The sequence below is a fragment of the Alsobacter sp. R-9 genome, from assembly GCF_054612375.1.
On the sequence record NZ_JBTSWJ010000008.1, the window covers coordinates 122,240 to 177,775 of the forward strand.

Annotated in this window: 51 protein-coding genes and 4 tRNA genes (1 of these 55 running past the window's edge); 20 read left to right on the forward strand and 35 right to left on the reverse strand. The window is 69.5% G+C overall.

Annotation, left to right across the window (positions count from 1 at the left end; translation table 11 throughout):
* The 7 genes from rpsL to ACX9GQ_RS14395 form a co-directional block, all read right to left on the reverse strand.
* The coding region (rpsL, locus tag ACX9GQ_RS14365; protein WP_459630244.1) for a 30S ribosomal protein S12 at nt 1-213 on the reverse strand (213 nt) is incomplete at its 3' end.
* Between the two features lie 525 nt (nt 214-738).
* A complete protein-coding gene (gene rpoC, locus ACX9GQ_RS14370; RefSeq protein WP_459630245.1) occupies nt 739-4,926 on the reverse strand; it encodes a DNA-directed RNA polymerase subunit beta' in 4,188 nt (1,395 codons plus the stop codon).
* Nucleotides 4,927-5,062: 136 nt separating this feature from the next.
* Nucleotides 5,063-9,184 (reverse strand): DNA-directed RNA polymerase subunit beta, encoded by a 4,122-nt coding sequence (gene rpoB / locus ACX9GQ_RS14375; RefSeq protein ID WP_459630246.1) that lies wholly within the window; start codon nt 9,182-9,184, stop codon nt 5,063-5,065.
* A gap of 236 nt (nt 9,185-9,420) precedes the next feature.
* A complete protein-coding gene (gene rplL, locus ACX9GQ_RS14380) occupies nt 9,421-9,801 on the reverse strand; it encodes a 50S ribosomal protein L7/L12 (RefSeq protein WP_293868884.1) in 381 nt (126 codons plus the stop codon).
* A 57-nt stretch (nt 9,802-9,858) separates the two neighbouring features.
* Nucleotides 9,859-10,374 (reverse strand): 50S ribosomal protein L10, encoded by a 516-nt coding sequence (gene rplJ / locus ACX9GQ_RS14385; protein ID WP_459630247.1) that lies wholly within the window; start codon nt 10,372-10,374, stop codon nt 9,859-9,861.
* Between the two features lie 620 nt (nt 10,375-10,994).
* Complete coding sequence (locus tag ACX9GQ_RS14390) at nt 10,995-11,975, reverse strand: Bug family tripartite tricarboxylate transporter substrate binding protein (RefSeq protein ID WP_459630248.1); 981 nt, start codon at nt 11,973-11,975, stop codon at nt 10,995-10,997.
* Between the two features lie 104 nt (nt 11,976-12,079).
* The gene (locus ACX9GQ_RS14395) at nt 12,080-12,454 is read right to left on the reverse strand and encodes a hypothetical protein (protein WP_459630249.1); all 375 of its coding nucleotides are present in this window, start codon (nt 12,452-12,454) and stop codon (nt 12,080-12,082) included.
* Between the two features lie 171 nt (nt 12,455-12,625).
* Here ACX9GQ_RS14395 and ACX9GQ_RS14400 point away from each other — a divergent pair, with 171 nt between their 5' ends.
* Nucleotides 12,626-13,318: an aspartate/glutamate racemase family protein gene (locus tag ACX9GQ_RS14400; protein ID WP_459630250.1), complete on the forward strand. Its 693-nt coding sequence runs from the start codon at nt 12,626-12,628 to the stop codon at nt 13,316-13,318.
* Nucleotides 13,319-13,416: 98 nt separating this feature from the next.
* Here ACX9GQ_RS14400 and rplA read toward each other — a convergent pair whose 3' ends face one another.
* The 10 genes from rplA to ACX9GQ_RS14450 form a co-directional block, all read right to left on the reverse strand.
* Nucleotides 13,417-14,124 carry a 50S ribosomal protein L1 gene (rplA, locus tag ACX9GQ_RS14405; protein ID WP_459630251.1) on the reverse strand — a complete coding sequence of 236 codons (708 nt, stop codon included), beginning with the start codon at nt 14,122-14,124 and terminating at the stop codon, nt 13,417-13,419.
* Nucleotides 14,125-14,128: 4 nt separating this feature from the next.
* Nucleotides 14,129-14,575 carry a 50S ribosomal protein L11 gene (gene rplK, locus ACX9GQ_RS14410; RefSeq protein WP_459630252.1) on the reverse strand — a complete coding sequence of 149 codons (447 nt, stop codon included), beginning with the start codon at nt 14,573-14,575 and terminating at the stop codon, nt 14,129-14,131.
* 377 nt (nt 14,576-14,952) lie between these two features.
* Entirely contained in the window at nt 14,953-15,483 is a 531-nt protein-coding gene (gene nusG / locus ACX9GQ_RS14415; RefSeq protein ID WP_459630253.1) for a transcription termination/antitermination protein NusG, read from the reverse strand.
* A gap of 10 nt (nt 15,484-15,493) precedes the next feature.
* On the reverse strand, nt 15,494-15,691 hold the full coding sequence (gene secE, locus ACX9GQ_RS14420) for a preprotein translocase subunit SecE (protein WP_459630254.1): 198 nt from the start codon (nt 15,689-15,691) through the stop codon (nt 15,494-15,496).
* A 250-nt stretch (nt 15,692-15,941) separates the two neighbouring features.
* Nucleotides 15,942-16,018, reverse strand: a tRNA-Trp gene (locus ACX9GQ_RS14425).
* 74 nt (nt 16,019-16,092) lie between these two features.
* Nucleotides 16,093-16,818, reverse strand: coding sequence for a hypothetical protein (locus tag ACX9GQ_RS14430; RefSeq protein WP_459630255.1), 726 nt, complete (start codon nt 16,816-16,818; stop codon nt 16,093-16,095).
* A 107-nt stretch (nt 16,819-16,925) separates the two neighbouring features.
* On the reverse strand, nt 16,926-18,116 hold the full coding sequence (gene tuf / locus ACX9GQ_RS14435) for an elongation factor Tu (protein ID WP_459630241.1): 1,191 nt from the start codon (nt 18,114-18,116) through the stop codon (nt 16,926-16,928).
* Nucleotides 18,117-18,238: 122 nt separating this feature from the next.
* A complete protein-coding gene (locus ACX9GQ_RS14440; protein ID WP_459630256.1) occupies nt 18,239-18,844 on the reverse strand; it encodes a hypothetical protein in 606 nt (201 codons plus the stop codon).
* A gap of 58 nt (nt 18,845-18,902) precedes the next feature.
* A tRNA-Gly gene (locus tag ACX9GQ_RS14445) sits at nt 18,903-18,976 on the reverse strand.
* A 283-nt stretch (nt 18,977-19,259) separates the two neighbouring features.
* Nucleotides 19,260-19,787 (reverse strand): redoxin family protein, encoded by a 528-nt coding sequence (locus ACX9GQ_RS14450; RefSeq protein WP_459630257.1) that lies wholly within the window; start codon nt 19,785-19,787, stop codon nt 19,260-19,262.
* A gap of 78 nt (nt 19,788-19,865) precedes the next feature.
* On the opposite strand from ACX9GQ_RS14450, the gene ACX9GQ_RS14455 reads away from it, so the two are divergent.
* Complete coding sequence (locus ACX9GQ_RS14455) at nt 19,866-20,291, forward strand: OsmC family protein (protein WP_459630361.1); 426 nt, start codon at nt 19,866-19,868, stop codon at nt 20,289-20,291.
* Between the two features lie 148 nt (nt 20,292-20,439).
* Here ACX9GQ_RS14455 and ACX9GQ_RS14460 read toward each other — a convergent pair.
* A tRNA-Tyr gene (locus tag ACX9GQ_RS14460) sits at nt 20,440-20,524 on the reverse strand.
* A gap of 181 nt (nt 20,525-20,705) precedes the next feature.
* On the opposite strand from ACX9GQ_RS14460, the gene rlmB reads away from it, so the two are divergent.
* Entirely contained in the window at nt 20,706-21,602 is an 897-nt protein-coding gene (gene rlmB / locus ACX9GQ_RS14465) for a 23S rRNA (guanosine(2251)-2'-O)-methyltransferase RlmB (RefSeq protein WP_459630258.1), read from the forward strand.
* A 6-nt stretch (nt 21,603-21,608) separates the two neighbouring features.
* Here the strand turns inward: rlmB and ACX9GQ_RS14470 are convergent, their stop codons facing one another.
* A complete protein-coding gene (locus tag ACX9GQ_RS14470; protein WP_459630259.1) occupies nt 21,609-22,160 on the reverse strand; it encodes a hypothetical protein in 552 nt (183 codons plus the stop codon).
* A 311-nt stretch (nt 22,161-22,471) separates the two neighbouring features.
* Here ACX9GQ_RS14470 and ACX9GQ_RS14475 point away from each other — a divergent pair, with 311 nt between their 5' ends.
* The 5 genes from ACX9GQ_RS14475 to ACX9GQ_RS14495 all read left to right on the forward strand — a co-directional run bounded on the left by ACX9GQ_RS14475 (nt 22,472) and on the right by ACX9GQ_RS14495 (nt 29,020).
* Nucleotides 22,472-22,774 carry a DUF485 domain-containing protein gene (locus tag ACX9GQ_RS14475; protein WP_459630260.1) on the forward strand — a complete coding sequence of 101 codons (303 nt, stop codon included), beginning with the start codon at nt 22,472-22,474 and terminating at the stop codon, nt 22,772-22,774.
* Nucleotides 22,774-24,471 carry a cation acetate symporter gene (locus tag ACX9GQ_RS14480; RefSeq protein WP_459630261.1) on the forward strand — a complete coding sequence of 566 codons (1,698 nt, stop codon included), beginning with the start codon at nt 22,774-22,776 and terminating at the stop codon, nt 24,469-24,471. The genes ACX9GQ_RS14475 and ACX9GQ_RS14480 overlap by 1 nt, the downstream gene beginning before the upstream one ends.
* 118 nt (nt 24,472-24,589) lie before the next feature.
* On the forward strand, nt 24,590-26,392 hold the full coding sequence (locus ACX9GQ_RS14485) for a putative nucleotidyltransferase substrate binding domain-containing protein (protein WP_459630262.1): 1,803 nt from the start codon (nt 24,590-24,592) through the stop codon (nt 26,390-26,392).
* A 9-nt stretch (nt 26,393-26,401) separates the two neighbouring features.
* On the forward strand, nt 26,402-27,070 hold the full coding sequence (locus tag ACX9GQ_RS14490) for a 3'-5' exonuclease (protein ID WP_459630263.1): 669 nt from the start codon (nt 26,402-26,404) through the stop codon (nt 27,068-27,070).
* Between the two features lie 282 nt (nt 27,071-27,352).
* The gene (locus tag ACX9GQ_RS14495; protein ID WP_459630264.1) at nt 27,353-29,020 is read left to right on the forward strand and encodes an MFS transporter; all 1,668 of its coding nucleotides are present in this window, start codon (nt 27,353-27,355) and stop codon (nt 29,018-29,020) included.
* 106 nt (nt 29,021-29,126) lie between these two features.
* Here the strand turns inward: ACX9GQ_RS14495 and ACX9GQ_RS14500 are convergent, their stop codons facing one another.
* On the reverse strand, nt 29,127-29,477 hold the full coding sequence (locus tag ACX9GQ_RS14500; RefSeq protein WP_459630265.1) for a hypothetical protein: 351 nt from the start codon (nt 29,475-29,477) through the stop codon (nt 29,127-29,129).
* Nucleotides 29,478-29,703: 226 nt separating this feature from the next.
* Between ACX9GQ_RS14500 and ACX9GQ_RS14505 the strand changes: the two genes are divergently transcribed.
* From ACX9GQ_RS14505 to ACX9GQ_RS14520, 4 genes are all read left to right on the forward strand, one after another.
* Nucleotides 29,704-29,779: transfer RNA gene (locus ACX9GQ_RS14505), tRNA-Thr, on the forward strand.
* 86 nt (nt 29,780-29,865) lie between these two features.
* Nucleotides 29,866-30,045 (forward strand): hypothetical protein, encoded by a 180-nt coding sequence (locus tag ACX9GQ_RS14510; RefSeq protein WP_459630266.1) that lies wholly within the window; start codon nt 29,866-29,868, stop codon nt 30,043-30,045.
* Between the two features lie 78 nt (nt 30,046-30,123).
* Entirely contained in the window at nt 30,124-30,747 is a 624-nt protein-coding gene (gene mobA / locus ACX9GQ_RS14515) for a molybdenum cofactor guanylyltransferase MobA (protein WP_459630267.1), read from the forward strand.
* 65 nt (nt 30,748-30,812) lie between these two features.
* Nucleotides 30,813-31,004 (forward strand): hypothetical protein, encoded by a 192-nt coding sequence (locus tag ACX9GQ_RS14520; protein ID WP_459630268.1) that lies wholly within the window; start codon nt 30,813-30,815, stop codon nt 31,002-31,004.
* 3 nt (nt 31,005-31,007) lie between these two features.
* Here the strand turns inward: ACX9GQ_RS14520 and ACX9GQ_RS14525 are convergent, their stop codons facing one another.
* The 12 genes from ACX9GQ_RS14525 to ACX9GQ_RS14580 form a co-directional block, all read right to left on the reverse strand.
* Complete coding sequence (locus ACX9GQ_RS14525; RefSeq protein ID WP_459630269.1) at nt 31,008-32,261, reverse strand: molybdopterin molybdotransferase MoeA; 1,254 nt, start codon at nt 32,259-32,261, stop codon at nt 31,008-31,010.
* Nucleotides 32,261-32,803 carry a molybdopterin-guanine dinucleotide biosynthesis protein B gene (gene mobB, locus ACX9GQ_RS14530; RefSeq protein WP_459630270.1) on the reverse strand — a complete coding sequence of 181 codons (543 nt, stop codon included), beginning with the start codon at nt 32,801-32,803 and terminating at the stop codon, nt 32,261-32,263. Before mobB ends, ACX9GQ_RS14525 begins: the two co-directional genes overlap by 1 nt.
* A gap of 72 nt (nt 32,804-32,875) precedes the next feature.
* Nucleotides 32,876-33,877: a formate dehydrogenase subunit gamma gene (locus ACX9GQ_RS14535; RefSeq protein ID WP_459630271.1), complete on the reverse strand. Its 1,002-nt coding sequence runs from the start codon at nt 33,875-33,877 to the stop codon at nt 32,876-32,878.
* Between the two features lie 69 nt (nt 33,878-33,946).
* Nucleotides 33,947-34,543, reverse strand: a complete 597-nt coding sequence (gene fdh3B / locus ACX9GQ_RS14540) for a formate dehydrogenase FDH3 subunit beta (protein WP_459630272.1) — start codon at nt 34,541-34,543, stop codon at nt 33,947-33,949.
* 15 nt (nt 34,544-34,558) lie between these two features.
* On the reverse strand, nt 34,559-37,504 hold the full coding sequence (locus ACX9GQ_RS14545) for a formate dehydrogenase subunit alpha (RefSeq protein WP_459630273.1): 2,946 nt from the start codon (nt 37,502-37,504) through the stop codon (nt 34,559-34,561).
* 12 nt (nt 37,505-37,516) lie between these two features.
* Nucleotides 37,517-37,726, reverse strand: coding sequence for a formate dehydrogenase (locus ACX9GQ_RS14550; RefSeq protein WP_459630274.1), 210 nt, complete (start codon nt 37,724-37,726; stop codon nt 37,517-37,519).
* A 31-nt stretch (nt 37,727-37,757) separates the two neighbouring features.
* On the reverse strand, nt 37,758-38,549 hold the full coding sequence (locus tag ACX9GQ_RS14555) for a Cro/CI family transcriptional regulator (RefSeq protein WP_459630275.1): 792 nt from the start codon (nt 38,547-38,549) through the stop codon (nt 37,758-37,760).
* Between the two features lie 103 nt (nt 38,550-38,652).
* On the reverse strand, nt 38,653-39,360 hold the full coding sequence (locus ACX9GQ_RS14560) for a DUF3306 domain-containing protein (RefSeq protein ID WP_459630276.1): 708 nt from the start codon (nt 39,358-39,360) through the stop codon (nt 38,653-38,655).
* Entirely contained in the window at nt 39,357-39,872 is a 516-nt protein-coding gene (locus tag ACX9GQ_RS14565) for a DUF3305 domain-containing protein (protein WP_459630277.1), read from the reverse strand. Before ACX9GQ_RS14565 ends, ACX9GQ_RS14560 begins: the two co-directional genes overlap by 4 nt.
* Nucleotides 39,873-39,884: 12 nt before the next feature.
* A complete protein-coding gene (locus ACX9GQ_RS14570) occupies nt 39,885-40,889 on the reverse strand; it encodes a DUF6352 family protein (protein ID WP_459630278.1) in 1,005 nt (334 codons plus the stop codon).
* An 8-nt stretch (nt 40,890-40,897) separates the two neighbouring features.
* Nucleotides 40,898-41,458, reverse strand: coding sequence for a DUF6505 family protein (locus ACX9GQ_RS14575; RefSeq protein WP_459630279.1), 561 nt, complete (start codon nt 41,456-41,458; stop codon nt 40,898-40,900).
* The gene (locus ACX9GQ_RS14580) at nt 41,455-42,207 is read right to left on the reverse strand and encodes a biotin/lipoate--protein ligase family protein (RefSeq protein WP_459630280.1); all 753 of its coding nucleotides are present in this window, start codon (nt 42,205-42,207) and stop codon (nt 41,455-41,457) included. The genes ACX9GQ_RS14575 and ACX9GQ_RS14580 overlap by 4 nt, the downstream gene beginning before the upstream one ends.
* Nucleotides 42,208-42,344: 137 nt before the next feature.
* Between ACX9GQ_RS14580 and ACX9GQ_RS14585 the strand changes: the two genes are divergently transcribed.
* Entirely contained in the window at nt 42,345-44,378 is a 2,034-nt protein-coding gene (locus ACX9GQ_RS14585) for a 4Fe-4S binding protein (protein ID WP_459630281.1), read from the forward strand.
* A gap of 18 nt (nt 44,379-44,396) precedes the next feature.
* On the opposite strand, the gene ACX9GQ_RS14590 is transcribed toward ACX9GQ_RS14585, so the two are convergent.
* The 3 genes from ACX9GQ_RS14590 to ACX9GQ_RS14600 are packed head-to-tail and all read right to left on the reverse strand — an operon-like array spanning nt 44,397 to nt 48,700.
* The gene (locus ACX9GQ_RS14590; protein WP_459630282.1) at nt 44,397-45,683 is read right to left on the reverse strand and encodes a c-type cytochrome; all 1,287 of its coding nucleotides are present in this window, start codon (nt 45,681-45,683) and stop codon (nt 44,397-44,399) included.
* A 3-nt stretch (nt 45,684-45,686) separates the two neighbouring features.
* A complete protein-coding gene (locus ACX9GQ_RS14595; RefSeq protein WP_459630283.1) occupies nt 45,687-47,639 on the reverse strand; it encodes a molybdopterin biosynthesis protein in 1,953 nt (650 codons plus the stop codon).
* 14 nt (nt 47,640-47,653) lie between these two features.
* Nucleotides 47,654-48,700, reverse strand: a complete 1,047-nt coding sequence (locus ACX9GQ_RS14600) for a MoeA family protein (RefSeq protein ID WP_459630284.1) — start codon at nt 48,698-48,700, stop codon at nt 47,654-47,656.
* Nucleotides 48,701-48,754: 54 nt separating this feature from the next.
* Between ACX9GQ_RS14600 and ACX9GQ_RS14605 the strand changes: the two genes are divergently transcribed.
* From ACX9GQ_RS14605 to ACX9GQ_RS14635, 7 genes are all read left to right on the forward strand, one after another.
* Complete coding sequence (locus ACX9GQ_RS14605) at nt 48,755-48,997, forward strand: sulfurtransferase TusA family protein (RefSeq protein WP_459630285.1); 243 nt, start codon at nt 48,755-48,757, stop codon at nt 48,995-48,997.
* A gap of 103 nt (nt 48,998-49,100) precedes the next feature.
* The gene (gene htpX / locus ACX9GQ_RS14610) at nt 49,101-50,045 is read left to right on the forward strand and encodes a zinc metalloprotease HtpX (protein WP_459630286.1); all 945 of its coding nucleotides are present in this window, start codon (nt 49,101-49,103) and stop codon (nt 50,043-50,045) included.
* A gap of 171 nt (nt 50,046-50,216) precedes the next feature.
* Entirely contained in the window at nt 50,217-51,188 is a 972-nt protein-coding gene (locus tag ACX9GQ_RS14615) for a hypothetical protein (protein ID WP_459630287.1), read from the forward strand.
* A gap of 110 nt (nt 51,189-51,298) precedes the next feature.
* Nucleotides 51,299-52,873, forward strand: coding sequence for an ABC transporter substrate-binding protein (locus ACX9GQ_RS14620; RefSeq protein WP_459630288.1), 1,575 nt, complete (start codon nt 51,299-51,301; stop codon nt 52,871-52,873).
* Nucleotides 52,874-53,177: 304 nt separating this feature from the next.
* On the forward strand, nt 53,178-54,620 hold the full coding sequence (locus tag ACX9GQ_RS14625; protein WP_459630289.1) for a M20 family metallopeptidase: 1,443 nt from the start codon (nt 53,178-53,180) through the stop codon (nt 54,618-54,620).
* Nucleotides 54,621-54,632: 12 nt separating this feature from the next.
* Nucleotides 54,633-55,229 (forward strand): NUDIX domain-containing protein, encoded by a 597-nt coding sequence (locus tag ACX9GQ_RS14630; protein ID WP_459630290.1) that lies wholly within the window; start codon nt 54,633-54,635, stop codon nt 55,227-55,229.
* 88 nt (nt 55,230-55,317) lie between these two features.
* Nucleotides 55,318-55,536, forward strand: the beginning of a protein-coding gene (locus ACX9GQ_RS14635) for an NAD kinase (protein ID WP_459630291.1). 552 nt of this gene lie beyond the right edge of the window; the window shows 219 of its 771 coding nt (coding positions 1-219); it begins with the start codon at nt 55,318-55,320; the stop codon falls past the right edge of the window.

Consider the following 55,536-nt stretch of genomic DNA (forward strand, 5'->3'; position numbering starts at 1 on the left):
GCCCTCGCCCGGAATATAGCCGATGACCTCGAACCCGTTGGTGAGGCGAACCTTGGCGACCTTGCGGAGCGCGGAGTTCGGCTTCTTCGGCGTCGTCGTGTAGACGCGCGTGCACACCCCGCGCTTCTGCGGAGACGCCTCGAGCGCCGGAACCTTGTTCCGGGTTCGCTGGGCGGTCCGCGGCTTGCGGATGAGCTGGCTAATGGTCGGCATCGTTCGCTCGTTCCAGTCCAGGCTAGCCTTGAGCTTTCGCTCGGTTGATCTGCTCCGCCATGCTCGGAGGCCCTCGCAGGCACCCGCGCAAAACGAATCCGCGCCTTCGGCGGAACCGCCGGGGGCGCGTGTTGAATCAGAGGACCGCAGCCGAAGCCGAGGTCATGAACCAATCGTGCGACTTTGCAGTCGGTGACGGTCGGGCAGCGTCTCGGTTCCGAGTGTCCTGCACGAGGCGCGCGGGACGGGACGAACCGACTGTCTGCCGGAAAGTCCGCGGGTTCTACTCGTCGAGTCGCCCCCCGTCAACCCCAAAGCTGCAGCAGTTGACTCGTTTTGGGACGAGAGGGGCGCCCGAGAGGCTCGGGAGACTGCCGTGAGGCCCGCTGGGACCCCGTACAGGGCCCATGAAGGCCGTCCGGCCCCTCCCCCTCGCCGGCGGTGGGGCCGCCTTACGACGCCCCCTCCATGCGAAACGGGGGCCGGTTTCCCGGCCCCCGTCCGTCGATTCGGTGCGGCTGCGGTTTACTCCGCGGCCTGCGGCCCCTCGATGGCCGGCGCGTTCGCCGGCATCTGGGTCTCCGCCGTCTTCTGCGCGACGATGAGCTCGTCGCGCCGCGTGGCGATCTCGCGCAGGCGGTCCACCATGGCGCCCGTGCCGGCCGGGATCAGGCGGCCGACGATGACGTTCTCCTTGAGACCGCCGAGGTCGTCCGACTTGCCGTTGACCGCCGCCTCGGTGAGGACGCGGGTTGTCTCCTGGAACGACGCGGCCGAGATGAAGGAGCGCGTCTGCAGGCTGGCCTTGGTGATGCCGAGCAGCACGGGATGCCCGGCGGCCGGCTTCTTGCCCTCCGCCACGAGCTTCTCGTTCGCCTCGTCCATCTCCACGCGGTCCACCTGCTCGCCCTGGAGGAAGTCGGACTCGCCGGCGTCGTCGATCTCGACCTTCTGCAGCATCTGGCGAACGATCACCTCGATGTGCTTGTCGTTGATGTTCACGCCCTGGAGCCGGTAGACCTCCTGGATCTCGTTGACGAGGTAGGCCGCGAGTTCCTCCACGCCCTTGATCGCCAGGATGTCGTGAGGCGCCGGGTTGCCGTCGACGATGTAGTCGCCCTTCTCGACGATGTCCCCGTCCTGCAGGTAGATGTGCTTGCCCTTCGGGACGAGGTACTCCACCGCCTCCGTGCCGTCGGCCGGGGTGAGCGTGATCCGCCGCTTGTTCTTGTAGTCGCGGCCGAACTGGATGGTGCCCGCCTTCTCGGCGATGATGGCAGCCTCCTTTGGGCGACGCGCCTCGAACAGCTCCGCCACGCGCGGCAGACCGCCCGTGATGTCGCGGGTCTTGGCGCTCTCCATCGAGATACGCGCGACCACGTCGCCGGCCTTCACCTTGGCGCCGGGGTCGACCGCGATGATCGCATCGACCGGCAGCAGGTAGCGGGCGTCGCCGCCGCGGCCGAGCTTGGCCACCTTGCCCTTGCCGTCCATCACCGTGATCGCCGGACGCAGGTCCGCCGAGCGGGTGTTGGTGCGCCAGTCGGTGACGACGCGCTTGGTGATGCCCGTCGACTCGTCGGCCGTCTCGGTGACCGAGGCACCCTCGACGAGGTCCTCGTAGCCGATGGTGCCATCGACCTCGGTGACGATCGGGCGCGAGTAGGGATCCCACTCCGCGATGCGCTGGCCGCGCTTCACGTGGTCGCCCTCGTCCACCTTCAGCCGCGCGCCGTACTGGATGCGGTGCACGGCCCGCTCGGTGCCGTCCGCGCCCACCACGACCACGGCCATGTTGCGGGTCGTGGCGATCAGGTCGCCGTCCGAGTTCCGCGCCACGGACCGGTTGCGCATCTTCACCGTGCCCTCGAAGTTGGACTCGATGAAGGACTGGTCGGCGATCTGCGCCGCGCCGCCGATGTGGAAGGTGCGCATCGTGAGCTGGGTGCCCGGCTCGCCGATCGACTGGGCCGCGATGACGCCGACCGCCTCGCCCATGTTGACGGGCGTGCCGCGGGCGAGGTCGCGCCCGTAGCAGGTGCCGCAGACGCCGTTCTTCGTCTCGCAGGTCAGCACCGAGCGGATCTTCACCTCCTGGATGCCGGCGGCGGTGATGCCCTCGATGTGCCACTCCTCGATCATCGTGCCCTTCGGGACGATGATCTCGCCCTTCTGGTCGACGAGATCCTCGGCCGACGTGCGGCCCAGGATGCGGGTGGCCAGCGACGCGACCACCTGGCCGGCGTCGATGATGGCCCGCATGCGGATGCCGTTGTCGGTGCCGCAGTCACGCTCGGTGATGATGGAGTCCTGCGCCACGTCGACGAGACGGCGGGTCAGGTAGCCGGAGTTGGCCGTCTTGAGCGCCGTGTCGGCGAGGCCCTTGCGGGCGCCGTGCGTCGAGTTGAAGTACTCGAGAACGTCGAGGCCTTCCTTGAAGTTCGAGATGATCGGCGTCTCGATGATCTCGCCCGACGGCTTGGCCATCAGGCCGCGCATCGCCGCGAGCTGCTTCATCTGCGCGGGCGACCCGCGGGCGCCCGAGTGCGACATCATGTAGATCGAGTTGATGGGCTTCGTGCGGCCCTTGTCGTCCTTCTGGACGGCCGAGATGCGCGCCATCATCTCCTGCGCGAGCTTGTCGGAGCACTTCGCCCAGGCGTCGACGACCTTGTTGTACTTCTCGCCCTGCGTGATCAGGCCGTCGTTGAACTGCTGCTCGTAGTCCTTGGTGAGCGCCCGCGTCTCCTCGACGATCGGCCACTTGTTCTCCGGCACCAGCATGTCGTCCTTGCCGAACGAGATGCCCGCCTTGAACGCGTTGGTGAAGCCGAGCGACATGATCCGGTCGCAGAAGATGACCGTCTCCTTCTGACCGCAGTTGCGGTAGACGGTGTCGATCATGTTCGAGATCTCCTTCTTCGTCATGAGCTTGTTCACGACGTCGAAGGTGACCTTGCCGTTCTTGGGCAGCAGCTGGCCGAGCATGGCGCGGCCCGGGGTCGTCTCGTAGATCTTCGAGTACGCCTCGCCGGCCTCGTTCACCGACTGGAAGCGGTACTTGATCTTGGTGTGCACCGTGATCGCCTTGGCGGCGAGCGCGTGCTCGATCTCGCCCATGTCGGCGAAGGCCATGCCCTCGCCCGGCTCGCCGTCGGCGATGAGGGAGAGGTAGTAGAGCCCGAGCACGATGTCCTGCGACGGCACGATGATCGGCGCGCCGTTGGCGGGGTGCAGGATGTTGTTCGTCGACATCATCAGCACGCGCGCTTCCAGCTGCGCCTCGAGCGACAGCGGGACGTGCACGGCCATCTGGTCGCCGTCGAAGTCGGCGTTGAACGCGGCGCACACCAGCGGGTGCAGCTGGATGGCCTTGCCCTCGATGAGGATCGGCTCGAACGCCTGGATGCCGAGGCGGTGCAGCGTCGGCGCGCGGTTCAGCATCACCGGGTGCTCGCGGATGACCTCGTCCAGGATGTCCCAGACCTCAGGCTTCTCCTTCTCGACGAGCTTCTTGGCCTGCTTCACCGTGGCCGACAGGCCCTTCGCGTCGAGGCGCGAGTAGATGAACGGCTTGAACAGCTCGAGCGCCATCTTCTTCGGCAGGCCGCACTGGTGCAGCTTGAGCTCGGGACCGACGACGATCACCGAGCGACCGGAGTAGTCGACGCGCTTGCCGAGCAGGTTCTGGCGGAAGCGGCCCTGCTTGCCCTTCAGCATGTCGGCGAGCGACTTCAGCGGACGCTTGTTGGCGCCGGTGATGACGCGGCCGCGCCGGCCGTTGTCGAACAGCGCGTCGACGGCCTCCTGCAGCATCCGCTTCTCGTTGCGGATGATGATATCGGGCGCGCGCAGCTCGATCAGCCGCTTCAGGCGGTTGTTGCGGTTGATGACGCGGCGATAGAGGTCGTTGAGGTCCGACGTCGCGAAGCGGCCGCCGTCGAGGGGCACCAGCGGGCGCAGGTCCGGCGGGATCACCGGAACCACGGTCAGGATCATCCACTCCGGCTTGTTGCCCGACTGGATGAACGCCTCGATGATCTTCAGGCGCTTGGCGAGCTTCTTGGGCTTCAGCTCGGTCTTGGACGCGGCGATCTCGACGCGCAGGTCGGCCGCGGTCTTCTCCAGGTCGAGCGCCCGCAGGATCTCGCGGATCGCCTCGGCGCCGATGAGGGCCGTGAACGAATCCTCGCCGTATTCGTCCTGCGCGCGCAGGTACTCGTCCTCCGACAGGAGCTGGCGCTCCTTCAGGGGCGTCAGGCCCGGCTCGATGACGACGTAGTTCTCGAAGTACAGGATCCGCTCGAGGTCCTTGAGCGGCATGTCGAGAAGCAGGCCGATGCGCGAGGGCAGCGACTTGAGGAACCAGATGTGGGCGACGGGCGCGGCGAGCTCGATGTGGCCCATGCGCTCGCGACGCACGCGCGACAGCGTGACCTCGACGCCGCACTTCTCGCAGATGACGCCCTTGTACTTCATGCGCTTGTACTTGCCGCACAAGCACTCGTAGTCCTTGATCGGCCCGAAGATGCGGGCGCAGAACAGGCCGTCACGCTCCGGCTTGAACGTGCGGTAGTTGATCGTCTCGGGCTTCTTGATCTCGCCGAACGACCACGAGAGGATCTTCTCGGGGCTCGCGATCGAGATCTTGATCTGGTCGAAGGTCTGGGGCTGAGCCACGGGGTTGAAGAGATTCATGACCTCTTGATTCATGGCTTTCTCCTGGCTCTCTCGGAGACCCGCCGCACCGCGGTCGTGGCCTCGCTGAATGTCGTCACGGGGATGCCGGGCGGACGTCCCGCCCGGCCGTCGTCACGGGGCGCGCGACGGGCGCGCCCCGGCGTGGCCGTTACTCGGCCGCCTCGGAGGGCGGCAGCTCGACGATCGGCTTCTTCGACGAGGTGAGCTCGACGTTGAGGCCGAGCGACCGCATCTCCTTCACGAGCACGTTGAAGCTCTCGGGGATGCCGGCCTCGAAGTTGTCGTCGCCGCGGACGATGGCCTCGTACACCTTGGTGCGGCCCGCCACGTCGTCCGACTTCACCGTCAGCATCTCCTGCAGCGTGTAGGCGGCGCCGTAGGCCTCCAGTGCCCACACCTCCATCTCGCCGAAGCGCTGGCCGCCGAACTGCGCCTTGCCGCCCAGCGGCTGCTGGGTGACGAGCGAGTATGGGCCGATGGAGCGCGCGTGGATCTTGTCGTCCACGAGGTGATGCAGCTTCAGCATGTAGATGTAGCCGACGGTCACCTTGCGGTCGAAGGCCTCGCCCGTGCGCCCGTCGAAGAGCGTGACCTGGCCCGACCGGTCAAGACCGGCCTTCTCCAGCATCTCCTCGATGTCGTGCTCCTTGGCGCCGTCGAACACCGGGGTGGCGATCGGCACGCCGCGGCGCAGGTTTTCGCCGAGCGTGACGAGCCCCTCGTCGTCGAGCGACGCCACGGTGGCGTCGTCGCCGTAGACGTCGGAGAGCGTCGCCTTCAGCTTGCCCATGTCATGGGCGCGCCGGTAGGCGTCCACCGCTTCGCCGATCTTCCGGCCGAGGCCCGCGCAGGCCCAACCGAGATGCGTCTCGAGGATCTGCCCGACGTTCATGCGCGAGGGCACGCCCAGCGGGTTCAGCACGATGTCGACATGCGTGCCGTCCTCGAGGAACGGCATGTCCTCGATCGGCACGATGCGCGACACCACGCCCTTGTTGCCGTGGCGGCCGGCCATCTTGTCGCCCGGCTGGATCTTGCGCTTCACCGCGACGAAGACCTTGACCATCTTCATCACGCCGGGCGGCAGTTCGTCGCCGCGCTGCAGCTTCTCGACCTTGTCGAGGAAGCGCTGCTCGAGACCCTTCTTCGCCTCGTCGTACTGCTTGCGCATCGCCTCGAGGTCGGCGTTCACGGCATCGTCGGACACCGCGAAGGTCCACCACTGCGACCGCGGCGAGGCGTCGAGCGCCTCGCGCGTGATCTCGGTTTCCTTCTTGAAGCCCTTCGGACCGGTGATGCCCACCTTGCCCATCAGCGTCTCGGCGAGACGCGCGTAGACGTTGCGGTCGAGGATCGCGAGCTCGTCGTCGCGGTCCTTGGCGAGCCGCTCGATCTCCTCGCGCTCGATCGCCTGCGCGCGCTCGTCCTTGTCGACGCCGTGCCGGTTGAACACGCGCACCTCGACGACCGTGCCCTGCACGCCCGGGGGCACGCGCAGCGACGTGTCGCGCACGTCCGAGGCCTTCTCGCCGAAGATGGCGCGGAGCAGCTTCTCTTCCGGCGTCATCGGGCTCTCGCCCTTCGGCGTGATCTTGCCAACGAGGATGTCGCCAGCATTCACTTCGGCGCCGATGTAGACGATGCCGGCCTCGTCGAGGTTCTTGAGCGCCTCTTCCGACACGTTCGGAATGTCGCGCGTGATTTCCTCGGGCCCGAGCTTGGTGTCACGGGCCATGACCTCGAACTCCTCGATGTGGATCGAGGTGAACACGTCTTCCTTGGCGATCCGCTCGGACAGCAGGATCGAGTCCTCGAAGTTGTAGCCGTTCCACGGCATGAACGCGACGAGGACGTTGCGGCCGAGCGCCAGCTCGCCGAGCTCCGTCGACGGGCCGTCGGCGATGATGTCGCCCTTGCGCACCACGTCGCCCACCGCCACCAGAGGCTTCTGGTTGATGCAGGTGTTCTGGTTGGAGCGCTGGAACTTCATCAGGCGGTAGATGTCGACGCCCGACTTGGAGGGGTCGAGCTCCTCCGTCGCGCGGATGACGATACGGGTCGCGTCGACCTGATCGATCACGCCGCCGCGGCGGGCCGCGATGGCTGCGCCGGAATCACGAGCGACGACCGCCTCCATGCCCGTGCCCACGAACGGGGCGTCGGCACGAACGAGCGGCACCGCCTGGCGCTGCATGTTCGAACCCATGAGGGCGCGGTTCGCGTCGTCGTTCTCGAGGAACGGGATGAGCGCGGCGGCGACCGACACGAGCTGCTTCGGCGACACGTCCATGTAGTCGACGCGCTCGACCGGCACCGTGATCACGTCGCCGGCATGGCGCACGACCACGAGGTCCTCGACGAGCTTGCCGGCCTTGTCGACCTTCACGTTTGCCTGGGCGACGTAGTGCTTACCCTCCTCCATGGCGGAGAGGTACACGACCTCGCTCGTGATCTTGCCGTCCTTCACCTTGCGGTACGGGCTCTCGATGAAGCCGTACTTGTTGACGCGCGCGAAGGTGGCGAGCGAGTTGATGAGGCCGATGTTCGGCCCTTCCGGCGTCTCGATCGGGCAGATGCGGCCGTAGTGCGTCGGGTGCACGTCGCGCACCTCGAAGCCGGCGCGCTCGCGCGTCAGGCCGCCCGGGCCAAGCGCCGACAGGCGGCGCTTGTGGGTGATCTCGGACAGCGGGTTCGTCTGGTCCATGAACTGCGAGAGCTGCGACGAGCCGAAGAACTCGCGCACCGCCGCCGCCGCCGGCTTCGCGTTGATCAGGTCCTGCGGCATGACCGTGTCGATGTCGACCGAGGACATGCGCTCCTTGATCGCGCGCTCCATGCGCAGCAGGCCGACGCGGTACTGGTTCTCCATGAGCTCGCCGACAGAGCGCACGCGCCGGTTGCCGAGGTGGTCGATGTCGTCCACCTCGCCCTTGCCGTCGCGCAGCTCGACGAGCGCGCGCACCACCGCCACGATGTCGTCCTTGCGCAGTACACGCACCGTGTCGGCCGCGTCGAGGTCGAGGCGCATGTTCATCTTCACCCGGCCGACGGCCGAAAGGTCGTAGCGCTCCGCGTCGAAGAACAGCGAGTGGAACATCGCCTCCGCGGTGTCGATGGTCGGGGGCTCGCCCGGACGCATCACGCGGTAGATGTCGAACAGCGCCTCCTCGCGGGACGAGTTCTTGTCCACGGCGAGCGTGTTTCGGATGTACGGGCCGATGTTGACGTGGTCGATGTCAAGCACCGGAATCTCGTCGAACCCGGCCTCGATCAGGCCCTTCAGGGACTTCTCGGTGATCTCGTCGCCCGCCTCGGCGAAGATCTCGCCCGTGTTCGGGTTGACGAGGTCCTCGCCGATGTACTGGCCGTAGAGGTCCTCGTTCGTCGCGCGCAGGGCCTTCACGCCCTTCTCGGCGATGAGGCGTGCGGAGCGGGCCGTCAGCTTCTTGCCGGCCTCGAGCACGAGCTCGCCGCTGTCGGCGTCCACGAGGTCGGTGACCGCCTTCATGCCCTTCATGCGCTCGGCATTGAAGGGCAGGCGCCAGCCGTCCTTGGCCTTCGTGTAGAGGACCTTGTTGTAGAACGTGCCGAGGATTTCCTCGCCGTCCATGCCCAGCGCGAACAGCAGCGACGTCACCGGGATCTTCCGGCGCCGGTCGATGCGGGCGTACACGATGTCCTTGGCGTCGAACTCGATGTCGAGCCAGGAGCCGCGGTACGGGATGATGCGCGCGGCGAAGAGCAGCTTGCCGGAGGAGTGCGTCTTGCCCTTGTCGTGGTCGAAGAACACGCCCGGCGAACGGTGCATCTGCGAGACGATCACGCGCTCGGTGCCGTTGACGATGAAGGTGCCGTTCATCGTCATGAGCGGCATGTCGCCCATGTAGACGTCCTGCTCCTTGATGTCCTTGACGGACTTGGCGCCGGTGTCGGCGTCGACATCGAACACGATCAGGCGCAGCGTCACCTTCAGCGGCGCGGCGAACGTCATGCCGCGCTGGCGGCACTCGTCGACGTCGTACTTCGGCGGCTCGAAGGTGAACTTGACGAACTCGAGCAGCGACGAGCCCGAGAAGTCGGAGATTGGGAACACGGACTTGAAGACGGACTGCAGGCCCTCGTCGGGGCGCCCGCCCTTGGGCTCGTCCACCTGCAGGAACTGATCGTAGGAGGCCTTCTGCACCTCGATCAGGTTCGGCATCTCCGCCACTTCGCGGATATGTCCGAAGAACTTGCGCACACGCTTCCGGCCGGTGAACGTCTGAGCCATCTCGTTCCTCACTCCTGCGGACCGGCCCGTTCCATCGCATCGACGCCCTCGCCCGTAGGGCCGTCGTGGGGAACCGGCGTGTCCGTCGCATCGCTGCCTGACGGCGCCATCGGAACCGTCATGCTCCCGTTTCCGGAGGGCCTGACGGCAAGACGGCCCCGGAGCGCATGGCCCCGGGACCGGTACGCGACACTAGGCCGCGTGGTTCAGTGCGCGCCGCATCGCGGCGCGACAAATCACTTGAGCTCGACCTTGGCGCCGGCCTTCTCGAGCTGCTCCTTGATCTTGGCGGCCTCTTCCTTCGAAGCGCCCTCCTTGACCGGCTTGGGAGCGCCCTCGACGAGGTCCTTCGCCTCCTTGAGGCCGAGGCCGGTGATCGCGCGGACCTCCTTGATGACCTCGATCTTCTTGTCGCCGGCCGAAGCGAGGACGACCGTGAACTCGGTCTGCTCCTCGGCAGCCGGGGCGGCAGCGCCACCGCCGGCGGCCGGGGCGGCCACGGCGACCGCCGCAGCGGCGGACACGCCCCACTTCTCCTCGAGGAGCTTCGCCAGCTCGGCGGCCTCGAGGACGGTCAGGGACGACAGCTCGTCGACGAGCTTGGACAGATCAGCCATAGTTTTCTCTCTTCCAGTCTGATGGTTTCGAACCGATGGGTCGGTGACGGTACGGCCTTACGCCGCGTCTCTCTTGGCATAGGCTCCGAACACGCGGGCGAGCTTGGCCGCCGGCGCCGTGGAGAGCTGAGCGATCTTGGTCGCCGGGGCCTGGATGAGGCCGACGAGCTTGGCGCGCAGTTCGTCCAGGGACGGCATCGTGGCCAGGGCCTTGACGCCGTCGACGTTCAGAGAGGTCTTGCCCATCGCCCCGCCGAGGATGACCAGCTTGTCGTTGGTCTTGGCGAAGTCGACGGCGACCTTGGCCGCCGCTACGGGATCGCTGCTGTAGGCCAGCAGCGTGGGGCCCTTCAGGAGGGACCCGATCGAAGCGACGTCCGTGCCTTCGAGAGCAATCTTGGCGAGGCGGTTCTTGGCGACCTTCACCGATGCACCGGCTTGCTTCATCTGCGCACGCAGCTTCTGCATGTCGGCGACCGTGAGGCCGGCATAGTGAGCGACGACGACGACGCTGGTCTCGGTGAAGACCGAGTTCAGGCTGCCGACGAGCTCACGCTTGGCCGCTTTATCCACGGGGCTCTCTCCGGTTGGCGGGGACACATGTCCCGCCGGTTGCTATTTGCCGCCTCCGTCCGGCGAACCGGCCGGCTGCGACGCTTCCGACGTCCTTGTCCCCGAATGGCGGGCATACGCGCCGCAACCCGGTGTGATGGTTCGAACCGAACTGTCGCGAGGGCGCGAACCCCCGCGGGAAACCCGGTCTTCCCCGTCTGTGCAGGCCCTTGCGGCATTAAGAGCGCCCGGACGGGCGATCACCTGCAGTCTCGGACAGGACATGGCCGGCTGCGACCAAAGGGTGACCCCTTCGGCCTGCCGGCCTTTCCCGACCAGTCACCCGGTCGGAAACATTGCCATGCGAAGGCCTCCCGAAGGGGCGCATCGCGGGCGATGTGAGGAACTCATGAAGGGCTCAATAAACCCTTCCCGCGTCCTTGCCAAGGGCAGGAGTCAAAAAAACAGGGGAAGGCGCGGGAGCCACCTTGACGGGGCGCCACACGCTGGAGGCCTTCACCGCGGTCGAGCGCGAGCCATGGAAAGAGCATGAAAGCGTCGCCGTCCGCCGTCAAGATGCACGTTGGTCCGGAAAAATCCGGGGAAACGCTTGCGTTCCCCCGGAATCCCCTCCCGAGCGCTCAGTCGAGCTGCACGCCCGTGGCCTTGGTGATGGGCGCCCACGTCGCCAGCTGATCAGCGACGAACTTGCCGAGCGCGTCCGGCGAGGACGGCGTGACCGTCATGGTGAGCTCGTCGAGTCGCGCCACAAGAGCCGGATCCTTCAGCGCCTTGAGGATCTCGGCATTGAGCTTCTCGACCACGGGCTTCGGCGTCTTCGCCGGGGCGAACACCGCCTGCCAGGAGTAGGTCTCGTAGCCCTTCAGCCCCTGCTCGTCGAGCGTGGGGATGTCGGGCATCTGCTTCACCCGCTCCTTCGTCGTCACGCCCAGCGCCCGGATCTTGCCGGCCTTGATCTGCTCGACCGACGTCGGAAGGTTGTCGAACATCACGGGCACCTGGCCCGCCACGAGGTCGTTCATGGCCGGGCCCGCACCGCGGTACGGCACGTGTGCCATCTGCGTGCCGGCCATCTTGTTGAACATCTCGCCCGAGAGGTGCAGCGGCGTCGCCACGCCCGAGGAGGCGTAGCTGTACTTGGCCGGGTCGGCCTTGGCCGCGGCGATGAGCTCGGAGACGGTCTTCGCCGGCACCGACGGGTGCACGACCATGACGTTCGGGATCGAGCCGACGAGCGCGACGGGCTCGAAGTCCTTCACCGGGTCGTAGGCCGACTTCTTGGCCATCAGCGGATTCAGCGTATGCGTCGAGATGGTGCCGTAGAGGACCGTGTAGCCGTCCGGCTCGGCCTTCGCGACGGCAGCGGCGCCGATGTTGCCGCCGGCGCCCGCGCGGTTCTCGACGACGACGCTCACGCCCATCTGCTCGGTGAGCTTCTGCGCCAGGATGCGCGCGACGAGGTCGGTCGACCCGCCGGCCGCGAACGGCACCACCATCGTGATGGTGCGCTTCGGATAGTCCTGAGCGAAGGCCCCGGTGGCGGACAGCGCCAGTCCGGCACCGGCCAGGCCCGCAATCACACCGCGTCTCGTGACGACCATGTCTACCCCTCCCACCGGGTTCTTGTTGTCGACCGCGCCTACATAGCGACGGCGTGTCGCGTTGCAAGTCGGAGAGCGGAGGCTCGGCCTTGGGTTTCGGCGGCTCAGTCCACGGTGACGTTGACGATGATGCGGGAGGTCCCCTCGCCGTCAGTGCCCCGCGCGGTCAGCTCGGCGACGAAGCGGTCCTGTCCCTTGAAGCCCGGCAGCGAACGGTAGAACGCGGTCTCGCCCTCGAGGCTGACCTTGCCGTTCGCCGGGTTCTCGACGATTCGCCGGCCGGTCACCGTGAACCGCCGCGTGGTCGCGATGCGGATCACGCAGTCCATCCCGCTGGAGGCCTGCATCTCCACCGTCGCGGTGTCGTTGCGGGAGGGTACGACGCGGTAGTCGCCGCGCGTGCACTTCGCCTCGGCCGCACCCGCCGCCGCCACGACGACCGCTGCCACCAGCGCCGCCACCCTGCCCGCTCTCGCCATCGCCTGCTTCCCGCCCGAGGAGGCCGCGAGCCTAGCGCGGGCGGCGGACGCGGCAAAGGTCCCGGCGCCCGGTCGGGTTCGGAGCGATGGCGCGAAAATGCGGGATTGTCGCGGGCGGCCGAGGGTCGTAAGCCGGACCGGGGGCTCGTCGAACGCACAGGGAGGACGGGCATGCATCTCGGGCTTATCGGCGGGATCGGCGTTGCCGCGACGGTCGTCTACTACCAGCGATTGACCGCGGCGTTTGCCAGCCGCCACGGGGGGCGGCTGGAGCTCACCATCGTCCACGGCGACATCCAGGAACTGATCCGCAACAACCTTGCCGACCGTCGCGAAGAGCAGGCCCGTGCCTTCCTGCCGCTCGTGGAGCGCCTGCGGGATGCCGGCGCCGACTGCGCCGCCCTCACCTCGCTCGGGGCACACTTCTGCTACCGCGAGTTGGCGGAACTCTCGCCGCTGCCGCTCGTCTCCGGGGTGGAGCCGCTCGACGCCCACTTCGTGGCCCACGGGATTCGCCGTGTCGGCCTCCTCGGCACCCGTGTCGTGATGAGGACCCGACTCTATGGGCAGCTGGCGCGCACGAAGGCCATCGCTCTCGACGACGAGATCGAGACGCTGGGGCAGACCTACCAGGAGGTGGCCGTCGCCGGCGTATGCACGCAGGAGCAGCGAGACCTGTTCGTGGACGCGGGGCGCCGGATGGTCGCGGCCGGAGCGGAGGCGATCGTCCTCGCCGGGACGGACCTGAACCTCGCCTTCGACGGCATCGATCCCGGATATCCCGTCATCGACGCGCTCGACATCCATGTCGACGTGCTGGCGGACCTCGCGGCGAGGACACCGGGCCCGTCGACGACGCCCTGAGTGGCTCGCCGGGAGAAACGAAACAGAAAGCCCCAGAAATGAAGAAGGCCCCGCCTCGGCGGGGCCTTCTGATCCATTCCGCCTTGCTGGCGTGCCGGTCAGGCCGACTGGGTGCCGGTGACCGACGAGGGGTCGATCTTCAGGCCGGGGCCCATCGTCGACGAGATCGCGATGCGCTGGATGTAGGTGCCCTTGGCGCCCGTCGGCTTGGCCTTGGCGACCGCGTCGGCGAAGGCGCGGACGTTCTCGACCAGCTTGTCGGCGTCGAACGACGCCTTGCCGACGCCAGCATGCACGATGCCGGCCTTCTCGACGCGGAACTCGATGGCGCCGCCCTTGGCCGCCTTCACGGCGCCGGCGACGTCAGGGGTCACGGTGCCGACGCGCGGGTTCGGCATCAGGCCGCGCGGGCCCAGCACCTTACCGAGGCGGCCGACCAGGCCCATCATGTCCGGGGTCGCGATGCAGCGATCGAAGTCGATCTGGCCGGCGTTGATGCGCTCGACCAGGTCCTCGGCGCCGACGATGTCGGCTCCGGCGGCCTTCGCCTCGTCGGCCTTGCCGGCGCGGGCGAACACCGCGACGCGGACCGTGCGGCCCGAGCCGTTCGGCAGGTTGCACACGCCGCGGACCATCTGGTCCGCGTGGCGGGGGTCGACGCCGAGGTTCATCGCGACCTCAATCGTCTCGTCGAACTTCGCCGTCGCGCGCTCCTTGACGAGCTTCACGGCGTCGGCGAGCGGATAGAGCTTCGTGCGGTCGATGCCGTCACGGGTGGCGCGGACGCGCTTTGCCATCTTCGCCATCGCCTTACTCCACCACCTGCAGGCCCATCGAACGGGCGGAACCCTCGATCATCGCCATGGCCGACTCGACCGTGTCGCAGTTCAGGTCGGGCATCTTCGCCTTGGCGATCTCGGCGATCTGCGCCTTCGTCACCTTGCCGATGAAGCCGCGGCCCGGGGTCTTGTGGCCCGAGGCCGGCTTCTTGCCGAGCTTCAGGTTGGCCGCCTTCTTGAGGAAGTAGGTGACCGGCGGCTGCTTCATCTCGAAGGTGAAGGAGCGGTCCTGATACGCGGTGATGATCACCGGGATCGGCATGCCCTTCTCCATCTGCGCGGTGCGCGCATTGAAGGCCTTGCAGAATTCCATGATGTTGAGACCGCGCTGGCCGAGCGCGGGACCGATCGGGGGCGACGGGTTCGCCGCGCCGGCCGGCACCTGAAGCTTCACGTAGCCCGTGATCTTCTTTGCCATGATGGCTGCTCCTCAGATCGCCGGCGCAAGGAAAGATCACGCTTTCCGGAACGACGGCTGGCACGGCCGGGCTCATGACCCTTCCGTGCCGGGTTTGCAGGTTGCGGTGCGGCACGGACCCCGGCTGGCGACCGGCATGCCTCCCGCAGTGAACGGGCCAAGAGCCCTTCCGCCCGATGGCGGACGCGGCGTCCTAGCCGAAACCGCCGGCCAAGGCAAGGCGGCCAATCCGGAAGCGCCGTGCATCCCCGGCACGCACCGCCGGCCGCGTGGTCGGCGGCAGCATCGACGATGACGGAAAAACGAAGAAAGGCCGGCAGCTTGCCGGCCTTTCCGGAATCATCTCGCGAACCGGACCGGGGCGCCCTGAGGCGGCCTCAGACCTTCTCGACCTGGCCGTACTCGAGCTCGACCGGCGTGGCGCGGCCGAAGATCGACACCGCCACCTTGAGGCGGGCACGACCCTCGTCGACCTCCTCCACGGTGCCGTTGAACGAGGCGAACGGTCCGTCCGACACGCGCACCTGCTCGCCGATCTCGAAGGAGACGGAGGGCTTCGGACGCTCGACGCCGTCGGCGACCTGCCCCTTGATCCGCTCGGCCTCGCGATCCGGGATCGGCATCGGCTTCTTGTCGGTGCCGAGGAAGCCCGTGACCTTCGGGGTGTTCTTGATGAGGTGATAGACGTCGTCGGTCAGGTCGCACTTCACCAGCACGTAGCCAGGAAAGAACTTCCGCTCGGTGTCGATCTTGCGGCCCCGGCGGACCTCCACGACCTTTTCGGTCGGGACCATGACCTCCTCGAACTTCTCGGAAAGGCCGCGCTGCGCGGCCTGGTCCTTGATGGACTGCGCCACCTTGTTCTCGAAGTTCGAATAGGCGTGGACGATGTACCAGCGCATGGACATGGCGGTTCTCCTAGCGTCCGATGCCGAGGACGAGCCCGATCACCCAGCGGATGATCATGTCCGTGAACAGGAAGAAAATGCTCGCCACGATGACCATGACGAAAACCATGGCGGTCGTCACCAGCGTCTCCTTGCGGGTCGGCCAGGTGACCTTCGCGGCCTCGGCCCGGACCTGCTGGAGGAATTCGAAAGGACTTGTCCTCGCCATCGGCGTCCATCGCTGTCATGAGCGGGCGGTCTCGCCGCCCCGGCCTTCCGACCAAGCGCCCGGGAGCGGGGTCACCGCCGGCACCGTTCGATTGCAGGGAAGAGCCGTTCGCTTACGGGAAACCGCGCCGGGGGTCAAGGGACGCCGCGGCAGGAGCGCGGCCGGCGCCGGGCAAAAATGAACCCCCGGACCCGGAGGGTGCGGGGGTCGCCGCCGTCTGGCACGACCGGCGGATCAGGGGCCCGGGCGATGGCAGGAGTGGAGGGACTCGAACCCCCAACCCCCGGTTTTGGAGACCGGTGCTCTAACCAGTTGAGCTACACTCCTCCGCCGCAGGCGCAGGCGACACTTCCGGCCGCCGCGGCAAGGCTATTGGCACGACCTGCCGGGATTGGCAAGCGTCACGACCCGCCTCGCCGCTCGCCACCCAGAAGCTCCCGCACGGCCGCGTCCCGCGCCCTGTCCAACCGGCCGGCAACCAGATTTTCGGGGAGAAACAGATCCGAACGTGAGGTGAGCCGCCCTTTCGAGCAGGGATAGCGGTCGGGACCGCGCACGCTCGCGGTTGCCCTCTCGCGGCCCGACGCCTCCATGACCAGTTGCCGTCGAAGGTCCACCGGAAAACCTTCGGCGTGGCGGAGCACCGGACGGAACTCCGCCAGCATGTCGCGCACCAGGTCGCCCGGGCCGGACGTGTCTCGGCAGTGCTCGCCGTCGATGCGGACACGCAGGAGCGCGTAGAACAGGACCTGGACCGCGGCGGTCTTCGGGTCGGCCCCCGCCCCGTCCCCGGGGCGCGCAGTCCACAGGTCGCGCACCAGCGGCGACGCCACCGCCGTGGTCCCCCCGCCGAAGAGCAGGTCGCGCGCCCAGGGGATCCGCAGAGCGGGCTCGACCTCCGGCCACTTGTCGACCATCGCGGCATAGCGGCCCGTGCCGAGCAGGGTCTTGAGGGGGAGCGTCGGATCCTCGAGCCGGGCCGCCCGCGGCGGCACCGCGGCCGCGGCGGCGACCGTCGCCGGGGCACGCTCCACCGCCAGCCACCAGCCGAGGCCGATACCGACGGCGAAACTGGCGGCAAGGGCGGCGAGGATGGTGAGGTCCCACCGGGTCAGTCGGAAAACCATGCTCGAAACGAAAAAGGGGAGCGCAATGCTCCCTTTCTCCGTCCGTGCACGCGATTCGACCACGAATCGGCGGCTGCAAGCCGCCGATTCTCAATCACCGATTGTCTTCAGGCGATGATGGAGGCGACGACGCCGGCGCCGACCGTGCGGCCACCCTCGCGGATGGCGAAGCGCAGCTTCTCCTCCATGGCGATGGGGGCGATCAGCTCGACCTCCATCGTCACGTTGTCGCCCGGCATCACCATCTCGGTGCCCTCGGGCAGCTTCACCATCCCCGTCACGTCCGTCGTGCGGAAATAGAACTGCGGGCGGTAGTTCGTGAAGAACGGCGTGTGACGGCCACCCTCCTCCTTCGTCAGGATGTACGCCTCCGCCTTGAACTTCGTGTGCGGCTTCACCGAGCCGGGCTTGGCCAGAACCTGGCCGCGCTCCACCTCTTCGCGCTTCGTGCCGCGCAGCAGGCAGCCCACGTTGTCGCCCGCCTCGCCCTGGTCGAGCAGCTTGCGGAACATCTCGACGCCCGTGACCGTCGTCTTGATCGTCGGCTTCAGGCCGATGATCTCGATTTCCTCGCCCACCTTCACCACGCCGCGCTCGATGCGGCCCGTCACCACCGTGCCGCGGCCCGAGATCGAGAACACGTCCTCGACCGGCATCAGGAACGGCTGGTCCTTCGGGCGGTCCGGCTGCGGGATGTACCGGTCGACCTCGGCCATCAGCTTCAGGATCGCGTCATGCCCGATCTCCGGAGAACGGTTCTCCAGAGCGCACAGCGCCGAGCCCTTCACGATCGGGATGTCGTCGCCGGGGAAGTCGTACTTCGACAGAAGCTCGCGAACCTCGAGCTCGACCAGGTCGAGAAGCTCGGGGTCGTCCACCATGTCGACCTTGTTCATGAACACCACCAGCGCCGGGACGCCCACCTGGCGCGCCAGCAGGATGTGCTCGCGCGTCTGCGGCATCGGGCCGTCGGCCGCCGACACCACCAGGATCGCGCCGTCCATCTGCGCCGCGCCCGTGATCATGTTCTTCACGTAGTCGGCGTGGCCGGGGCAGTCGACGTGCGCGTAGTGGCGGTTCGTCGTCTCGTACTCGACGTGCGCCGTCGAGATCGTGATCCCGCGCGCCTTCTCCTCGGGAGCCTTGTCGATCTGGTCGTACGCCGTGAACGTCGCACCACCCGTCTCGGCAAGAACCTTCGTGATCGCCGCCGTCAGCGACGTCTTGCCATGGTCGACGTGACCAATCGTCCCGATGTTGCAGTGCGGCTTAGTCCGCGAGAATTTTTCCTTGGCCATCGCCTTTTCTCAGTCCTCAACGGCCGGCCGCGCCGGCTGGCTCCAAACGCGCGCGGAGATAGGGGGTTTTACGGCAAAGGGCAAGGGTGCCGCTGATGGCGTGAGGCCGATTGGTCGCCCGCTCAAGGTGCCTTGAGCAGCCACTCCACGTATTCCTCGGCAAGCTTGTCGGCCAACCGTACGATCGGCGGACGAGCGCCCACCGCGGCCTCCCCCAGGGCGTGGAGGGGCGCCAGAAGAACTCCCTGCCCGGACGGCATGGACACGCTGAGGTTGGGCGAGGTGACCACGGGGCGCCCCGTCTTGCTGTCGACGAGCGTGACGACTGCGACGAGATTGGGATGCCCGCCGATGATGATCCGGCGGACGGCCGACGGCACATCCACCGAAATGACCTTGACCTCGAGCTTCGCCTTCGCGGGGCCCGTCAACTTGGGGCTCACGATGCGGGCAAACTCGCCGCGGATCTGTTCGGCCACGACGGCACTCACCGCCGCTTCCCCGGCCGGCGACCTGAGATAGTCGCCGCTTTCCGGAAGCGTCGGGTCCAGCCCGGCGGCCTTCAGGACGGCCACTTCGATATCGCCATCCCCCCTCGGCGGCGCATGCACGCTGACCGCCTCGATGAAATACGACCGGATCGCCGAGGGATCGACGGTGTGGGCCGTGACACATGCGCAGAGCAGAAGAACCGCGGAAAGCGCGGCGAGGCGACGGAAAAGGGACATCCTGGCAACCTGGAACCGGGGCCGAGCCCGGGCGAAAACGAATGACTTCAAGAGAAAATGGAGCGGGTGAAGGGAATCGAACCCTCGTATTCAGCTTGGAAGGCTGCTGCTCTACCATTGAGCTACACCCGCCCGCGGCCAGAGATATGCCGCGTCCGGGCGGAGTTGGCAATGGCCGGCTGCTGGTGCCCCGGAGCAAGGCGCAACCCCATCAAGCGAGGCGCCCTTCCCTCCCCCTTGCGGGGAGGGATCAAGGGTGGGGGTCGTGCCGAGGCGTGGATGTTCGACCCCGCCCAGCCGGTCGCCGCCCCTCCCTTCGGTCAAGTGGCCCCACCCCTGCGCCTCCCCGCAAGGGGGAAGGAAGCCGGGCATGAGCCTCGGAGCACTTGGACAGGGAGGCCTGCCGGCCCACCCCTCACCGCGTCCGCAGGTACTCCAGCATCGTCTCGGCGCCCGACACCTGCAGAGGCGAGGAGGTCGGCAGGTCCTGGAAACCCGGTTCGACGAACATCTTCACGATGGCCTTGTCCTCCACCAGCATCGAGTACCGCCAACTGCGCAGGCCCATCCCCTGGTGGGTGCGCAGCACCAGCATCCCCATCTGGCGGGTGAAGTCGCCATTGCCGTCCGGCAGCATGAATACCTTCGCGACGTTCCGGCTCAGCGCCCACTGGTACATCACGAACGCATCGTTCACCGACAGGCACACCACCCGGTCGACGCCGAGCGCGACGAAGTCGTCGTAGTGGCGCTCGTAGCCGGGCAGGTGCGCCTCGGAGCAGGCAGGGGTGAAGGCGCCTGGCAGCGCGAACAGGACGACACGCTTGCCGGCGAAGATCTCGTCGCTGGACACGTCCTTCCACTCGAACGGGTTGGGGCCGCCCAGCGCGTCGTTTCGGACCCGCGTGTGGAAGATCACGTTCGGAACAGTGGCGGGCGTCATCGTCGTCTCCGGGTCGACCGCGGGGGAAGGATGCACTACCTCTTGGCCCACCTCGACCCCCGCATCAAGGAGGACAGCATGAAGCGGACAGCACGGGCCATCTGGAAGGGAACGCTCAAGGACGGCGGCGGCACGCTCGACCTGCAGAGCGGCGTGTTCTCGGGCCAGCCCTACACGTTCAAGATGCGATTCGAGGACGAGCAGGGCCGCTCCGGCACCAACCCGGAGGAGTTGATCGCCGCCGCCCACGCAGGGTGCTTCGCGATGCAGCTCTCGCACTTCCTCGCCGAGAACGGCACGCCGGCGGAGAGCCTCGACGCCACCGCGGCGGTGGAGCTGATCCCCGGCACGGGCATCACCGGCAGCGCGCTCACGCTCGTCGCCAAGGTGCCCGGCATCGACCCGGCCAAGTTCACCGAGCTCGCCGACAAGGCCAAGGGCGCCTGTCCCGTCTCCCGCGCGCTCGGCGCGATCAACGTGACGCTCGACGCGAAGCTCGCCTGAGCGGCCCACGCAGCGCCAAGCGCCGTCCGGACCCGAGCGGTTCGGGCGGCGTTTTCGTTGTTGGATGTGCGCTGCGGCCTGTCTCGTCTCGCCCGCGGCTCGCCGAGCCGAGGCCCCAGTTCCTGCAGAAGGAAGAACTGGCGAAGGCTGGTGGGGGAAGTAGGACTCGAACCTACGAAGGCTTAGCCAGCGGATTTACAGTCCGCCCCCTTTGCCGCTCGGGACATTCCCCCGTCCCAGTCCGCGGGACCGGCCTGACCGGATCCCGTCGCGAAAGAGCCGCCCTGTGAGGCGGCCCGGCGCGTGCCGGGTCTTATGGTGACCCGCCCCTGCGAAGTCAACCGGAATTTGCCCGGCGGATCATGTCCGTTGCCCTCGCGGCGGGCCCGTGCGACACCGGCGCCGGAGACCGCGATGACCCGACGCCGCCGCAGCCATGACCGCCGCCCGGGCGACCGGCCCGACCCCGCCGGGGCCGGCTGGGATCCCCGCGACGCCGACCGCCGCCCGGAGCGGCATCGCGAGCCCGCCGGCCGGGCCGGACCGGAGCGCCGTCCCCGTGGCGACGGCGAGCGCGGCGCCGGCATCCCCCGCAGCGGGCGGCCCATCCTCTATGGGTTCCACACGGTGGCAGAGGCGATCGCCAACCCTCGGCGCGTCGTCCATGCAGTCTACGTCACCGCGAACGCCGCCCCCCGGCTCGCCGAACTCACTGGCGGGATGAAGCCCGCCCCGACGGTCGTGTCGGGCGACGACCTGACGCGGCTGCTGGGTCCCGACGCCGTGCACCAGGGCGTGGCGGCCGAGGTCGACAACCTCCCCGCGCTCGGCCTGCACGACCTTCCCGACGACGGCGTCGTGGTGATGCTCGACCAGGTCACGGACCCGCACAACGTGGGCGCGATCCTGCGCAGTGCCGCCGCCTTCGGCGCGACGGGCCTCGTGATGACGGAGCGTCACTCCCCCGAGGCGACCGGAGTCCTCGCCAAGACCGCGTCGGGCGCGCTGGAGCACGTTCCGCTGGTGGTCGTGGGCAACCTCGCGCAGGCGCTCGCGGTGCTCGGCGAGCGCGGCTTCTGGCGCATCGGTCTCGATTCGGATGGCGAGGAGACGCTGGCTCGCGCCGTGGCGCGCCCGCCGGTCGCCCTCGTGCTCGGTGCGGAAGGAAAGGGCCTGCGTCGGCTGACCCGGGAGCGCTGCGACGCCCTCGCCCGGCTCGACGTGCCGGGCAAGATCCGAAGCCTCAACGTGTCGAACGCTGCGGCCGTGTCGCTCTACGCGGTCACGACCGCCCTCGCCGGCAAGCCCTGACGCCCGTCAGGGCTGCGACACCACGATGATGCGCGGGTTGGTCGTCGCTTCGGCCGTGAAGCCGTCCCCGATCCGCACGATGCGCGCGGTGCCGACCATGTCGGTCCGCGGCTCGGCGCGCTCGACCACGCTGACCGAGGGCGCGGGCGCGGTCGCCGCTCCGCTGAGCACGACGAAGGCAGGCGCCTCGCCGCTCGTCGTGACGTAGCCGGGCTTCACCGGCAGGTCGGCCGCCGTCGGCAGCCGCGGCGGCCCGGATGGGGCCGTTCCGACGTTGACGATCACGTTGGTGACCGAGGGCGCCTGGCCCCAGCCCGGGCCCCACCACGGCCAGCCGGCGCCCGCATACACGCCGAGCGGACTCCAGCGGCGCCCGAGCAGCGCGCCGTGATGCGGAAGATTCGGCCGGTTCATCACCGGAAAGCCGGGCCCGCCGGGGCGGTTCAGGCCGCCGAAGGCACCGCCGCCCATGGGGCCGGAGGCCCGATCGAAGGCGTGGGCGGCACCGGCACAGCACAAAAGGGCCGTGGCGGCGGCCAGGCCTGACAGGATTCTCATGGGAAACGCACTCCGAACGCGATGCCGCCGCATCTGGTCGGGGAGTTTACGATTTCTTAACCAGCCTGCGAAGCCCGGCCTCGAAACAGGGTGAACGCGCCTCCGGGTTTGTGCGGACTCCGAAGGTCGGACGACCAAAGCACGACGACCAAAGCACGGCTGAACAACGTGGTTTGCCTCGGCTAGTGTCCCGCCCATCGCGAGTCAGTCGACGGCGCCGCAGGTCCCGGATTCCACCGATCCGGGGCACGGGAGGTCTTTGCCGTCTGAAGCCTGCCGCCGGCAGGTCCGGGCTCGGTCGGGAGGACTGCATGTCAGCGAGTTACGAGACCATCGAACGAATGCCGGCCTACAGGGAGCTCGTGCGCAAGCGCTCCTCCTTCGGCTGGACGCTCTCGGTCGCCATGCTGGTGATCTACTTCGGCTTCATCCTGCTGGTCGCCTACGCGCCGAAGTTCCTCGGCACGCCGATCGGCACGGGCGTCACCACCATCGGCATCCCGGTGGGCCTCGCAGTCATCGTGTCCGCCTTCGTGCTGACCGGCATCTACGTGCGCCGGGCCAACAGCGAGTACGACGCGCTCGTGCGCCAGATCGTCGAGGAGGCGCGCTGATGTCCGTCCTGTCTCGCACCCTAGCGGCGGCCTCCGCCGCCGTCGCCGCCCTCGCCCCCACGCTCGCCCTCGCCGCCGGCGCGGTGGAAGGCGGCGCCAAGCAGGCCACCAACTGGCCGGCCATCGGCATGTTCGTAGCCTTCGTCGGCCTCACGCTCGTCATCACCTACTGGGCAGCCCGGCAGACCAAGTCGGCGGCGCAGTTCTACTCCGCCGGCGGTGGCATCACCGGCTTCCAGAACGGCCTCGCCATCGCGGGCGACTACATGTCGGCGGCCTCGTTCCTCGGCATCTCCGGCCTTGTCTACACCTCAGGCTACGATGGCCTCATCTACTCGGTAGGCTGGCTCGTCGGCTGGCCGATCGTGACGTTCCTGATCGCCGAGCAGCTGCGCAACCTCGGCAAGTTCACCTTCGCCGACGTGGCCTCCTTCCGCCTCTCGCAGACGGAGATCCGCATCCTGGCGGCCTGCGGCTCGCTGGTGACGGTGGCCTTCTACCTGATCGCGCAGATGGTCGGCGCCGGAAAGCTCATCCAGATCCTGTTCGGCCTCGACTACTGGATGGCCGTCGTGATCGTCGGCGCGCTGATGATCGTCTACGTCACCTTCGGGGGCATGGTCGCCACCACCTGGGTGCAGATCATCAAGGCCTGCCTGCTGCTCGCCGGCGCGTCGTTCATGGCCTTCGCCGTGCTCTACCACTTCGGCTTCAGCACCGAGACGCTGTTCAAGACGGCCACCGAGGTGCACCCGAAGAAGCTCGCCATCATGGAGCCCGGCTCGCTGGTGACGAACCCGCTCTCGGCGATCTCGCTCGGCCTCGCGCTGATGTTCGGCACCGCCGGCCTGCCGCACATCCTGATGCGGTTCTTCACGGTCGCCGACGCCAAGGCGGCCCGGAAGTCCGTGTTCTACGCCACCGGCTTCATCGGCTACTTCTACATCCTCACCTTCATCATCGGCTTCGGCGCGATCACGCTCGTCTCCACCAACCCCGAGTTCCTCGACCCGGCGCTTCTCGCGAAGGGCCCGATCGCGGCGCTCAAGGGCGGCTCGAACATGGCGGCGATCCATCTCGCCAACGCGGTCGGCGGAAGCCTCTTCCTCGGCTTCATCTCGGCCGTCGCCTTCGCCACCATCCTCGCGGTGGTGTCGGGACTGGCGCTCGCCGGCGCCTCTGCCATCAGCCACGACCTCTATGCCTCGGTGATCAAGCGCGGCAAGGCGGTCGAGCAGGACGAGATCCGCGTCTCCAAGATGGCGTCGGTGGCCCTCGGCCTCCTCGCCGTGGTGCTCGGCATCGTCTTCGAGAACCAGAACGTCGCCTTCATGGTCGGCCTCGCCTTCGCCATCGCGGCGTCGTGCAACTTCCCCGTGCTGGTCATGTCGATCTTCTGGAAGGGCCTGACGACGCGCGGCGCGCTGATCGGCGGCTTCCTCGGCCTGATCAGCGCGGTGAGCATGGTCGTGCTCTCGCCGTCGGTCTGGGAAACGACGCTCGGCTTCGCCAAGGGCTCGGCGCCGTTCCCCTACGACAACCCGGCGCTGTTCTCGATGCCGATCGCCTTCATCGGGATCTGGCTGTTCTCCAAGCTCGACTCGAGCGCGCGGGCCAAGGCCGAGCAGGCCGCCTTCGAGGCCCAGTACGTGCGGTCGCAGACCGGCATCGGGGCGTCGGGCGCCGCCGCCCACTGACAGGGACAGGAAGGGGCGCCTCCCTCCCCGCGCCCCTCCACGCTGCGGCCGGCTCCGTGCTTGCGGACCGGCCGCCCTTTTTTCCAGAGTACCCTCGCTCGCGCTTGCCGGAGCAGCCATGCCCAAGGCATTCGATGCCGCGAACCCGCCCTTCGACCGGCTCGACCCGGCCGAGGCCGACATGCTTCGCGAGGGGATGGACATCGGCTACTGGCGCCCCGGCGAGACCATCCAGGCCCAGGGTGCGGCCGCGGAAGGCCTCTACGTCGTCATCAAGGGCACCGTCGAGGAGCGCGAGGACGACGAGCTCGTCGCGCTCCTTGGCCCCAAGGACTCCTTCGACGGCCGCGCCGTCGTGCAGGGCCGCAGCGCACACGCCTTCATGGCGCGCGAGGAGACGCTCGCCTACATCATCCCCCGCGGGCTCGTGCTCGCGGCGATCGAGCGCAACCCGCGCTTCGCCTCGTTCTTCTTCCTCGAGATCTCGCGCAAGCTCGAGGCCGTCGCCCGCGACGAGGAGGACCAGCGCGTCGGCACGCTGATGCGCGCCCGCGTCCGCGACGTGTTCCTGCAGCCCGCCGTCTTCATCGACGCCTCCGACAGCATCGAGAAGGCCGGCCACACGATGCGCGACGTGAATACGAACGCGCTGTTCGTCACCGACGGCCCGCGCACCGGCATCGTCACCGGCATGAACCTGTCGAAGGGTGCCGTCCTGCAGCGCCTGCCGCTGGAGACGCCGGTCGGCCGGCTCGCGCACTACGACGTCGCCACCGTCGCTCCGGACGACTTCGTCTCGTCGGCACTGCTGATGATGACCAAGCACAACAAGCGGCGCCTCGCCGTGCACGACGGCGAGAGCTACGTCGGCATCATCGAGGACATCGACCTGCTCGGCTTCATCGCGGGCAACACGCAGCTCGTCGCCGGCCGTATCGACCGGGCGGGGAGCCTCGACGACCTCGCCGCCGCAGCGCGCGAGATCGAGGGACAGGTCCGCCTGCTGAGGCGGCAAGGCGTCAAGGTCGAGGTGATCGCCGAGATCGTGTCCGACCTGAACCGCCGCCTGTTCGCCAAGCTGTTCGCGCTCCTCGCCCCGCCCTCCGTCCGCCGCGACGCCTGCCTGATCGTCATGGGCAGCGAGGGGCGCGGCGAGCAGACGGTACGCACCGACCAGGACAACGGCCTCGTCCTGCGCCAGCCCATCCCGGCGGAGGATCTCGACCAGTTCCGGGCGGCTTTCTCGGAGGCCCTGGCTTCGTTCGGCTTCCCGCCCTGCCCGGGCGGAGTGATGGTGTCGAACCCGGCGTGGTGCCGCACGCTCGCGGACTGGCAGGCCGAGCTGCGCCGCTGGATAGCGCTGCCGGACGAGGCCGCGCACATGAACATGGCGATCCTGTTCGACTCGCAGGCCGTGGCGGGCGACGCGTCGCTTCTGGACACCCTGCGGGCCGACCTGATGGCCGCCGCCTCGGGCGAGCAGGCCTATCTGGCCCACTTCGCCCGGGCGGTCGACGCATTCCCCTCCCCCATCGGCCTTTTCAACACGCTCATCACGGCGGAGGGAAAAGGCGACAGCCTCGATCTCAAGAAGGGGGGCATCTTCCCGGTCGTCCACGGCGCCCGCGCCCTGGCGCTGGAGAAGCGCATCGAGGAAACCTCGACGGCCGGCCGGATCGGCCGGCTGGCCGACCTCGGCGTGCTGCGCCGGGAGGATGCGCGCGAACTCGTGCAGGCCTTCCACTTCCTGTCCGGCCTGCGCCTCGACGCCCAGCTCTCGCACGACGGCGGCAAGTCCGGCACGCTGGTGCGCCCGTCGGCGCTTTCCTCCATGGAGCGCGACCTGCTGCGCGACGCCTTCGTCGTCGTGAAGCAGTTCCGCGCGGTGGTGAGCCGGCACTTCGGCCACGGGCTGTTCTGAGGAGGCGCCATGCTGCGGGCGCTGCGCCGGCTGTTCCACCAGGCCACCATCCACCGGCAGGAGTACCGCTTCCTGTTCCGGCCGGGGCCGCCCGACGAATTCGTCGTGGTCGACTGCGAGACGACGGGCCTCGACACGAAGCGCGACGAGATCGTCACCATCGCGGCGATCCCGGTCCGCGGCGATCGGATCCTGACCAGCGAGCGATTCGAGGCGACCCTGAAGCCCGACACGCCCATGCAGGCCGACGCGATCAAGGTGCACCGCCTTCGCGAGGCGGACGTCGAGGGCGGGCGCCTCATCGACAAGGTGCTGCCGGAGTTCCTGCACTTCATCGGCGGGCGGCCGCTGGTCGGCTACTACATCGACTTCGACGTCGCGATGCTCGACAAGGCCGTGCTGCTGTTCATGGGAGCGGGGCTGCCCAACCCGCGCATCGAGGTCTCGGCGCTCTACCACGAGCGCAAGTACGGCGACGCCCCGCCCGGCACGCGCATCGACCTTAGCTTCGCCGCGATCCTGAAGGACCTCGGCCTGCCGGTCCTAGCCCAGCACGACGCAGTCAACGACGCGCTCATGACGGCGATGATGTTCGTGATGCTGCGCGACCTGAAGAAGCGCGGAATCCGCATCCCGCGAGAGCGCATGCGACCGGCCGACGGGGTGCTCGCGACTTGAACTAATTTCCGTCAGACGAAGGTTGAATCACATAAGCGCCTGACTTCCGGTACGTTTCCCGCACTCTCGGGATCTGTTCCCGAACCGACTGCGGCGGACCCCCGGCGCCAACAAACGATCGAACACCGCGAACGGTGTCGGAGGAAACCGGCGAGGCCAGTGCCCCGCCACAACTCTCTCAGTCGCTGCCTGTGGCGGGCGCCGTCGATGGACGGTTGCCCGGATGATGGGGTTTTGCGCCCCCGCGGGCGGCGACGGGTCAGGCTCTAAGGAGACACGTCCATGACCATGGCAGCAGCGGCGGGTGACCAGCGGTCCCGCCCGATGACGCGAGAGGAGAAGAGGGTCATCCTCGCCTCGTCGCTCGGTACCGTCTTCGAGTGGTACGACTTCTACCTGTACGGCTCGCTCGCCGTGATGATCGGCGCCCAGTTCTTCTCGGCCTTCGACGTCACGACCCGCAACGTGTTCGCGCTGCTGGCCTTCGCCGCCGGCTTCCTCGTCCGCCCGTTCGGCGCGCTTGTCTTCGGACGGCTCGGCGACCTCGTCGGCCGCAAGTACACCTTTCTCATCACGATCCTGATCATGGGCCTGTCGACCTTCGGCGTCGGCCTGCTGCCCAGCTACGCCACCATCGGCTGGATCGCCCCGGTCATCCTCATCATCCTGCGCATGCTCCAGGGCCTGGCGCTGGGCGGCGAGTACGGCGGCGCGGCGGTCTATGTGGCCGAGCACGCCCCGCGCGGGCGCCGCGGCTTCTACACCTCGTGGATCCAGACCACGGCGACGATGGGCCTCCTGCTCTCGCTCGTCGTCATCCTGGCGCTGCGCCTGACGCTCGGCGAAGCGGACTTCGCCGCCTACGGCTGGCGCATTCCGTTCCTGCTCTCGGTCTTCCTGCTCGCCGTCTCGGTCTGGATCCGGCTGCAGATGGAGGAGAGCCCGGCCTTCCGGAAGATGAAGGAGGAGGGCAAGACCTCCAAGGCGCCGCTCGCCGAGGCCTTCGGCCAGTGGAAGAACCTGCGCGTGGTCATCCTCGCCCTGCTCGGCATGGTCGCCGGCCAGGCGGTGGTCTGGTACACGGGCCAGTTCTACGCCCTGTTCTTCCTGCAGAGCATCCTGAACGTCGACCTGTTCTCGGCCAACGTGCTGATCGCCTGGTCGCTGCTCATCGGCACCGGCGGCTTCATCGTCTTCGGTTCGCTGTCCGACCGCATCGGCCGCAAGCCGGTGATCCTGGCCGGCTGCCTGATCGCCGCCCTCACCTACTTCCCGCTCTTCCAGTACCTCACCAAGGTCGCCAACCCCGACCTCGACAAGGCCCTGACGAGCGTGAAGGTGCAGGTCGTCGCCGACCCGGCGAGCTGCGGCTCGGTGTTCGATCCCGTCGGCATCCGCACCTTCACCGCGCCCTGCGACGTGGCCCGCGTGGCCCTCGCCCGCTCGGCCGTGAAGTACGAGTTCGTCCCGGCGCCCGCCGGCGCGGCTCCGAAGGTGATGGTCAACGACAAGGAAGTTGCCATTGCCCCGGCGCTGCCGGCCAACATGACGGCGTTCCGCAACGCCGCCGTCGAGGCGGGCTACCCGAAGGCGGGCAACCCGAACATCGTGAAGACCACGTCGATCATCCCGACGACGGGGCAGGCCTGGACGACCATCGGCATCCTGACCATCTTCGTCATCTACGTGACGATGGTGTACGGCCCGATCGCCGCCGCGCTGGTCGAGTTCTTCCCGACCCGCATCCGCTACACCGCGATGTCGCTGCCCTACCACATCGGCAACGGCTGGTTCGGCGGCTTCCTGCCCCCGACCGCCTTCGCCATGGTGGCGGCCACCGGCGACATCTTCTTCGGCCTCTGGTACCCGGTGGTGATCGCGCTCGCGACCTTCGTCATCGGCATGCTCTTCGTGCCCGAGACCAAGGACCGCGACATCTACGCCGACTGACGGAAGCGAGGGGCGCCCCGGCGCCCCTCCCCTTCGCGACCAAGAGAAAGGCCCCGTCGCATCGCGACGGGGCCTTTTCCTTGATCCGTTCCCGGGAGAAGCCGCGTCAGTACGCGTCGCACACGCGGACGCGGCGGACCTCCCAGCCCCAGCCCTCGACCCACACGCGCTGGCGGCGCACGTAGCACTCGGGCTCCGGCTCCATGTAGACGGGCCGGGGCGGCGGGGCGGCATAAACGGGAGCGGGTGCCGGATAGGCGTAGGCCGGGCGCGAACCGGCGATGGCGGCGCCGAGCGCCAGCCCGCCGATGGCCCCGACGGCCGCGGCCGCGCCGGGCGACCAGCCGCCACCCCGGCGGTAATAGTAGTCGGCCGACGCCGGGGCGACGCTCCCGGCGGTGACGGCCGCCAGCGTCAGGGCCGCGAGGGCGCCGCGAAAGAGGGTCGTCTTGGTCATGTCAGGCTCCGGGGTCTGCAAACGCGAGCGTGGAGATTCGTAGGATCATCGCGCTGAATGAGGAATGAATGTCTGGTGGCAGGATTGTGGCAGGGGTCGGGTGCTTCGGCGGCGGCCACGGTCACACTCGCAAGACGCCTCGTCCGGGTGGAGAAACCGCGGGAATCCTTGACTCCGGTACGCAAAACGCTGAGACGAAGGGCTGTCGCCGCAAGCGATCCCCGGGGCCGGTTTAGCTCAGTTGGTAGAGCAGCCGCCTTGTAAGCGGCAGGTCGCGTGTTCGAGTCACGCAACCGGCACCAGGATCGCCCGGCGCCGCGATTTTTTGTCTCACGCGTTGGCTCCGGACGGATCCGCGGGCAAACGGCATTTCTGGAAGCAGGATACCATGGACGGTCTTCACGCCCTCTCCGAGCGCCTTCGCCAGGCCCAGCGCGACCTCATCCTGAAGGCGGCGGAGTCCACCTCGCTTCCGCCGGACGGCGTGATCCGCAAGATCAGCGAGCTCGAGAACGCCATCGTCGCGGTCGATGCGCTGATCGAGGAGATGAACCACCGCCGACGCTGACCGGCCGGCGCGCCATGCACCCCGGCCGTTTCGGCAGCGGGTGTCCTGGCGGGTGGGCGTGAACCGATGGTGGCATCGATGTCGCGTGACCCGATCCTCGGAGTCCTGCTGGCTGGCGGCCTCGCGCGCCGGATGGGGGGCGGCGACAAGCCGCTCCGGGACGTGGCCGGCCGCTCCATGCTGGCTCGGGCCATCGACCGCCTGGCGCCGCAATGCGCCGCGCTCGCCCTGAACGCCAACGGCGACCCGTCGCGCTTCGAGGCCTTCGGGCTGCCGGTCGTGCCCGACAGCGTGCCCGGCTTCGCGGGACCGCTTGCGGGGATCCTCGCCGGCCTCGACCACGCATCCGCGCAACCGGGCACGACGCATGTCGTCAGCGTCGCCGCCGACTGTCCCTTCCTGCCCCGCGATCTCGTCGCCCGCTTCGCGGCGGCGTGCGGCGAGGACGGCGCGGACATCGCCTGCGCAGCATCGGCCGGGCAGACGCACCCCGTCATAGGCCTCTGGCCGGTCCGCCTGAGGGACGACCTGCGACGCGCGCTCGTCGACGAGGACCTGCGCAAGATCGACCGGTTCACGGCACGCTACCGCGTCGCGACCGTGGAATGGCCCGCCGAACCGGTGGATCCGTTCTTCAATGCCAACACGCCGGAGGACGTGGCCGAAGCGGAGCGCCTTGCAACGCTTCACCCCGACCTGTAAATCTCGTGCAACGGGTGCAGGCTCCCGCAGTTCGCGAGCGGTGCCAGTAGCTTGGGAGAATTTCGATGAAGATGATCGTGATCGCAGGCCTGATCGCCGTCGTCGGCGCCGTCGGCGCGATGATGGTGCTCAATGAGCGGTTCCAGCGCCCGGTCTACGAGGCCTACTCGACCACGGGTGCGCGCGTCGGCGATCCCGGCGACAACCTGGTCGGACGGGATTGGCCGAGCGTCTACAAGGCCGACCACAGGAGCTGATCGTCAGCGCAGCACTGCGTAGGCGAGGAACCCGACGACGTCGCCCGGCGCGACCGACGTGACCGCCTCAGGCAGTTCCACGAGACCGTCCGTTTCCGTCAGGGACGTGATCACACCCGCGCCGTCGCGCGGGTGTTTTCGTGCCAGGACCCTGCCATCGTCGCCCCGCGCGAGCGCAACGCGGACATATTCCCTCCGCCCCTCCTTCTTGCGGTAGGCGAAATCCGCCACGACGGGCAGCGGCAGGGGCCGGGCGAAGGCCTCGCCCGCCAGCGCCGCGACCAGCGGCCGCACCACGTGGGCGAAGGTCACGAAGACGGCGACGGGATTGCCCGGCAGCCCGATCACGGGGGTCCCTGCCACGACCGCCATAGCGACCGGTCGGCCCGGCTTGATGGCCAGCCGCCAGAACACGAGCGATCCCTCCCCTTCCAGCGCGGCGCGCACATGGTCCTCCTCGCCGGTCGAGACGCCGCCCGACGTGACGATGAGGTCGTGGTCATGCGCGGCGCCCCGGACCGCCTCGGCGACCGCCTCGCGACGGTCCGGGAGGATGCCGAGGTCGCTCACCTGCGCGCCGAGGCGCCGCAGCAGCGCCTGAAGGACGAACCGGTTCGAATCGTAAAGAGCGCCCGGCCTGAGCGCAGCGCCCGGATCGAGCACCTCGTTGCCGGTCGAGAACACGGCGACGCGCAGTCGGCGCCGGACCGTGACGGACCGCAGGCCGAGCGCAGCCAGCAGCGCGATGTCCTGCGGCGTGAGCCGGCGCCCTGCCGCGACCACCGTCGAGCCGGCCGGCGTGTCCTCGCCGGCGAGCCGCCGGTTGGCACCCGCCTTCAGGCCGGGCGGCAGGATGACCCGGGCTCCGTCGATCCGGACGTCCTCCTGCATGTAGACGGTGTCGGCGTCCGGCGGCATCGGCGCGCCGGTGAAGATGCGAATGGCCGAGCCGGGCCGCAGCGCCCCGCCCGCCGCCATGCCTGCCGCAAGGCGCCCCTCCACGGGCAGAACCGTGTCGGCCCCGGGCACGAGGTCCGCCGCACGCACCGCGTAGCCATCCACGGCCGAATTGTCGAAAGGCGGCAGGTTCACGGGTGCGACGATCGGTGAAACCGTCACCCGCCCATCCGCCTCCGTGAGCTGAACCTCTTCGTGGCCCTCGATGGCGGCGATGCGGGACGCCAGCAGCGCCACGCCCTCGTCCACCGACATCAGCTCACCGCCGAAGGCGAAGCTGTCCGCGCTGAGCTGCGCCATCAGGCCTTCTCCCGGGGCCCCTGCGCCAGGGCCTTCATCGTGTCCTCGACTGGCATCGCCGCCTCCAGCACCAGTTTGGCGATGCCCTCCACGTCATCCAGATGGATCTGGCGGGGCGCTCCGTCGAGGGGCGGCCCGTCCGATGCGACGGCGACGATGGCTGGGTCGTCGGGAAACAGCGGCGGTTTGCCATTGGCGAGTCGGTGCACCTCGAGCTTGCGGTGCCGTTCCCGCTTGAATCCCTCGACGATCACGAGGTCGACCGGCGAGAGCCGTCGGAGGAGGTCCGGAAGCCGGGGCTCGCCCTCGTCGCGCAGTTCATGCATCAGCGCCCAGCGACGGGACGACGCGATCAGGACTTCGGACGCCCCGGCCTGCCGGTGCTCATGGGAGTCCTTGCCGGGCCTGTCGATGTCGAAGGCGTGGTGGGCGTGCTTGACGGTCGAGACACCGACCCCCCGCTGACGCAGGACAGGGATCAGGCGGACCAGGAGAGTGGTCTTGCCGGCGCCGCTCCAGCCGGCCAGTCCGATGACGCGCATGCTGTGATCCGCAAAGGAAACGCCCGGGAGACGACCTCCCGGGCGCATGGTCGGTGCAATAGGCCGGAAGGTCTACTCGGCAGGAACGGCGTGGGGCATGTTGCCCTTCGCCTTGGTCTCCTCGACCCAGAGCGCGTGGTGCTCCTTGGCCCAGTTGATGTCGACCTCGCCCGACCCCATGGCGTCGAAGGCGCCCTGCATGCCGATCGAGCCGATGTAGATGTGGGCGAGCATAACCGCCGTCAGCAGCGCGGCGACGACCGCGTGGACGATCTGGGCGAGCTGGATGTCGCCGATGGTCGTCCCCCAGAATGGGAAGAGGAGGATGACGCCGGTGAACGACAGCGCCGCGCCGCCCAGGATCACCGACCAGAAGATCATCTTCTGGCCGCCGTTGAACTTGCCCGCCGGGGGGTGCTCCTTGCCGAGCAGGCCGCCGCCCGCCTTGAACCACGCGACGTCGCGCCCGTTCGGGATGTTGTCCGCGATCCAGATGAGCAGCATCAGGACGAGACCGACGGTGAACGGGAACGCCAGGTAGTTGTGGGCGTACTTGGCGAACTGCGAGAAGGCGGTGAAGGCCTCCGGACCGACGATCGGCAGGAGGATGTGGCGGCCGAAGGTGACGTTCAGCCCGCTGATCGCCAGCACGATGAAGCACGAGGCCGTCAGCCAGTGCACGAACCGCTCGAAGCCGTTGAAGCGCAGGATGCGAAGGCCGGAGAGACCGGCCTCGATCATGATGCGGCCGCGGGTCGTGTAGAAGCCCAGCAGCACCACCAGCATGCCGAGGATGGCGATGCCTGCGACCCACGGGATCGTGGAGTTGTGGACCTTGCGCCAGTCGCCGCCCGGCTGCATGAGCACGCCGGCCTTGGCGTCGGGGATGCTGACGCGCCCCTCGACCTGGCGCAGCTGCATCAGGAGCTGGTCCTCCTTGACGGCGGCAGCGGTCGGGTTGTTCGGCTGCTGCGCCATCGCCGGTGCGCAGACGGAGAGAGCAACGGCCAGCGCCAGCATCGCCAGGATGCCGTGGGCCGAAAAGAAGGTCCGGAAAGACTGGCGGAGAGCCATGTCGGAAGTCCTCGATGGGTTGCGGAAGCGGCGCCCCCCCCGGGGGGCGCCGCGTCGACGCGGGCGGCGTCAGATCGCCACCGTCTCCTTGTAGGCCGTCTTCCAGCCCCAGGCGCCGGAGCCGTAGCCGCGCTTCACGACACGCTCCTTGTAGATCTGCGCGATGATGTCGCCATCTCCGGCGAGCAGGGCCTTCGTCGAGCACATCTCGGCGCACAGCGGCAGCTTGCCCTCGGCGAGGCGATTGGCGCCGTACTTGACGTACTCCGCCATCGTGTCCCCGCCGTCCGGCCCGCCGGCGCAGTAGGTGCACTTGTCCATCTTCCCGCGGGAGCCGAAGTTGCCGACCTTCGGGTACTGCGGCGCGCCGAAGGGGCACGCGTAGAAGCAGTAGCCGCAGCCGATGCACAGGTCCTTGTTGTGCAGGACGATGCCGTCGGCCGTGGTCAGGAAGCAGTCCACCGGGCAGACGGCCTGGCACGGCGCATCCGTGCAGTGCATGCACGCCATGGAGATGGAGCGCTCGCCAGGCTTGCCGTCGTTGATGGTGACGACGCGGCGCCGGTTGATGCCCCACGGCACCTCGTGCTCGTTCTTGCAGGCCGTGACGCAGGCGTTGCACTCGATGCAGCGGTCGGCGTCGCAGAGAAACTTCATGCGAGGCATTGGTTCGTCTCCCCCTTACGCCGCGCTGATCTGGCAGAGCGTGACCTTGGTCTCCTGCATGCCCGTCACCGGGTCATAGCCGTAGGTGGTCACGGTGTTCACGGATTCGCCGAGCACGATCGGATCGGCGCCCTTCGGATACTTGCTGCGCTGGTCCACGCCCTGGAACCAGCCGGCGAAGTGGAACGGCATGAACGCCACGCCCTTCGCCACACGCTCGGTCACCAGCGCCTTGACCCGCGCCTTGGAGCCGTACTGCGGGCCGGTGACCCACACCCAGCCGCCGTCGCTGATGCCGCGGGCCTGCGCGTCGGACGGATTGATCTCGACGAACATGTCCTGCTGAAGCTCGGCCAGCCACCGGTTGGAGCGGGTCTCCTCGCCGCCGCCCTCGTATTCGACGAGGCGACCGGAGGTGAGGATGATCGGGAACTCCTTGGCGACGTTCTTCTCGACCGCCGTCTTCTGCACGGTGGCGCCGATGTTCGGCATGCGCAGCTGGCGGCCATCCGGCAGCGCCGGATACTTCGCCACGAGGTCCGGACGGGCCGTGTAGACCGGCTCGCGGTGGATCGGGATCGGGTCGGGCAGGTTCCACGCCACGGCGCGGGCCTTGCCGTTGCCGAACGGGATGCACCCGTGCTCCAGCGCCACGCGCTGGATGCCGCCCGAGAGGTCGATCGCCCAGCTCACGCCGTCGGGGTTGTTGCCGCCGATGCGGTTGATCGTGGCGAGTTCCGCCTCGGTCAGGTCCTTGTCCCACCCGAGCTTCTTCAGGATGCCGAAGGTGAACTCCGGATAGCCGTCCTTCAGCTCCGAGCCCACCGAGTAAGAGCCCTCGGAGAGCAACGTCGCGCCCTGGTACTCCGTGCCGAAGCGGGCGCGGAACGTGCCGCCGCCGTCCTTCACGTGCAGGTTGGTGTTGTAGAGGATGTGCGTGCCCGGGTGCTTGAACTCCGGCGTGCCCCAGCACGGCCACGGCAACCCGTAGTAGTCACCCTTGTTCGGGCCATCCTTGGCGCGCAGCGACACGAGGTCGAAGTCGCCCTGGTTGGCCATGTGGGCCTTCAGGCGCTCGGGCGACTGGCCGGTGTAGCCGGTGGACCACCCGCCGCGGTTGATCTCCCGCAGGATGGACTCGGCCTCCGGCTCGTCGCCGAACTTGCCCTTCACCATCTTGAAGTTCTTGTTCAGCTCGGCGCCGAAGCCGAGCTTGGTGGCCAGCTTCGAGATGGCCCAGTAGTCGTTCGCCGACTCGAAGATCGGGTCGACCACTTTCTCGCCCCACTGGATCGAGCGGTTGGACGCCGTGCGCGAGCCCGAGCACTCGAACTGCGTGCAGATCGGGAGCAGGTAGGTGCCGTTCTTGCGCTCGGAGAGCGCGGCGAACGTGGTCGGATGCGGATCGGCAACGACGAGAAGTTCAAGCTTCTCGAGGCCCTTCGCCACCTCCGGCATCCGCGTCACGGTGTTGCCGCCGTGGCCGAAAACCACCATGCCCTTGATGTTGTCGCGCTGGTCGACCTGGTCGGCCGGCATCAGCGCGGCGTCGAACCAACGCGTAGTGGTGATGCCGGGGGTCTCCATGTTCTGCTTGCGGTTGCGCGCGGGGCGGCCGGCCTTGGCCGGAACCTCGTCGAAGCGCGACTGCAGCCAGTCGTAGGAGACGTCCCACACGCGGGCCCAGTGCCGCCACGCGCCCTCGACCAGGCCGTAGTAGCAGGGGAGGTTGCTGACATCGAGGCCCATGTCCGTGGCGCCCTGCACGTTGCAGTGGCCGCGGAAGATGTTGGCGCCCGTGCCCTCGGCGCCGACGTTGCCGGTCGCCAGCAGCAGCGTGCAGTAGGCGCGCACGTTGGCCGTGCCCACCGTCTTCTGCGTCGCGCCCATGCACCAGATCAGGGTGGACGGCTTCTCCTTGGCGAACTTCTCCGCGACGCGCTTCAGCTGCTCGCCGGGAACGCCGGTGACGCGCTCCACCTCGTCAGGCGTCCACTTGTCCACCTCCTTGCGGAGCTGGTCCATGCCGTAGACGCGCTGCTTGATGAACTCCTTGTCCTCCCAGCCGTTCTGGAAGATGTGCCACATGATCCCGTAGATCACCGGGATGTCCGTGCCGGGACGGATGCGGACGTATTCCGTGGCGTGGGCGGCCGTGCGGGTGAAGCGCGGGTCGATGACGATCATGTTGGCGCGGTTGAGCTCCTTGCCCTCCAGCACGTGCTGGAGCGACACGGGGTGCGCCTCCGCAGGGTTTCCGCCCATGATGATCATGGTCTTCGACTTGCGGATGTCGTTGTAGCTGTTCGTCATCGCGCCGTAGCCCCACGTGTTGGCGACGCCGGCGACGGTCGTGGAGTGGCAGATGCGGGCCTGGTGGTCGACCGAGTTGGTGCCCCACATGGCCGCGAACTTGCGGTAGAGGTAGGCGCCCTCGTTCGACATCTTCGCCGAGCCGAGGAGGAACACGCTGTCGGCGCCCGACTGCTCGCGCAGCTGGAGCATCTTGTCGCCGATCTCGTTGATGGCGACGTCCCAGGTGATCCGCTGCCACTCGCCGTTGACGAGCTTCATCGGGTACTTCAGGCGGCGGTCGCCGTGCACCAGCTCACGCACGGAAGCGCCCTTGGCGCAGTGCGAGCCGCGGTTGATCGGGCTGTCCCAGGCCGGCTCCTGGCCGACCCAGACGCCGTTCTGCACCTCGGCGACGACGGTGCAGCCGACCGAGCAGTGCGTGCAGATGTTCTTGACGCGGGTGACCGGCACGCCGGGCTGCATGGGACCGGCCTCGGCCTTGCGGACCGAGCCGAGCGAGATCGAGCCGACCGCGGCGAGGCCGCCGGCCATGAGGCCCGACCGCTTCAGGAACGAGCGGCGGTCCACGATCCCCGACGACAGGCCTGCCGCGAGGCCCTGGAGCTTGCTGCGGCTCGCTTCGCCGCTCTTGCGCTTGATGAGCACGGGCGCCCCTCCTCAGTAACGGTTCGTCCGGTAGAAGGCCTTGGTGTGCTCGCTCTCCTTGTAGCGGGCACGGCGCGGGTCGGGCTTGCCGCCCTGCTGCTGGGCCTGGGCCTCGTCGGCCAGCGGCCCGGCCACCACGGCCACGGCCATCGTCGAGGCGCCACCGGCGGCCATCAGGAACCGCCTGCGGTGGATCGCCTTCGTGTCGGACTGGTCTGTCATGTGTCTGTCCCCCGACCCGTCAGTTTGCTTGTCAGTCGTCGAGATCGAAGGCGGCCGCCTCGATCTCCATGAAGGTGCGGCCCACCGCGCCGACGCAGCTGTAGAAGGGCGCGTCCTTCGTCGACTCGAGATCGGCGAAGAAGCGGGCGGCCCAGGGCTGCAGGTGGCGGCGGAAGAAGCGCTTCTGGGCGTCGTAGTCCGCCTCGAAGCGGCCGTCGGCGAGGCCGGCCATGGTCTCGCAGAGGATGGCGACATGGTCCTCGGGCTCGCGCATCGTCTCGGCGCGGGCGATGCCGAGCCGCGCCAGATCCTCGCGCACGTTGGCCAGCGGCCGCTCGTGAACGAAGCCCGTGAGGTAGTAGGAGGCGTAAGGCAGCAGTTCGCCACGCCCGACGCCGATGAAGATCCGGAAGAACTCGCGGCCCGCTTGCCGGGGCTCGGCCCGGGAAGCCGCCTCGGCGAGCGCGATATGCGCGATGCCGAGCGGAGAGACGTCGCCGGTCAGGCCCGCGACCGCCGCGAGCGTGTCGGCAGACGGTTCGCGTCCGAGAAGCGCGGCGAGCAGGGCGTACTCGCCGGCCCGCGCCGCGTCGACGTCGTCGACTGCGGGCTCGCGCACCGGCTCGATGGCATCAGGAAGCGGATAGAGATCGGGGCGAAGCGTCGTGCGATCGATCCCCGTCAAAGCCTCCACGGCGATGACGCGCTCGGCGGGCACACGCTGCCAAGCGGACACGGCCGGCTGTGAGATTCCGAGGCCCTTGGCCAGCGTCCCCACCCCGCCTGCTGCACGGATCGCGGCATCAAGCCCTGCGTCGCGCACCTGTCTCTCCCACACCGCCACGCGCCATTCGGTTCGGCGTCATTGCGGAAACCGCAAACTCGACACGGTTTCGACCATAACCAGAGCTTATCTGCAAGCGTTTTCAGTGCGGCAACGCGCCGCCGTGCCGCTTTGCCGGCCGCTGGGGGGCCTTTTGCTCGCCCTGGTTGAGGATCGCCGTCCTCACCGTGCCCGACGAGGCCGCGACTCCGGTCGCCTGCACAAAAGGCAGCGCCTCAGGCGAGGTGGTCGCGATGGGCGCGTCTCCCTCCGGAGCGGGTCCGCCGCTCGCGCCAGCCTGCGACGTCTCGTCGCACCCCGATGAACCCGGCCCGGCATCGGCCTGCGGCTCTTCCGTCCCGGATTCGGCCTCGTCGGGCGTCGGACGGGCAAATCCGTCAATGACCTGCCCCAGCATCCGCGCCACGTCGTCGGCCGAGCCCAGGGCGCCCCAGCCCGGCGCGCCGCCCGGCGTGTTCCAGTCGTAGGCGTAGTCCACGGCCGGCGAGATGAAGTCGCGGATCGAGGGATCCACCGACCAAAGCCGTCGCAGGGCCGCCTGCCGAAGCGATTCCGGTACGGCCGGATGCATGAAGGCCGAGACGTCGGAGCCCGCCGCGATGGTCTCGATCGCGGGCAGCTCCGGCATCTCCGGAAGGACGGGCGGAGCCGTGGAGACACCCTCCTGAGCCCGGGCCGTGTCCGCCGTGCCCTCCTCCGTCGACGGCGACCCGGGTTCACGCTCCGGCTGCGTGACCTGCCGCTTCAGGCGTGACCAGCGGCCGAGGAAGCCCTCGCCCTCCCCGCTCATGACTCCTCCTGGTCGCAGACACGGGCGCCGGCCTGCGGCGGACGGCGGAAGCCCTTGCGCGGATCCACCTTGTCGCGCTTGCGCTTGTAGAAGGGGCGCTCGACGTGATGCTCGGCCACGAAGGCTTCCAGCTGCTCGCGCACGATCTCGGGCATGGGCACCGCATCGATGCGATCCTCGAATCCCTCCGTCAGGCCCTCCGCCTCGTAGGGATCGACCGTGGCCACGGCGACGTCGCACCCATCCATCGTCGGTTTCAGCGCCACCCAGACGGAGGGCGCGCCGGAGAGGAGGTTGTCCCGGTAGTGCTCCGTCTCGCCTGAGTGGAAGACCAGCCCGGCGGGTCCCCCGTAGAACGTCTCGCCCACAGCCGTCCGCCCGAGCGGGGTGCCCGGCGCGACCGGCGGCGCGGCCGGCAGCACGCCGGCGACGCGCCAGACGGTGCCGCCCCATGGGCCGGTCTGTTCCTGCCGGGCGATGATCACGCCGACTTCCACATGGATCTGGGGCATGTCGTCCTCCCCTCAGCTTCCGGCTGACACCAGCGGCAGGCCGGCGATCAGGTTCTGCGGCTTCACCCGCAGCTGTCGGTCAGCCGTCATCGCCATGATGCAATAGATCGGCCGGCCCTTCACCTCGGGGCGCACCGGCGCACCGGCCTCGAGCGTCAGGCGGAAGAGGGCGAGGATGCGTCCCTCTTCGTCAGCCGTCAGCCGTCCGCCGCGCCACAGCAGGTTGCCCAGTCGCGTGCCCTCGGCGTCGAGGCCGATGAACCAGCGCCAGTCGTCGTCGCTCAGCCGCTCCAGCGGCTCGACCGTTGCGCCGATGCCGGTGAGGTGCCGGATCCACGTGCCGATCACCGTCGCGAGCGCCTCCCGCGAGTGGCGGTCGCCACCGAGGTTGAGCACCATGGTGAAGGCGTCGGACCGGCTCCAGTAGCTCCAGGCGCTTTCGGCCGTCAGCACGTCGAGCTCGCGGATCGGCGAATGCCCCATCATCGCCAGCAGCGGAGAGGCGTGAGGATCCACCTCCTGCGCCTCGATGAGCTCGGCGTCGGCGAGCATCGCGGCCCCATCGGTGATGCTGACCTTCTGCGGGCGGAAGAACAGCTCCGCAGCCCGCAGGACGTAGGGGTCGTCGCATCCGTCGAGCGCGTTGCGCAGGATGAGATGCACGAGCTGGTTGATGAACAGCGGCGGGACACCCTTGGCCCCGTCTGCCACCAACCCGCGGTAGGCGGCCTCGAGGCTCGGCGACGAGACCAGCCTGTCGCGGAAGGAGAGGAGCACTTCCCAGTTCTCGCGCGCATCGGCATCGGCAAGCGCCTCGATGTCAGCGGCGCTGACCGCGCGACGCGGCTCGGCCATCAGGCCGGCGTGCAGCGCCCGCTCGGCGTCGCAGGCCTCGTCGGGTGGCAGGACCTCGGGCCGCGCGAGATAGGCGAGAATCAGCTCGTCGGTCGCGACCAGGCCCCCCGCCGCATTGCGGCGGGTCAGGTGATGCCCGCTCGACACCCAGAACTCGGTCATGCTTCCCCTCAGCGCGGCGCGCCGCCCTTCCCTGCGAGCGACGTCAGGTCCACCGTCTCGGCAGGCCCTTCGTCGTCGAACTCCTCGATGGTGAACGCCCGGGCGTGGGCATGCAGCCTGTCCGTGCCGGGTAGTGCCGGACGCTCGTGGAACGTGCGGAACCGCTCGACGAGCCCGTCCGCCTCCACCGAGCGGTGCACCGCCAGGATCGTGTTGACCGGGTGGTCGCAGAGGGAGGCCGCGAAGTCGACCTCCTCCGCTGCCGCAGCCCGTGCGGTCCCGAGGTCCGGCGCCCCGAGCCGGGTCACGAAATGACCGGCCAGGCGGGCGATGGCCTCCTCACGGTCGGCAGCGGAGGCTTCCGTCACCACGACCAGTGTCGAGAAGCCGAAGCTGCTGACGCCGAGGAAGCCGCTGCGCAGGGCCGTCCGCTGCTTGCCGTCGAGCGAGTCCGGGTCGACGTCGGCATGCAGGAAGGCGCCCGACACCGCCCATTCGCCGGGCTCGGCAGCCCGCTCGAAGACGAACCTGTCGGACGGATCGAGACGGATGGTGCGCGGCAGCTTCACAGGCGCGGCTCCCGGCGGTCGGCGTCGTACCACTCGGAGCCGTCCACGAGGGACCGGAGCGGCACGCGCTGCGTATCCTCGCAGCGGCGCAGGAGAAGGTCCCCGTTGACGTCGATCCCGCGCCGCACGCCCGGCTCGGCGCCCTGCAGCCGCTCGAGGTAGGTGCGGGCGACGTGGCGGAAGCCCCGCTCGCTCCACGTGTGGAAGCCCGCCATGAGGTGCCGGGCGAAGCTCTCCACCATCCGCGGCGTCTCGACGTCCGCGAAGCCCTCCTCGAACAGCGAGGTCGTCTCGGGCGTCCGGCCGGGCGCCGTCGGGTCGAGCGAGTCGGCGATAAGCATGCCGCCGAACACGAGCCAGTCCGGCACGTCCCCATCGCCCGCTCCCGGGGCGACGGCGAGCCGTCCGCCGCCGATTCGCGCGCGGTTGAACCGCAAGGTCACGGGCCAGCCGATCTCGACCTCCTTTTCGGGGGGGCAGTGCGCGGCGAGCGTGTCGGCGAGCGCGTTCATCCCCACGAAGGCCGCGCACAATGCGCCGGGAAGCGCCTCCTCCGGCTCAAGCACGACGGCCACCTCGACGATGTCGTAGCGCCGGACCCAAACCAGCGTGCCTGCCCCAGCATCGGGCGCAATCGCGCAGGCGTGTGCGAAGGCGTCGCCCACCTCGCGCAGCGTCACGAGCGTGAACAGCGGCGGCAGGAGAAGGGCGTCGGGATCGGCGGCGAGCGGCGTATTCGGCATGGTCATCGGCAAACTCGGGCCGGAATTACGCCCCAAAGGGGGTCGAACCCGGTTCGGGAGCTATATATATGGTCCCGCCGAAAGGGCGAGAGCCGGCAGAAACATCGCCACCCGGCCCGCGAGACCGCCTGAGGGGAAAGACCATGGCCGACACCGCACGCACCGTCGTGGTGTGTTCCTGCGACGACACGATGCCCCTCGACGGCCAGGCGCTCGCCCGGGGATGCGGCGGCAAGGTCCGCACCGCGACGCAGCTGTGCCGCCGTGAACTGGACGTCGCGCGGATGCTCATGGAGGCCGGGGGACCTCTGACCATCGCCTGCACGCAGGAGGAGCCGCTCTTCCGCGAGACGGCCGCGGAGGTCGCCCCCGGGGCGGAGATCGTCTTCGCCAACGTCCGCGAGTTGGCCGGCTGGTCGGACGAGGCGGACCGGGCCGGACCGAAGATGGCTGCCCTCCTCGCCGCCGCAGCGGAGCCGATGCCGGCGACACCGCTGGTGACGCTTGAGAGCCAGGGGGTCACCCTCGTCCTGGGGCGCGACCAGACAGCGATCGACGCCGCCGCCCGGCTTGCCGACCGCCTCGACCTCACGGTCGTCCTCACCCGCCCCGAGGACGCCGTGCCGCCGCGGGTCACCGACTTCCCCGTGCTGCGAGGGCGCGTGCGCAACGCCGGCGGGTGCCTCGGCGCCTTCGAGGTGACGCTGGACGGCGTCGCCCAGCCGCTGCCCTCGTCCCGAGGGGCTTGGCGGTTCGGACCGGCGCGCGACGGCGCCGTCTCGCGCTGCGACGTCATCATCGACCTGACCGGCGGCACGCCGCTGTTCCCGGCCCACGAACTTCGCCCGGGCTACCTTCGGGCCGATCCCAACGACCGCGCGGCCGTCGAGCGCGCGGTGTTCGACGCGGCGAACCTCGTCGGCACCTTCGACAAGCCGCGCTACATCACCTTCACCGAGAGCCTGTGCGCCCATTCGCGTTCGCGCATCACCGGCTGCACCCGCTGCCTCGACCTCTGCCCGACCGGCGCCATCACGCCCGCAGGCGACCATGTTGCGATCGACCCCAACATCTGCGCCGGCTGCGGGGCCTGCGCGGCCGCCTGCCCCACCGGCGCCGCCGCCTATGCCCTGCCCCCGGTCGACGCCGGGCTGCGTCGCCTTCGCACGCTGCTGACAAGCTATCGCGAGGCCGGCGGGCGCTCGCCTGTCGTTCTTCTGCACGACGGCGACCACGGCGCGCCTCTCCTCGACGCGCTCGCCCGCTTCGGTCGCGGCCTGCCCGCCGACGTGCTGCCGCTGCAGGTCAACGAGACCAGCCAGGTCGGACCCGAGTGGATCGCCGCCGCCTTCGCCTACGGCGCCTCCGGCCTGCGTCTCCTCGGCCGGGCGAAGCCGAAGCACGACACGGCAGGGATCGTCGCCACGCTCGATCTGTCGTCGCGCCTGCTCGGCGCCCTGGGCTGGGGCGACGGCGCCATCGGCCTCATCGAGACCGACGATCCCGATGCGCTGCGGGCGGCGCTCGACGCGACGCCGCGCGGCGTCGCGAGCGCGCGCCCCTCGGGCTTCATGCCGCTCGACGAGAAGCGCCGGCTCCTCCAGCTGTCGTTCAAGGCGCTGCACGAGGCTGCTCCGGCGCCCGTCGACGTCGTGCCGCTGCCAAAGGGAGCACCCTTCGGTACGGTGAAGCTTGACACGCAGGCCTGCACGCTGTGCCTCTCCTGCGTCTCGGCCTGCCCCGCCGGCGCGCTGTCGGACAATCCCGAGCGCCCGATGCTGCGCTTCACGGAGAGCCTTTGCGTCCAGTGCGGCCTGTGCGAGGCGACCTGCCCGGAGGACGCGATCTCCATCGCCGCGCAGGTCGATTTCGCGGCGTGGAACGAGCCGAAGCGGATCCTCAAGGAGGAGGAGCCCTTCCACTGCATCACCTGCGCCAAGCCCTTCGGAACCAAGAGCACGATCGAGAAGATCAAGGCGAAGCTGGAGGAGAAGCACTGGATGTTCTCCGGCACCAACCGCAGCCGCGTCGAGGTGCTGATGATGTGCGACGACTGCCGCGTCAGCCGCGTGGTGACCGAGGGCTTCGACCCCCACGCCGCACCCGAACGTCCTCGCGTGCGCACCGCAGAGGACTACCTGCGCGAGCGCGAACAGGGGAAGGACGACCTCGGCTGATCGTCCCCGCGGACGCTGTCAGGGCCGCGTGACGCGCTCGAGGAAGCGCACCAGCGCCTCCCGGTCCTCGGCGCTGCCCACCGTCTGCTCGGGCATCTTGGTGCCCGGCGTGTAGGTGGCGGGCCCCACCTCGAAGAGCTTCGCAACCGTCTCGGGCGTCCACACGATGTCGAGCGCGCGCAGCGCCGGCGAATAGTTGTAGCCGGGCACGCTGGCGATGCGCCGGCCCATGAGCCCGTGCAGCGAAGGGCCGGCGCGCTCGCCGTCCTCGGGGCGCAGGGCGTGGCAGGCGACGCAGGCGCGGAACACCTGCGCTCCCCGGTCATCGCCAAAGGCCTCCAGCCCGTTGCCGGGGGCGGCCACGACGAAGGCGCCCACCGGTTCGCCGTTCCGCGCGTTCCACTGCCGGACGAGGCGGTCCCCGCCGCCGGTGACCAGCCGCTCCCCGTCGGGGTGGAACACCACCGACCAGACCGGCAGCCCAGGCCCGACGAGCGTGGCCAGCGGCTTGCCCGTGCGTGCATCGGCGACGACGACCGCGCCACGCGCGCCCGCTGCCGCGACGCGGTCCCCGCCGGGTGATGCCGCGAGGCTGACGATCGGCGCGCCGATCGGCTCGCCCTCGGCCGCGACGACACCGTCGGGCCGCACGAGCCGGACCTGCCCGTCCGCGCCGCCGACCGCGACGACAGATCCGGCCACCGCAACCGCGTTGAGCGGCGTCGGCAGCGTCACGGTCCGCAGCGCCTCGCCGCCCCTGCCCCAGGCCCGCAGCGTCGCGTCGTAGCCGGCGGTGTAGAGCGTGCGCCCATCGGGCGCGAAGGCGACGCCGTTGACGTTGCCCTGGTGGCCCCGAAGCACAACCGGCTCGCCCTCGCCGAGCGGCGTGATGCGGGCCGTCCCGTCCCACGAGGCCGTGGCGATGGCCGTTCCGTCAGGCGCCACGGCGATGCCGGCGATGGGGCCCTCATGCACCGTCAGGACGCGCTCCGGCTCAGGGCGGCCAAGCCGCCACAGCGCCACACGGCCGTCCTCCCCGGCCGTGGCGAAGCGGCCATCCGGCAGGGTCGCGACGGCGTTGACCGCACCGTCGTGAACCCGCAGCACCGACAGGGCGCGTCCTTGCCCGATGGCCCAGACGATGGCGGTGCTGTCGAACCCGCCGCTGATGGCGAGCGCCCCGTCCGCCGTCACGGCCACCCCGCGAACCGGCCCGCCGTGCCCTCTGAGCTGGGCAGAGGCGGAGCCCGCCCATGCAAGCGCAAGTGCAGCCACGAGCCCGGCAAGCAACGACGTCAGGCGCATGCGTCAGTCCTTGGCGCGGGCGAAGCCGAGGGCGGACAGTGCCGCCAGCACCGACGGCGCGTCGAGGGCCGCGAGGAAGGCGCGGACGCCAGGCTGGTCACGGCGCGCGGCGGCAACGGCGAAGTCGTAGTGCTCTTCGGAGAGCGGCAGGAATCCGAGGCCGTAGTCCCGCGCCACGGGCTCGATGGCGAGGCCCCAGTCCGCACGTCCCTGTGCGATCGCGGCTGCGGCGGCGTTGTGGGACCGGGGCTGGTTCCAGTAGCCCGGCGGCCGGGCACCGGCCAGCAGTCCGTCGAGCAGGATCCGGGTCCCGGCCCCCTGGTTGCGCCCGACGAGGATGCAGGCGGGATCGGCAAGAGCCCTCGCCGCCGCCTCCTGTGCGGTCGCGCCCTCGAAGCGGGCATCGCCGGGCCGGAAGAGCACGCCCTGCATGCGCCGCCAGCCGGGCACCAGGTCCAGTCCCGCCGCCAGGAATGGACGGTTGTAGACGCCGGTCGCCGCATCGAGGAGATGCACGCCGGCGAGGTCGCACTCGCCGCGCGCCACGGCGCCGAGGCCGCCGAGGCTGCCGACGGACACGCTGCGCGCGCTGATCCCCTGCCCCGCCAGGATGTCGAGCACGGCGTCGAGCCCAACGCAGTGGCTGCCGATGATGGTCAGGTCGGGCAGCGCCTGGCGCCCGATGAGGGTGACTGACACTCCCGCGCCGGCCGGAACGTGGTCGGCGAGCGCGTCGACGGCGAAGAACCCGTCCGCCTGCGAGAAAGAGGTGACGGCGCCCGACCCCTTGCTCGTCGGGAAGGCGACGAGCCCGTCCGGCCCGCGCGTCAGCGCCGCCATGACGAACTCCGTGCGCCCGAGATCGGACGGCACGCGCACCGGCACGGTGGCATCCACGTGGTCCTCCACGCGCGGCGGCAGGCCGGCCATCCGGCGCAGCACCGGAACGACAAAGTCGTGGAACGTGAACATCGCCGAGGTCGGGAAACCGGGCAGCACCACGACCGGCTTGCCGTCGGCGACCACGAGGCAGAGCGGCTTGCCGGGCTTGAGCGCCACGCCGTGGGCAACGATGCCCGGCCGGCCGAGCCGCGCCACGACCCGGTACGTCAGGTCGCCGGCGCTCTTCGAGGTTCCGCCGGAGAGGATCACCATGTCGCAGGTGCGGTGCGCCTCGGCGAGGGCGGCGGTCAGCGCCGCCTCGTCGTCGCCCGTCACGCCGAAGGACACGGGCTCCCCCCCGTTCTCCGCCACGGCTGCGGCGACGATGGGGCCGTTGGAATCGTAGATCTGGGCCGGGCCGAGCGGCTTGCCCGGGGCCACGAGCTCATCACCGGTGGACAGCACGGCCACCCGGGGCTTCCGGCAGACCGCCAGTTCGGCGACACCCGCGGCCGCCAGCATGCCGACCTCGCGGGAGGTGATGACGATGCCCCGCCGCAGCAGCACCTCCCCGCGGGCGAGGTCCCCGCCCGCGAAGCCGATCCCCTGACCCGGCGCGGCCGGACGCTTCACGAGCACGGTGCCGTTCGGTCCCGGGGTCGTGTGCTCCACCATGACGACCGCGTCGGCGCCGCGCGGGATCGGGCCGCCGGTCGCGATGACGGTGGCGCCGTGCTCCGGGACCGCCAGTCGCGGGGCCGTGCCGCAGGCGATCGTCTCCCCCGTCAGGGCAAGCGCGACCGGTTCCGCCTCGCCGGCTCCGGCCGTGTCGGCGGCGCGGACAGCGAAGCCGTCGACCAGGGACCGGTCGAAGGGCGGCACATCCATGGGCGAAGAGATCCGCCAGGCGACCACGCGGCCCAGCGCGGCGGCGAGCGGAACCGTCTCCACGCCCGGAGCCGGCTCGGGCAGCGCGGCATCCCAGCGGGCCTTCGCCTCGTCCCGGGACAGCACGGTGAGAAACTGGTCCTGATCCGGGGCGACCGCGGCGCGCGGCGGAGGCATGGCATTCATCGGCGTCGGTCCCGTCACAGCACGACCACGGGAAGCGGGACGCCAGGCGGGTGCCCCTCGCTTTCGGCGGGGATGATCCCGGCCGCCTCCGCCTGCGCCAGCCGCGACCAGGGCGCGTCGCCGGACGAGAGCACGTCCCATGCGCCGGGGTCGTCAGCCGAGCGCCCCAGCAGAACTAGGTCGTCGAAGCCCGGTGTCGAGGCCACCTTGCCCGTCGCACGGGCCTCCAGCCGCAGGGGCCGGGCACCGGACGCGGCAAGGCAGGAAGGCTCCAGCACCGCCAGCCAGAGCGCGAGGACGACCTCGGGGCGGGCCGGCGTCCGCAGCACCGGGCCGGCACCGGACATGCCGAGCGCGCAGGCATCCCCGCCGGGCCGCAGGGCAAGTCCGTCGACGTCCCATCGGCCTTCGGAAGGCGCGGCACCATCGATCCACCACCGGACGTCCGCCACGTCGGCCGCGGAGACCAGCATGAAGCCGGCCTTCGCAGCGAGAGCCACGGCGAGACGGACCGCCGGACAACCGGGATCCCCGTCCACCGCGAGCCGCAGCCGCACCACGGACACGCGGTCCACGCCGGCCTCCGCGAGAACGGCGAGCGCCGGCGCGCGCACGGTCCGGCCGGCAGCGCACAGGACAGCCCCCGCCTTCAGATCCTCGCCCACCCGCCGAACGCCCTCCCCGGGGGCGACCGGCGCAAGCGCGTGTGCTTGCGGGCCCATCCGGACCAGGGCGTCGGCCGGGAGGACGGCGTCGGTACCATCCGGCAGCGCGTCGCCGCGCGACACCGCAATGGCCAACGGGAGCGGCGCGGGTCCATAGGGGCCGGCCCCGACCGTATCGAGCGCGGCAACGGCGATGCCGTCGGTCAGCGCCAGGGCCTTGGCCGGAAGGGCCCGCGGAGAAACGATCGGCTCGGCTGCGACACGTCCCGCCGCCAGCGCGAGGGGTACGGTCTCGACGGCACGGGGAAGTCGCTCGGCCAGCCACTGCCGGGCCGCCGCCGCCGACGTCAGGCCGCCGGAACGCCCGGCCGTCGCTCGTCCCGCCCCGGTTGACACCCTGCGCGCACTCCTTCTTCTGTCCGCCGAACTCCTTTGCAGGACGCCTTACCGATGGTCAACGCGCCCCCGCAGCCCGTGCTGCTCGACCTGCGCGGCCTCAAATGCCCCATGCCGGCGCTGCGGACCCGCAAGGCGCTGGCGAAGGCCCCTCCCGGCACGGTCCTGCGCGTCGAATGCACGGACCCGCTGGCCGTGATCGACATTCCGCACCTCGTCCGGGAGACGGGCGATGTCCTCGAACAGCAGGACCGGGACGGTCCGGTTGTGAGCTTCGTCATCCGCAAGGCCTCGTGAGCGGCGGGTTGCCGGGCTGCCGGGCGCGGGCACGCTTGCAGTCCGGCCCTCGCATTCCCATCCTTGAACGGCACCGGGCCGCGCCCGGGCGAGGAGGTTGGCGATGAACATGGTCAAGACAGCGGTCCTTCTGGCCGGCATGACCGCGCTCTTCATGGCGGTGGGCTTCGCCATCGGCGGGCAGCAGGGCATGCTGCTGGCGCTCGCCTTCGCTGCGGCCACGAACCTCTTCAGCTACTGGAACTCCGACAAGATGGTCCTGCGCATGTACAACGCGCAGGAGGTGGACGCGCAGTCGGCGCCCGAGTTGTGGCAGATGACGGCCGAGCTCGCCCAGCGCGCCGGGCTGCCCATGCCGCGCCTCTACCTGATCCACGACGACCAGCCGAACGCCTTCGCCACCGGCCGCAACCCGGAGAACGCGGCCGTGGCGGTCAACACCGGCCTGTTGCAGCTCCTGTCGCGAGAGGAGGTCGCGGGCGTCGTCGCCCACGAACTCGCCCACATCCGCAACCGCGACACGCTAATCATGACGCTGACGGCGACCGTCGCCGGCGCCATCTCGATGCTGGCGAACTTCGGCATGCTGTTCTCGTCGAACCAGCGCAACAACAACGGCTTCGGCATGCTGGGCACCATCCTGATGATGATCCTCGCGCCGCTGGCCGCGATGGTCGTGCAGATGACGATCTCCCGCACGCGGGAGTACGCCGCCGACCGGCTCGCGGGCGAACTGACCGGCCAGCCCCTTTGGCTCGCCTCCGGACTGCAGAAGCTTGCGAATGGCGCTGCCGCGATCCCGAGCATGGCGGCGGAGCACCACCCCGCAACGGCACACATGTTCATCGTCAATCCGCTCTCCGGGGCCCGGATGGACAACCTGTTCTCCACCCACCCCAACCCGCAGAACCGGATCGACGCCCTCGTCGAGCAGGCGCGGGAGATGGGCGCAGGGAGCGTCCATGAGGCTGCCCCGCCGACCTCCTCCGGGGCGCCTTCCGGCCCCTGGGGCGGCCATGCCGGCCGCCGGCGCGGCCCTTGGGGCTGATGCGACCATCCGCCGCAGACACTGCACCGCCAGGTTGCCGACCCCGATTACCGAACGTTTTCGGTAGTTTATGCAGGGCCCTGCGTATGCTGCGGGGCTGAGGGAATCCAAACGGCCGTTTGCCCCGAGTCCGCCGCGCGTCAACCTCCAGCTTGAGCGTCGGGCCTTGGAATGCCCGGCGACACGCCATGGGGAAACGCGCTGCTCGACCGGTTCAACCTGCTGCGTACGCCTGATCACGACGAGGCGTGCGCCATCCTCGACCGCATCACGGGCAGCCGCCGACGGATCCTCGAGGCCGGGGATCCCGGCATCCCTCATGAGGCGGGCGCGCTCAGGCTCGCGGGGGTCAACCTGCTCGCCAGCCGCATGCCCGCCTGCACCGTCCGCGCGCAGGACAACGCGACGGGACTGCTGTTCCTCGTGCTGCGGGGCGGGATCGAGGCCAGTTCGGGGCGCCGCCAGCTCGCCGCGGGGCCCGGCTCGATCGCCTGCATGATGCCTGTCGGCGACCGGACCACCACTTTCGCGCCCGACACCCGCGCACTGGTCCTCGGATTCCCGCCCGATCTGCTGTCGGAGGCGCTGGAGGACCACGGCGGCGGCGGACTGCACGCGTGGAGCGACGCCTTCGCCGAGATTCCGGCCTCGTTGCCCTCTGCCCGGCGGCTGCTTCGGCTCGCGCTGGACGTGGCGGAACTCTACGATGTCGATCCCATGCCGCACCGGCGGACCGACGGGATGTTCGGCCAGTCCCTGCTGGCGGCCAGCGCGACGCTTCTCACCGACATGTTCCGCGCGCCCGCCGCCGTCATGAGCAGCAGCTATGCCATCGCCTGTCGCGCCGAGACGCTGGTGGTCTCCCGCCATGGCCAGGCGCTGACGCTGTCGGGGGTCGCCGGCGAACTGGGCATCGCCCCCGCTCGCCTCAACCGGGCGTTGCGCCTGCACCGCCGGGTGACGTTCGAGGAACTGGTGGACTACGTCCGGCTTGTTGCCGCGGAGGTCATCGGCGGCGGGGACGAGGCCAGCGGGTGGCAGGCCGCCGGTTTCCCGAGCATCCTCGCCCTGCAACGCGCCACCGCACGTCGTGCGGCGGTCGCGCAGCGCCTGGGCGACGCCCGCCGTCTCGGCCGGGACTGAGTACTGCGCATCGGCGCCCTGCGCGCCCTGCGTGTTGTGGCCGCGCGCCGGGCTGTCCTAGTCTGGCTCAGCATCCGCGTTCGCGGATCGGGGGGAGAGGAAAAAAGATCATGACCTTGCGTCGCACCATGCTCGCGGCGGCAGCCGTCGCGCTGGCCGGGGGACTTCACGCCGCGTCCGCGGCCGACCTGAAGATCGGCACGAGTTCTCCGGCGTCGTCGCTGGACCCGCACTGGCAGAACCTGATTCCGAACCTGGCGCTGTCCGCGCACATGTTCGACACGCTCGTGCGGATGGACGCCGACAGCCAGATCGTCCCGTCGCTGGCGCAGAGCTGGAAGCTCGCCGACGACACGACGTGGGAGTTCAAGCTGCGGCCGGGCGTCACCTTCCACGACGGCTCGCCCTTCACGGCCGACGACGTCGTCTATTCGCTGGCACGCCCCGCGACGATCACCAAGAGCCCGGCGCCCTTCACCATCTACACGCGCTCCATCAAGGAGGCGAAGGCGGTGGACCCGCTGACGGTCCGCATCACCACCACTGCGCCCTACCCGCTCCTGGCGAACGACCTGGCGCAGGTCTTCATCATGTCGCAGAAGGCGGCCTCGGGCGTCACCACCGAGGACATGAACACGGGCAAGGGCGTAGTCGGCACCGGGCCCTACAAGCTCGGCTCCTACGCGCCGGAGGACCGGGCGGAACTCGTCCGCAACGACACCTACTTCGGCGGCAAGCCCGCCTGGGACAAGGTCACCTACCGCTACATCACCAGCGACGGCCCGCGTACCGCGGCGTTGCTTTCGGGTGACGTGGACGCCATCGACAACGTCCCCTCGGCCGACCTGCCGCGCATCCGGGGCGAGCAGTCCGTCACCTTCGCCCAGAAGCCGTCCCTGCGCGTCATCTACTTCTACATCGACAGCGGCCGCGACGACCCGCCCTTCGTCACCAACAAGGACGGCGGGCCCATCGGCAAGAACCCGTTCAAGGACGCCCGCGTCCGCAAGGCGGTGTCGATGGCGATCAACCGGGAGGCGATCCGCGACCGCATCATGGAGGGGCTCTCCTTCCCGTCGAGCCACATCGTGCCGCCCTCGCTGCGCGCCGGCGAGAGCGGGTTCGAGCTGATGGCCTATGACCCGGACGGAGCCAAGAAGCTGATGGCCGAGGCCGGCTGGCCCGACGGGTTCCGCCTCACGATGCACTCGCCGAACAACCGCTTCCCCAACGACAGCAAGATCACGCAGGCCGTGGCGCAGATGCTGTCGCGCATCGGCATCCAGGCGCAGGTCGACGCGATGCCCATGTCGGTCTACGCCACCCGCGGCGCCAAGGGCGACTTCTCCTTCGGCCTTATCGGCTGGGGCGCCCAGACCGGCGAGGTGTCCTCGACGCTGCGCGCCATCATCGCCTGCGAGAACAAGGACCGCGGCTGGGGCGCGTTCAACTGGAGCCGCTACTGCAACAAGGAGGTCGACGACCTGCTCGCCAAGGGCCTCGCCACCATGGACGACAAGCAGCGCACGACGATCCTCAACCAGGCCTCGAAGATCGCCGCCAATGACGGCGCGGTCATCCCGATCCACTTCCAGTCGACCACCTGGGCGGCCAAGAAGGGCATCGCCATCGAGCCGCGCTCCGACGAGCGCACGCTGGCGATGAGCTTCAAGCCGGCGCAGTGAGGAGAAATCGGGCCTTCGCGGCCGCCTGAGGCCACGCAGCGTCCAATCTCTGGTTCCGCGCACTCCCCCGCTGTCATCCCGGGCGGCGCGCAGCGCCGGGACGGGAATCCGGAGCCTCCGAGGCCATCCGGATCCCCTTCCCATGCGTGGCTGCGTCGCTCCGGCCGGGGACGGCGGAGGGATGGCGCGGGCATGGCAAGGCGGACTCGGGCCCGGGTCTCCCCTGCACGGACCCGGGTTCCCGCGCGAGCGGAGATGCGGCAGGGTGCGGCCCTTCGCCTTGCCGAGAGCCCGAGAGAGCCGCATGTCCCGTTCAGATGCCATCGCCGCCGCGCACCGCCACTTCGACGACGGCGCCTTCCGGGACGACCTCGCCCGCCGGGTGGCCATCCCCACCGACAGCCGTGACCCGGCCCGGGCCGGCGACCTCGACCGCTACCTGCGCGCCGAGATGGCGCCCGCGTTGGAGCGGCTGGGCTTCACCTGCCGCTTCCTGACACACCCGAAGAGCCTCGGGCCGTTCCTCGTCGCCGAGCGCATCGAGGATCCTTCTCTGCCCACCGTGCTCGGCTACGGCCACGGCGACGTGGTGCCGGGGCTCGACGCGGGCTGGGACGACGGCCTCTCGCCCTGGACGCTGGCCGAGCGGGACGGGCGCTGGTACGGGCGCGGCGTCGCCGACAACAAGGGCCAGCACTCGGTCAACATCGCCGCCCTCGCCGCAGTGCTGGCCACCCGCGGCCGGCTCGGGTTCAACGTCCGCTACCTGCTGGAGACGGGCGAGGAGGCCGGATGCCCGGGCCTGCGCGACGTCGTGCGCGACAACCGGGAATTGTTCGCCGCCGACGTGCTCGTCGCCTCCGACGGCCCGCGCATGGCTGCGGAACTGCCGACGCTCTTCCTCGGCGCGCGCGGAGCGCTGGCGCTGGACCTCGTCGTCGATGCCCGAAAGGGCGGCCACCATTCCGGCAACTGGGGCGGGCTTCTCTCCAACCCTGGGATCATCCTGTCCCACGCCATCGCCTCGCTCGTCGGCGCCAACGGGCAGATCCGCGTGCCGGAGCTCGTGCCGCCGGGCATCCCGGAGAATGTCCGCCGCGTGCTGAAGGACTGCATCGTCGATGGAGGACCGGACGGGCCGGCGATCGAGCCGTGGTGGGGCGAACCGGGCCTGTCGACCCCCGAGAAGGTTTTCGGCTGGTGCAACCTCGAGGTGCTGTCCTTCGCCTGCGGCAACATCGAGACACCGGTCAACGCCATCCCGCCCCGCGCCTGGGCCCGCTGCCAGCTGCGCTTCGTGGTCGGCGTCGATCCCGCCGCCGTCGGCCCGGCGATCCGGCGCCACCTGGACCGGGCCGGCCTGCCCATGGTGGAGGTCCGCATCCTGCGTGACGAACTCGCCAACGCCACGCGCCTCGACCCGGATCACCCCTGGGCGGGCTTCGCCCTCGCCTCGATCCGCGAGACGACCGGCGGGCGAGCGGGCCTCCTGCCCAACCTCGGCGGCGGCCTGCCCAACGACATCTTCGTCGAGGAACTCGGCCTGCCGACGCTGTGGGTGCCCCACTCCTATCCCGGCTGTTCCCAGCACGCACCGAACGAGCACGTGCCGGCCGCGCTGCTGCGCGAGGCGCTCGGCATCATGGCGGGCCTCTACTGGGACCTCGGCGATCCCTCGCGCCGTCCCGACAAGGACATGATCGCCCGATGGAATGCCGCCCACGCGCCGGCCACCCGCCGCGCCTGACAGGGATCGCGCATGTCCTCCGCTGCAACTACCTCTCCCCCGCCGCCCGAAATTCTCGACCGCCGTGTCGTCCACGACGGCTGGGCACGCTTCTCCGTATTCCGGATCCGGACGCCGGACGGGACGGTCCTTCATCGCGAGGTCGAGGACCACGGCTCCGCCGTCGCGGTCCTGCCCTACGACCCCGAGCGCCGCGTCGCGATCCTCGTGCGGCAGATGCGCCCGGCCGTGATCGTCGCCGGCGGCCCGGACACGCTGGCCGAGGTGCCCGCGGGCCTGCTCGAGACAGGCGAGAATCCCGAGGATTGCGCCCGGCGCGAGGCCATGGAGGAGACGGGGCTGCGCCTCTCCACCCTCGAGCCCGTGCCGCCGCTCTGGCCGATGCCGGGCATTTCGACGGAGCGCGTGCACCTGTTCCTGGCACCCTACGGCGCGGCCGACCGGGTCGCCGACGGCGGCGGGCTGGCCGAGGAGCACGAGGCGATCGTGGTCGAGGAGCGCAGCCTCTCCCACTGGGCGGCGGAGGCCGACGCCGGCCGGCTCGGCGACATGAAGACCGTGCTCCTGTTGCTGCGCCTGCGCCTCGCCCGGCCCGATCTCTTCGCCTGACGAGGGCGGCTCGCCGTCGCGCGGACGGCGTCGAACCGTGCTATGCAGTCCCCCACCGCACCAGACGTGCGCGAGCCGGGCCGACCGCATGCGACGCTTCTCGACCATCGCCGTCACCACCAGCGACACGCCGGAGGCCCGTGAGGCCGGTGCGCGCCTCGCCGCCGCCTACGGCAATGCCGATCCGACGGAGGCCGACGTCATCGTCGCCCTGGGCGGCGACGGCCTGATGCTGCAGACGCTGCACCGCGTGATGGGCACGGGGAAGCCGATCTACGGCATGAACCGCGGTTCCGTCGGCTTCCTC

Excerpts from the sequence above, each read along its gene's own strand:
- ACX9GQ_RS14525 (WP_459630269.1), bottom strand. The coding sequence starts at position 32,261 with ATGGCGCAGCTCAGCGCGGACAGCTTCGCCTTCGGCGGTGAGCTGATG.
- ACX9GQ_RS14395 (WP_459630249.1), bottom strand. The coding sequence starts at position 12,454 with ATGGCGAGAGCGGGCAGGGTGGCGGCGCTGGTGGCAGCGGTCGTCGTG.
- ACX9GQ_RS14520 (WP_459630268.1), top strand. The coding sequence starts at position 30,813 with ATGAAGATGATCGTGATCGCAGGCCTGATCGCCGTCGTCGGCGCCGTC.
- ACX9GQ_RS14440 (WP_459630256.1), bottom strand. The coding sequence starts at position 18,844 with ATGTCCCTTTTCCGTCGCCTCGCCGCGCTTTCCGCGGTTCTTCTGCTC.
- ACX9GQ_RS14400 (WP_459630250.1), top strand. The coding sequence starts at position 12,626 with ATGCATCTCGGGCTTATCGGCGGGATCGGCGTTGCCGCGACGGTCGTC.
- nusG (WP_459630253.1), bottom strand. The coding sequence starts at position 15,483 with ATGTCCATGCGCTGGTACATCGTCCACGCCTATTCGAACTTCGAGAAC.
- rplL (WP_293868884.1), bottom strand. The coding sequence starts at position 9,801 with ATGGCTGATCTGTCCAAGCTCGTCGACGAGCTGTCGTCCCTGACCGTC.
- fdh3B (WP_459630272.1), bottom strand. The coding sequence starts at position 34,543 with ATGCCTCGCATGAAGTTTCTCTGCGACGCCGACCGCTGCATCGAGTGC.
- ACX9GQ_RS14490 (WP_459630263.1), top strand. The coding sequence starts at position 26,402 with ATGCTGCGGGCGCTGCGCCGGCTGTTCCACCAGGCCACCATCCACCGG.
- secE (WP_459630254.1), bottom strand. The coding sequence starts at position 15,691 with ATGGCGAGGACAAGTCCTTTCGAATTCCTCCAGCAGGTCCGGGCCGAG.
- tuf (WP_459630241.1), bottom strand. The coding sequence starts at position 18,116 with ATGGCCAAGGAAAAATTCTCGCGGACTAAGCCGCACTGCAACATCGGG.
- ACX9GQ_RS14510 (WP_459630266.1), top strand. The coding sequence starts at position 29,866 with ATGGACGGTCTTCACGCCCTCTCCGAGCGCCTTCGCCAGGCCCAGCGC.
- ACX9GQ_RS14470 (WP_459630259.1), bottom strand. The coding sequence starts at position 22,160 with ATGAGAATCCTGTCAGGCCTGGCCGCCGCCACGGCCCTTTTGTGCTGT.
- ACX9GQ_RS14625 (WP_459630289.1), top strand. The coding sequence starts at position 53,178 with ATGTCCCGTTCAGATGCCATCGCCGCCGCGCACCGCCACTTCGACGAC.
- rpoC (WP_459630245.1), bottom strand. The coding sequence starts at position 4,926 with ATGAATCAAGAGGTCATGAATCTCTTCAACCCCGTGGCTCAGCCCCAG.
- ACX9GQ_RS14390 (WP_459630248.1), bottom strand. The coding sequence starts at position 11,975 with ATGGTCGTCACGAGACGCGGTGTGATTGCGGGCCTGGCCGGTGCCGGA.
- ACX9GQ_RS14455 (WP_459630361.1), top strand. The coding sequence starts at position 19,866 with ATGAAGCGGACAGCACGGGCCATCTGGAAGGGAACGCTCAAGGACGGC.
- ACX9GQ_RS14595 (WP_459630283.1), bottom strand. The coding sequence starts at position 47,639 with ATGAATGCCATGCCTCCGCCGCGCGCCGCGGTCGCCCCGGATCAGGAC.
- ACX9GQ_RS14590 (WP_459630282.1), bottom strand. The coding sequence starts at position 45,683 with ATGCGCCTGACGTCGTTGCTTGCCGGGCTCGTGGCTGCACTTGCGCTT.
- ACX9GQ_RS14480 (WP_459630261.1), top strand. The coding sequence starts at position 22,774 with ATGTCCGTCCTGTCTCGCACCCTAGCGGCGGCCTCCGCCGCCGTCGCC.
- mobA (WP_459630267.1), top strand. The coding sequence starts at position 30,124 with ATGTCGCGTGACCCGATCCTCGGAGTCCTGCTGGCTGGCGGCCTCGCG.
- rplA (WP_459630251.1), bottom strand. The coding sequence starts at position 14,124 with ATGGCGAAGATGGCAAAGCGCGTCCGCGCCACCCGTGACGGCATCGAC.
- ACX9GQ_RS14630 (WP_459630290.1), top strand. The coding sequence starts at position 54,633 with ATGTCCTCCGCTGCAACTACCTCTCCCCCGCCGCCCGAAATTCTCGAC.
- ACX9GQ_RS14450 (WP_459630257.1), bottom strand. The coding sequence starts at position 19,787 with ATGACGCCCGCCACTGTTCCGAACGTGATCTTCCACACGCGGGTCCGA.
- ACX9GQ_RS14565 (WP_459630277.1), bottom strand. The coding sequence starts at position 39,872 with ATGCCCCAGATCCATGTGGAAGTCGGCGTGATCATCGCCCGGCAGGAA.
- rlmB (WP_459630258.1), top strand. The coding sequence starts at position 20,706 with ATGACCCGACGCCGCCGCAGCCATGACCGCCGCCCGGGCGACCGGCCC.
- rpoB (WP_459630246.1), bottom strand. The coding sequence starts at position 9,184 with ATGGCTCAGACGTTCACCGGCCGGAAGCGTGTGCGCAAGTTCTTCGGA.
- ACX9GQ_RS14605 (WP_459630285.1), top strand. The coding sequence starts at position 48,755 with ATGGTCAACGCGCCCCCGCAGCCCGTGCTGCTCGACCTGCGCGGCCTC.
- ACX9GQ_RS14475 (WP_459630260.1), top strand. The coding sequence starts at position 22,472 with ATGTCAGCGAGTTACGAGACCATCGAACGAATGCCGGCCTACAGGGAG.
- ACX9GQ_RS14570 (WP_459630278.1), bottom strand. The coding sequence starts at position 40,889 with ATGACCGAGTTCTGGGTGTCGAGCGGGCATCACCTGACCCGCCGCAAT.
- ACX9GQ_RS14495 (WP_459630264.1), top strand. The coding sequence starts at position 27,353 with ATGACCATGGCAGCAGCGGCGGGTGACCAGCGGTCCCGCCCGATGACG.
- rplK (WP_459630252.1), bottom strand. The coding sequence starts at position 14,575 with ATGGCAAAGAAGATCACGGGCTACGTGAAGCTTCAGGTGCCGGCCGGC.
- ACX9GQ_RS14430 (WP_459630255.1), bottom strand. The coding sequence starts at position 16,818 with ATGGTTTTCCGACTGACCCGGTGGGACCTCACCATCCTCGCCGCCCTT.
- mobB (WP_459630270.1), bottom strand. The coding sequence starts at position 32,803 with ATGCGCGTCATCGGACTGGCCGGCTGGAGCGGCGCCGGCAAGACCACT.
- ACX9GQ_RS14585 (WP_459630281.1), top strand. The coding sequence starts at position 42,345 with ATGGCCGACACCGCACGCACCGTCGTGGTGTGTTCCTGCGACGACACG.
- ACX9GQ_RS14615 (WP_459630287.1), top strand. The coding sequence starts at position 50,217 with ATGCCCGGCGACACGCCATGGGGAAACGCGCTGCTCGACCGGTTCAAC.
- ACX9GQ_RS14620 (WP_459630288.1), top strand. The coding sequence starts at position 51,299 with ATGACCTTGCGTCGCACCATGCTCGCGGCGGCAGCCGTCGCGCTGGCC.
- ACX9GQ_RS14500 (WP_459630265.1), bottom strand. The coding sequence starts at position 29,477 with ATGACCAAGACGACCCTCTTTCGCGGCGCCCTCGCGGCCCTGACGCTG.
- ACX9GQ_RS14535 (WP_459630271.1), bottom strand. The coding sequence starts at position 33,877 with ATGGCTCTCCGCCAGTCTTTCCGGACCTTCTTTTCGGCCCACGGCATC.
- ACX9GQ_RS14560 (WP_459630276.1), bottom strand. The coding sequence starts at position 39,360 with ATGAGCGGGGAGGGCGAGGGCTTCCTCGGCCGCTGGTCACGCCTGAAG.
- ACX9GQ_RS14485 (WP_459630262.1), top strand. The coding sequence starts at position 24,590 with ATGCCCAAGGCATTCGATGCCGCGAACCCGCCCTTCGACCGGCTCGAC.
- ACX9GQ_RS14580 (WP_459630280.1), bottom strand. The coding sequence starts at position 42,207 with ATGACCATGCCGAATACGCCGCTCGCCGCCGATCCCGACGCCCTTCTC.
- ACX9GQ_RS14550 (WP_459630274.1), bottom strand. The coding sequence starts at position 37,726 with ATGACAGACCAGTCCGACACGAAGGCGATCCACCGCAGGCGGTTCCTG.
- htpX (WP_459630286.1), top strand. The coding sequence starts at position 49,101 with ATGAACATGGTCAAGACAGCGGTCCTTCTGGCCGGCATGACCGCGCTC.